At 58.8% G+C, this 41,624-nt stretch carries 31 protein-coding genes and 2 pseudogenes (1 of these 33 only partly in view); 5 read left to right on the top strand and 28 right to left on the bottom strand.

Annotated features, from left to right (window positions below):
• Window positions 1–71: 71 nt before the first annotated feature.
• The 13 genes and pseudogenes from tnpB to LB547_RS26050 all read right to left on the bottom strand — a co-directional run.
• Window positions 72–188 (bottom strand): annotated as a pseudogene (tnpB, locus tag LB547_RS32565) (IS66 family insertion sequence element accessory protein TnpB); the annotation flags it as partial.
• Window positions 189–809: 621 nt separating this feature from the next.
• Window positions 810–1,652, bottom strand: a complete 843-nt coding sequence (locus tag LB547_RS26105) for an N-formylglutamate amidohydrolase (protein ID WP_084015730.1) — start codon at window positions 1,650–1,652, stop codon at window positions 810–812.
• A gap of 343 nt (window positions 1,653–1,995) precedes the next feature.
• Window positions 1,996–2,946 carry a class I SAM-dependent methyltransferase gene (locus LB547_RS26100; RefSeq protein ID WP_224702977.1) on the bottom strand — a complete coding sequence of 317 codons (951 nt, stop codon included), beginning with the start codon at window positions 2,944–2,946 and terminating at the stop codon, window positions 1,996–1,998.
• Window positions 2,947–4,181: 1,235 nt separating this feature from the next.
• Entirely contained in the window at window positions 4,182–5,021 is an 840-nt protein-coding gene (locus LB547_RS26095) for a hypothetical protein (RefSeq protein ID WP_064993511.1), read from the bottom strand.
• On the bottom strand, window positions 5,014–6,270 hold the full coding sequence (ectB, locus tag LB547_RS26090) for a diaminobutyrate--2-oxoglutarate transaminase (protein ID WP_064993567.1): 1,257 nt from the start codon (window positions 6,268–6,270) through the stop codon (window positions 5,014–5,016). The genes LB547_RS26095 and ectB overlap by 8 nt, the downstream gene beginning before the upstream one ends.
• 338 nt (window positions 6,271–6,608) lie before the next feature.
• On the bottom strand, window positions 6,609–6,806 hold the full coding sequence (locus tag LB547_RS26085) for a hypothetical protein (RefSeq protein WP_064993512.1): 198 nt from the start codon (window positions 6,804–6,806) through the stop codon (window positions 6,609–6,611).
• A gap of 119 nt (window positions 6,807–6,925) precedes the next feature.
• Complete coding sequence (locus LB547_RS26080; RefSeq protein WP_064993513.1) at window positions 6,926–7,672, bottom strand: LuxR family transcriptional regulator; 747 nt, start codon at window positions 7,670–7,672, stop codon at window positions 6,926–6,928.
• A gap of 430 nt (window positions 7,673–8,102) precedes the next feature.
• Window positions 8,103–9,116 carry a 1-aminocyclopropane-1-carboxylate deaminase gene (locus tag LB547_RS26075; protein ID WP_064993514.1) on the bottom strand — a complete coding sequence of 338 codons (1,014 nt, stop codon included), beginning with the start codon at window positions 9,114–9,116 and terminating at the stop codon, window positions 8,103–8,105.
• Window positions 9,117–9,520: 404 nt separating this feature from the next.
• Entirely contained in the window at window positions 9,521–9,595 is a 75-nt protein-coding gene (locus LB547_RS26070; protein WP_246676749.1) for a hypothetical protein, read from the bottom strand.
• Between the two features lie 150 nt (window positions 9,596–9,745).
• Window positions 9,746–10,057, bottom strand: a complete 312-nt coding sequence (fdxB, locus tag LB547_RS26065) for a ferredoxin III, nif-specific (RefSeq protein ID WP_064993515.1) — start codon at window positions 10,055–10,057, stop codon at window positions 9,746–9,748.
• Window positions 10,054–10,257 (bottom strand): CCE_0567 family metalloprotein, encoded by a 204-nt coding sequence (locus LB547_RS26060; RefSeq protein ID WP_064993516.1) that lies wholly within the window; start codon window positions 10,255–10,257, stop codon window positions 10,054–10,056. The genes fdxB and LB547_RS26060 overlap by 4 nt, the downstream gene beginning before the upstream one ends.
• A gap of 759 nt (window positions 10,258–11,016) precedes the next feature.
• Window positions 11,017–12,192, bottom strand: a complete 1,176-nt coding sequence (locus LB547_RS26055; protein WP_064993568.1) for a redoxin family protein — start codon at window positions 12,190–12,192, stop codon at window positions 11,017–11,019.
• Window positions 12,193–12,796: 604 nt separating this feature from the next.
• Window positions 12,797–14,101, bottom strand: a complete 1,305-nt coding sequence (locus LB547_RS26050) for a lysine N(6)-hydroxylase/L-ornithine N(5)-oxygenase family protein (protein ID WP_064993517.1) — start codon at window positions 14,099–14,101, stop codon at window positions 12,797–12,799.
• Window positions 14,102–16,546: 2,445 nt separating this feature from the next.
• Between LB547_RS26050 and LB547_RS26045 the strand changes: the two genes are divergently transcribed.
• On the top strand, window positions 16,547–18,514 hold the full coding sequence (locus LB547_RS26045) for an acyltransferase family protein (protein ID WP_064993569.1): 1,968 nt from the start codon (window positions 16,547–16,549) through the stop codon (window positions 18,512–18,514).
• 516 nt (window positions 18,515–19,030) lie between these two features.
• Here the strand turns inward: LB547_RS26045 and LB547_RS26040 are convergent.
• The 9 genes from LB547_RS26040 to nifH form a co-directional block, all read right to left on the bottom strand.
• Window positions 19,031–19,723 (bottom strand): universal stress protein, encoded by a 693-nt coding sequence (locus LB547_RS26040; RefSeq protein ID WP_224655972.1) that lies wholly within the window; start codon window positions 19,721–19,723, stop codon window positions 19,031–19,033.
• A gap of 291 nt (window positions 19,724–20,014) precedes the next feature.
• Window positions 20,015–20,833 carry a response regulator transcription factor gene (locus LB547_RS26035; protein WP_064993520.1) on the bottom strand — a complete coding sequence of 273 codons (819 nt, stop codon included), beginning with the start codon at window positions 20,831–20,833 and terminating at the stop codon, window positions 20,015–20,017.
• Window positions 20,826–21,305 (bottom strand): NifX-associated nitrogen fixation protein, encoded by a 480-nt coding sequence (locus tag LB547_RS26030; RefSeq protein ID WP_064993521.1) that lies wholly within the window; start codon window positions 21,303–21,305, stop codon window positions 20,826–20,828. The genes LB547_RS26035 and LB547_RS26030 overlap by 8 nt, the downstream gene beginning before the upstream one ends.
• A 14-nt stretch (window positions 21,306–21,319) precedes the next feature.
• Complete coding sequence (nifX, locus tag LB547_RS26025; protein ID WP_084015734.1) at window positions 21,320–21,808, bottom strand: nitrogen fixation protein NifX; 489 nt, start codon at window positions 21,806–21,808, stop codon at window positions 21,320–21,322.
• Window positions 21,783–23,165 (bottom strand): nitrogenase iron-molybdenum cofactor biosynthesis protein NifN, encoded by a 1,383-nt coding sequence (gene nifN, locus LB547_RS26020; protein ID WP_064993523.1) that lies wholly within the window; start codon window positions 23,163–23,165, stop codon window positions 21,783–21,785. Before nifN ends, nifX begins: the two co-directional genes overlap by 26 nt.
• Complete coding sequence (gene nifE / locus LB547_RS26015) at window positions 23,162–24,664, bottom strand: nitrogenase iron-molybdenum cofactor biosynthesis protein NifE (protein WP_064993524.1); 1,503 nt, start codon at window positions 24,662–24,664, stop codon at window positions 23,162–23,164. The genes nifN and nifE overlap by 4 nt, the downstream gene beginning before the upstream one ends.
• 63 nt (window positions 24,665–24,727) lie before the next feature.
• Entirely contained in the window at window positions 24,728–26,269 is a 1,542-nt protein-coding gene (nifK, locus tag LB547_RS26010) for a nitrogenase molybdenum-iron protein subunit beta (protein WP_064993525.1), read from the bottom strand.
• A gap of 132 nt (window positions 26,270–26,401) precedes the next feature.
• Window positions 26,402–27,904, bottom strand: coding sequence for a nitrogenase molybdenum-iron protein alpha chain (nifD, locus tag LB547_RS26005; protein WP_064993526.1), 1,503 nt, complete (start codon window positions 27,902–27,904; stop codon window positions 26,402–26,404).
• 91 nt (window positions 27,905–27,995) lie between these two features.
• Window positions 27,996–28,889, bottom strand: coding sequence for a nitrogenase iron protein (nifH, locus tag LB547_RS26000; RefSeq protein ID WP_064993527.1), 894 nt, complete (start codon window positions 28,887–28,889; stop codon window positions 27,996–27,998).
• Window positions 28,890–29,467: 578 nt separating this feature from the next.
• On the opposite strand from nifH, the gene LB547_RS25995 reads away from it, so the two are divergent.
• The 3 genes from LB547_RS25995 to rpoN all read left to right on the top strand — a co-directional run bounded on the left by LB547_RS25995 (window position 29,468) and on the right by rpoN (window position 34,620).
• Window positions 29,468–30,688, top strand: coding sequence for an MFS transporter (locus LB547_RS25995; RefSeq protein ID WP_064993570.1), 1,221 nt, complete (start codon window positions 29,468–29,470; stop codon window positions 30,686–30,688).
• A 1,878-nt stretch (window positions 30,689–32,566) separates the two neighbouring features.
• A complete protein-coding gene (locus LB547_RS25990) occupies window positions 32,567–33,100 on the top strand; it encodes a peroxiredoxin (protein WP_064993528.1) in 534 nt (177 codons plus the stop codon).
• 170 nt (window positions 33,101–33,270) lie between these two features.
• Window positions 33,271–34,620, top strand: coding sequence for an RNA polymerase factor sigma-54 (gene rpoN, locus LB547_RS25985; RefSeq protein WP_084015736.1), 1,350 nt, complete (start codon window positions 33,271–33,273; stop codon window positions 34,618–34,620).
• 13 nt (window positions 34,621–34,633) lie between these two features.
• Here rpoN and LB547_RS25980 read toward each other — a convergent pair whose 3' ends face one another.
• The 6 genes and pseudogenes from LB547_RS25980 to LB547_RS25955 all read right to left on the bottom strand — a co-directional run bounded on the left by LB547_RS25980 (window position 34,634) and on the right by LB547_RS25955 (window position 41,087).
• Window positions 34,634–35,236 carry a nitrogen fixation protein NifQ gene (locus LB547_RS25980; RefSeq protein ID WP_064993572.1) on the bottom strand — a complete coding sequence of 201 codons (603 nt, stop codon included), beginning with the start codon at window positions 35,234–35,236 and terminating at the stop codon, window positions 34,634–34,636.
• 436 nt (window positions 35,237–35,672) lie between these two features.
• Entirely contained in the window at window positions 35,673–36,725 is a 1,053-nt protein-coding gene (locus LB547_RS25975) for an LLM class flavin-dependent oxidoreductase (protein WP_064993530.1), read from the bottom strand.
• Window positions 36,726–36,990: 265 nt separating this feature from the next.
• Complete coding sequence (locus LB547_RS25970; RefSeq protein ID WP_064993531.1) at window positions 36,991–38,592, bottom strand: SDR family oxidoreductase; 1,602 nt, start codon at window positions 38,590–38,592, stop codon at window positions 36,991–36,993.
• 375 nt (window positions 38,593–38,967) lie between these two features.
• The gene (locus tag LB547_RS25965; RefSeq protein WP_064993573.1) at window positions 38,968–39,552 is read right to left on the bottom strand and encodes a nuclear transport factor 2 family protein; all 585 of its coding nucleotides are present in this window, start codon (window positions 39,550–39,552) and stop codon (window positions 38,968–38,970) included.
• Window positions 39,553–39,705: 153 nt separating this feature from the next.
• Window positions 39,706–39,828, bottom strand: a pseudogene (locus LB547_RS25960) (ferredoxin); the annotation flags it as partial.
• 41 nt (window positions 39,829–39,869) lie between these two features.
• Window positions 39,870–41,087 (bottom strand): cytochrome P450, encoded by a 1,218-nt coding sequence (locus LB547_RS25955; protein WP_064993533.1) that lies wholly within the window; start codon window positions 41,085–41,087, stop codon window positions 39,870–39,872.
• A gap of 374 nt (window positions 41,088–41,461) precedes the next feature.
• On the opposite strand from LB547_RS25955, the gene LB547_RS25950 reads away from it, so the two are divergent.
• A protein-coding gene (locus LB547_RS25950; RefSeq protein ID WP_086081371.1) for a hypothetical protein crosses the window boundary here: on the top strand, window positions 41,462–41,624 show its 5' portion. 29 nt of this gene lie beyond the right edge of the window; 163 of the gene's 192 nt are visible here — the first part of the coding sequence; its start codon is at window positions 41,462–41,464; its stop codon lies beyond the right edge, outside the window.

The raw sequence follows: 41,624 nt of genomic DNA, 5'->3' as shown, positions 1-41,624 counted from the left end.
AGGATTCCAGATTTGGCAGACCTCGGCTGGCGCCAGGACGGCTCCGCCACAAAATCTCACCCGATGCATAAGAACGGATCGGCGCCCATCGTCTCGCGCACCAGCGCGGCCAAACCCTCGGCGCCCTTGCGGAAGTCCACTGGCTTCGTCGCGACCATCACCTTGACCGCCCCCGTCGGCCCGATCACGAGGTCCGCCTTCAGCGCGCGGATTACTGCGGCCACCGTCTTGATATCGGCGCCCCGGCCGACGCGCATGACGATGCCGTCGATCTCAAGCTCGATCATACCGGCATCTCGGGTGGCTTGCCGTTTCCGCTGCTTCGGTGAACGGCTGACTACAGGTTCCGCCGCCGCCAACACCGTCGGCACAAAGGCAGGAGAATCTTGCTGCACCGAAGTGGCCTTTTTGCGCGCTTCGCGGCGCCAGGCGAAGACCTGCTGCGGCCTAAGGCGATACCGACGGGCGGCCTAGGAAATGATTGCGTTCGGCTCCAGCGTCTCCGCGATGATCCGCGCCTTGTCATCCACCGACCAGTGACGCCGACCGCCGGCACCGTTGATCACCACCCCTTACTGTGTTCAAGCTCGATGCGCCTTATCGTCAGCGAAGCGGGAGTCGGCCCGAATTCCGCACAGTGGTTAAGGTAACGGGCCCGCTCAGGTTGCAAATCTGCCGAATAGGCCGCTACGCGTTCCACCGGAAACGAGCGTCCGCGCATTTTATTACAACCGACAAGCCCTGATTGCCAATCATCACCACGCGGGGATTTTCATTCCGAGAGTGCTGGCTCGGGCCGTGCGTTCCTTTCAGACAAATTCAGGAGCGATGCGTCTAAGCGCAGCTCTCAGTGCTTCCGCTAACCGATCACCCCATTTGATCTGATCGGCCGGTTCCGTGATCATATCCTGCCTAATTTCCAACTCGATTCCGAGCAGACCTCGATGTTCCGCGTAGACGGGGACTGCATAATCCGACTCATTTTCCAGCGCGTAAGGCTGATTGAAGCCAATGTCGAGATCGCCCGCCATCTTGAATTCTTCGGCCAGCGCGTCTGCCAGGCGGCGATCTTCGTTGAAAAGAAGGCCTAGGTGCCAAGGGCGCGGCGTCGGGTAGTCGGTGTGCCAAGGGGTGAAACTGTGGACGGTCAAGATCACCGTTGGACGTTTCGCGGCAAGACGGGTCCGAACCACATGCTCGATCCTCGCTTGGTAGGGATGAAAGATCTCAGACAGGCGCATGGCAGCAGCCGGTACAGTTAGATCCAGATTCCCCGCGATAGTCGTTCCGTCGGTCATCGTGACAAATGCTGTCGGGTTGTGGGGTGGACGATTGCAGTCAACGATAAGCCGGGAGTAGCGCTGGTAGATCAACTCGGCGTCGAGTCGTTCGGACACCCGTCTACTGACGCCGAGAGCACCGATGTCGTAAGCAATATGACGTATGAGATCGGCTGGAGAGACGCCAAGAGACCCGAGCGACTTAGGGATCAGCCGACCAGCATGATCGCAGAGCAGAAGAAACGGCGATGATCCTGTCGGGCAAACATGCCCAACCGGGTTAGGCTCATCCGGCCCAAGAAGCCCATCCTTCCAACGGTATCCGGGTACATCCTCTAGTTCGATAGGTGCTTGGAGTAGGTGCCGTGGCATTGGCTTCTCAGTTGCGAGGGCAGATCGGTTGCGAGGGCACCAATCGACTCTAAGATCGGCAGGCGATCAAGATGCGCGGCTATGATCAAGGCGATTGACGAGCCCTCTCTTAGATACCATGGCACGACATGCAAGTTCCGGCGCCTCGCCAGAAACCTCGTCTATCGATCGGACTGAGTGAAAGCCAATCGCCTGTTCAGATATCTCGCTGTGTCCGATGTTGATACGTTTCATACTGTTGGGCTAGACAACTCTAATTGAGCGGTAGCAATTCGAGAATTCAAAGCAGATGACACACGGCAGGGTGAAGCAGAAATCGACCTTGGTCGACCCAGTGATAATTTCACACCCGTCGCCCACTGCCGACCAAAGCGTTGCGCGCTATGCGCGCTTCGAAGCCACCGCGAGAGGTTCCCGTCACGGCGAGCCCGAAATACTCATCAAGAAGCGCGAGCACACGCTGCGTATCGTTGCGGAGCTTCTCTAGCCCGTACATCTTCACGACGTATTTGGCCAGCGATTGGAGAACGCTCTCCTCGTCTTCTGCCTGGAAGACGAATGGGTCTGTAATTCGCTGCACAGTCACCTCATCGAACTGCGCAGCAGCGAACAGATCAAGAACCTCGCCCGCGGTGAAATGAGGATAGTCGTGTGGCGTCACCGAATGAGTTGACACTACGTCAGCGAACCAGCGGGCGGTGGCTGAACCCTCTTCGAAGTCATGAAGAACGAAGACGCCACCGGGCCGAAGAATTCGCGCAGCCGCTTGGACAGCGGTGGTGCGTTGAGCGTGCGGGATGTGGTGCGTGCCGTAAGCCATCAGCACACCGTCCACCGACCCGTCTTTAATCCAGAACGGATCGGTCGCGCTTTGCCAGATTGCGAAAAGGCCGTCGCGGATGCAACGGTCCACCATGAACTGAGAGATGTCAGAGTTGATGAACGTCGGGCAGCGCGCCGCACCCAAGATCTGATGGGCTACCTTGCTCACGTAGCCGTCACCGGCGAGAAGATCGCAGATGATCATTGATGAACAAAGTCCGTCGCAACCATTGGGGTGCATCTTGCCCAGAAGATCCATCACACCCTCCGATCGTGCCAGCAGCGACAGTTGGATGCTATCGAGGTAATCCGCCCCACGCCCTTCCGAGGTGAACTCATTGCGCGAGAGATTCGCCAGATTTGTAAGGCAGGCGGATGACTCTCTAGCTATTCCGGGCTCGATCGCCTTGAAGGCCAGCGGGTCGATCTTTTGCAACTGGACGAGGTCCGAATTCAAATTATTGCGAAACATTGTAGTTCTCCCTGGTGATTGTTTGCCAGCGAACAGATCGACAGTTCCCTGCCGGATCTCAGCGATGAAGGGTGGAATGATTTACTTTGCAGACCGCCTCCGTGATATAGCAGCACTGCTCCACGAGCGGAGGCGAACGAGCGTGGCCGAACCCTTTCCGGCCAAAGTCCCCGCATCGAACCAGAAAAAGTTGTCTAAATCAAATGACATAGAATTTTCCTGAACTCGAACTCTCGACAGTCTCTTACACAATTATACGTCACATATTCTGAGTAAACATTATAGCTTACAGCAATCATGCATACCTTTTGCAACGCGATTTTGATGAATGTGAAATAGGGATATGCGCCTGTTCGGTAGTTACCCACCCCTTCTTGCTGCACGGTAGCGCGTCCTCGTTGTCTTTGCCCGGATACGTTTGCCGCAGTATACATATCAAGCGAGAGAGGAATGTTTTCACCGACGAGATATTCAATTGCTGGCGCAAGGATAGTTGGGTCCCTAGTTGAGTGCGCCGGACCCTACAAGGAAATCGAGAAATGGCTTACCGGCCTCGTCCCAGATTGTCGCTCCGAGGGCCTTCGTAAAGACGGTTGGAAACGACCGGCAATAGCGACGAACGTTAGACTCATGAGCTTCGAAAATGTCGATATCAATTAAAGGGCCTCTCTGGTGCGTCTTGCGATCAAAGCTGCAGGTTCTATGTTCACGCATTCCAAACCATTGAGTTGACGATTAGCTACGGCCAATCTCGGACTTAAAGCGAACTTACCATGGTCAGCGACTTGCATTCGCAAAGAGTCTGTAAACTTGTTTGACGAATCTGTTGCAACGCTTGGGATAGCGATACCTTGACAGTCAGTACCCGCCTTTGCGGCAGCGCTATCGGCGGCGTTGTTGGCATGGGCGACTGACATAACCGCACCGGTTTTCCAGCATGACTGCAACCCCGATGTTTGGGTATTTCTCTAGCAAGCTGTTGAAAAGGCACTCGCCACCGGATCGCAGCGGTAATTCACTGGTTCCGAAGGGATTCGGAAGTGACGTGCGCGGCGGCGACGATCGAGCTGGCGAACTGTTTAGCTATGTTGACCTTGAGGCGCGGGTGCGGCGCAATCATCCGTTGCGGGCGATCCGGTGGCGGGCGGGCGTAAGTCGAAGGTCAGCAGCAGTCGACTGCGCATCGACGCTGATAGATGCGCAATCCATCCGCATTAAAGGTCGGTCCTCCAAAGTCAGGTCCACCAGAGAACAAGATCCGGCCGCGCAAACCCGAAAAAGCTGTTCAGCAACAAGCGACGCTTTCCGTTGCCTGGTTGACCGGTAACCCCGTGAACGAAGCCGCCATCGATCAAAGCGATATCCCCGGCCTTGAGCTGGATCTCGCGGCAAGGAACGGCCTCGAGATAGGCTGCCGAGTAGGGATAGCCGGTGGTTTCCACGCCCTGCGACTTTCGGTCGGCAACTGTCGGCTTATGGCTCCAGAGCCTCAGATTGCCGCCTTCCTCGGGCATGCTCGGATAGAAGTTAAATGCTGCGACAGTGTTGTGCGCCACGGAAGAAAGCTCATAACCATTGCCAGCACATAAGACTTGAGCGACGTCGTCGTGGGGGTCCAATGAAAATGCGCCGCTGCCAGACCAGTTGATGGCACGACAAACATTGGCCTGACCGTGTTCTGAACGGGCCAGTCGCAGTTCGATGCCCTGGTTGTGAAGCTCGCGCTTCAATGCGCTGAATATTGCTCGGACCGGGTCAACCAAATTCTTAAACAGGGCCTCGACGTGCGGCCGCGCATTTTCGGCCTCTGCGAAATAGGTGGCTGCATCCTTCCTGTAGTGGGATGCGCCAACATACTGTCCTGGCACTCCATCCTTTCGCTGCTTGAGACCGGTACTGGCACTGAAGTTCGCGCTGATCTCCTCGGCTACTTCAGTGCTGAAAGCCTGCTTGATGTGCAGAGCGGTCGTCTCGCCTTTCAGGACCGAGATGATGTCAGCAGTGCTGATCGAGCCGGTCCGGTGTCTGATCGAAACAGGAGAGATGGCGGGCGGTTGAGGAATCTGATTACGCATTGTCTTGCTCCTGTAGTGCGTGGTCAAGAATGGCGACGCCGTTATCAAGTTCGACATCGGTGATGGTTATCGGCGGGAGGACTTTGATCACGTCGCGATTTGGCCCTGAGGATTCGATAAGCAGGCCATTCTCGAACGCGACATCGTGCACGCTGCCGACCAGGGCCGGTGAACGGAACTTGAGGCCAGCCATCAGACCGCGGCCCCGTTTTTGTTCAATGTATCTGGGAAATTTCGCGACGAGGCGGTCAAGGTGCCCCTGCAGTTTGGCCGCTGTCTGTTCCACGCCTGCAGTAAACCGGCTGTCCGACCACATTTTGGACATGGCCCCTGCCGTCACGAAGGCGAAATTATTGCCTCTGAAGGTCCCGCTATGTTCTCCGGGTTTCCATATGTCCATGTCGGGGCGAATAAGGACAATGGAGAACGGACTCCCTGAACCGCTCAGTGACTTGGAAAGGCACACGATGTCGGGTTCGATTTTGGCGAACTCGAAGGAGAAGAAATCGCCTGTTCGGCCCGCACCCGCCTGGATATCGTCGACGATAAAAACAATGCCATGCTTGCGGCAAATGCGCTGAATTTCTATGAGCCAAGCCGCGGATGCGGCGTTCATGCCCCCTTCTGCCTGGATGGTCTCCAGAATGATTGCGGCTGGCTTTTCTATGCCGCTCCCTGGGTCGCTCAAAACGCAATCAATGTAATTGGCGGAATCGAACGCTTGGCTCGGATAGCCGTCAAATGGGATACGGATCACATCGTGGCGCGCAACGCCTCCCAGCTCTCTGGTGGACGCCGACCCCGAGATCGCTAGCGAGCCGAGCGACATACCGTGGAACGCATTTGTGAATGCCATGACGCTCGAGCGGCCGGTATACTTTCGCGCAAGGGCCAGCGCCGCTTCGTTGGCGTTTGTGCCCGTCGGCCCAGGAAACTGTATCTTGTAGGAAAGCCCCCTGGGTTTCAGGATCGAATCCACAAAGGCTTCAATGAAGTCACGCTTAGCCACCGTATGCATATCAAGCGACAGCACAATGTTCTCACCGATAAGATATTCGATTGCTGGTGCCATAATATTCGGGTTGTTGTGTCCGTAGTTGAGCGCGCCGGAACCCACAAGGAAATCGATGTGAGGCTTGCCGGTCTCGTCCCAGATCGTCGCCCCCAGTGCCTTCGTAAAGACTGTGGGAAAGGCCCGGCAATATCGGCGAACATTGGATTCATGAGCCGTGAACGCGTTGATGTTCATCTTTAGGTCCTCTGCACGGAGATCATTCACGGGGAGAGTGATAAAACTTTCTGCTCGTGGTGAATGTTCTTCATGTCACATTGACACCAGAATCGTCGGATTGACTTTTTTGGGCCGGTACTTCGCGGGAATTCTAATTGGTGTGGCTATCTCTCTTAAAAATACCCCATTATTGCGTTGCTCCAGAGCTGATACCTAGGGTGAATGCGGTGGACAACATATAGATTTTCCGGACAAGCACCGATACTACGGCATCGGGTAGTTGACGGATCAGCCCCATCGCCCCTGCGAGAATTCGGCCGACCAAATCATAGGAGTCGTCCGACCGCTGGAGCACGTCACCACAGGCTGTGGAGCGCGGCGATCGCGAAGCCGCTCGCGAGCGCCCTCAACAGTGCCGCAGCGAGCGGCATTGCGGCGGTCATCCGGTCATCGATGTTCCCCGGCAAAGCTCGGTTGCGGGTCTTAAAGGAATCATCGACGACCGATGGCATGAGGAACCTGCGTGCGCTCTTGGCCGGTCTCTTGCGCGACATGATAGGCCTTCTCGGCGAGCGAGTGATGGATTTGGAGGTTGCGGCAGCCATCGGCGCCGCGTATGACGAGGCTCGAGCTCCACGACAGGCCGCGCACCGAGCTCGCCGAATCTTCCTTTCTATGGTTCGATAATCCCAAGTTCCACAGCTTTCGCAGCAAGTGCCGTTCTGCGGGTCGTGTCCAACTTCCGCATCACGTTTTTCACATGGAAATCAACCGTGTTTTGGGACCGTCCTAATATCGTCCCTATTTCCCCTGACGTTTTTCCTTTCGATATCCAATGAATGCACTCTCTTTCCCTATCAGAGATCTTATAGGCGTGCTCCGATGACCTCTGCGTTCCGAGCTTCGCAACCCTCAGATGAAACTGTACTGCGGCAATTTGCAGATAGGTGATCGCTCTATTTTCCAATTCGCCGTCCGAGGATTTAGCAAAACACATAAGCTTAAAGCTGCCAGCGGGACCATGTAATGGAACGGTAACGCCTGACTTCAAGCCGAACGTCCCCGCCTCGTCCAGGACGCGGCGTTCATTTTCAGTCGTGCTTTCGTGGGTATAAACCTCACTCCACCGGAAGGGCCCTACCCCCTTTCGACCTTTCTTGATGAGCGGGTCTATTTTGGCATAACCCATCTTTAAGTAGCGCTCCTGCCATTCATCAGGGTAATTCCACATCATCGCAGAGTCCGGTCGGGTCGGCTTCAAAACCTTTTGTTCTGGTGCAAGGGGGCCATAGGCTATCCACGGGCAATCGAAATTCAGCGCAAACGCGGACAACAATTCGAACAACTGTTCGGATTCAGCGACATCATTAGTCGTGTCGAGGAATAGGCTTAACTCGGCCGCAATCCGCGAGAATTCCATGATCTCTCCTTCAGTTGCGTTCTCATTGGTGCGAGCTGCTCCAGCCCAGCATCCCAATTGCGTGGTGGAATCTGAGTCCTGGCTCCTCCCCTGTCGACAGAGCTTCAAGAGTCGTGCCAACTTGGGCGCAAAGCTTTTCTTCAGATTGCAATGGGCTGGGTAAGGTACCCAGGAGATGAACCGAACGCACTTTGTCGCGGAGTGAACAGTCGTTGGGTCGCAGAATGGCAGCGGAGCACGAACTCAACGGCCTCGTGTCTCTCGACGGCCAACCGCCCAGGGAGGAATTTGGTCGCGAGCCTCTGCGCGTAACGCTCTGAATTATTTACCAGATCATCGACCGTCCGCGGAATTGGCTCCGGCCTTTCCGGTTCGGCACTGTCGTGGACACGTCCGGCACGGCAGGGCGGCATACGCGAGCTGTCGCCCGTCAGCCGTTACGGAAGGTGTAGCCGTAACCATTGATTGCGGGCGCGCCACCCAGATGGGCGTAAAGGACCCTCGACCCCTCTGGAAAGAAACCTTTCTGGACGAGGTCGATCATCCCTTGCATCGATTTGCCCTCATAGACCGGATCGGTGATCATACCCTCGAGCCGCGCGCACAGACGGATCGCCTCCTTCGTTTCCTCGGACGGAACGCCATAGCGCGGGTACGCGTAGTCCTGGAGCAACACCACGTCAGCCTCGACAAGTTCCGTTTCGAGCTCGACGAGCATCGCTGTACGTTTGGCAATGCTAAGCACCTGCGCCTTGCTCTTTGCTGGAGTGGCGGATGCATCGATACCGATCACGTTGCGCTGTCGACCGTCCTTCGCGAACCCGACGATCATGCCGGCATGCGTTGAACCTGTGACAGTGCTGACCACAATGTAGTCGAAGGCAAAACCAAGCTGTTTCTCCTGGTCGCGCACCTCGTAAGCGAACCCCACATAGCCAAGGCCACCGTATTTGTGGACAGAGGCCCCGGCCGGTATCGCATAAGGTCTGCCGCCCCTTGCCTTGACATCATGGAGCGCTTCTTCCCAACTGTAGCGGATACCTATGTCAAAGCCCTCGTCGACCAGGCGCACCTCTGCGCCCAAGATGCGGCTCAAAAGAATGTTGCCGACCCGGTCGTAGACGACATCGTCATGTGGAACCCAGCTCTCCTGAACCAGAAGACATTTCATGCCGATCTTGGCCGCGACCGCTGCGACCATCCGGGTGTGGTTGGACTGCACGCCCCCGACGGTGACCAGCGTATCAGCATCTGACGCGATCGCATCGGGAACGATGTATTCGAGCTTGCGCAGCTTGCTTCCACCGAACGCGAGACCTGAGTTGCAGTCCTCGCGTTTGGCGTAGATCTCTACCTTGCCGCCCAGATGTTTGCCGAGGCGGTCGAGCTTCTCGATCGGCGTTGGGCCAAAGGTGAGCGGATAGCGTGGGAACTTTTTCAGCATGTTTTCTCCAGCAGAGGTATTCAAGCTGAACTATCTCCAGCCTAGGTCATGGGCGTTCGTGCTGAGCCAGCTATGTTCTGGAACGTTGTAGAAGTGACTCACATCATCGCCGGCGTCTCCGTTCGATCGACCGGTGCCGGCGTGCTGCGAGCCTCCTATGTGCGTGGCGAACGCAAACAGCTTCACCGAGCATGTTGCCACCCCTGGCCAGTTCCGGCCCACCTGTATTCTTGTCCTATCAATTCGATGTCTCTTGTTGGGCGTGAACGTGAGTTCCGCTCTGTCACTACGCCTCAACACAGCGTCAACACACAGCGCAGTCAGAACGAGCTGAGATACATCTGAACATTCATTCCTCAACTCGTCATCTTGTGGCGGCTGGTTCGAACTGCGTTGGCCTACCCTTACCTCTGCTCGACAAGCACACTGGACCGCCAGAGCAGAAAGAGCACGCTGCCGAAATAATCCCTCTGGAGCAGTAGCGAACAGGCCAGCGTAGCGACGACGGCTAGACGGATCGCGTGCTAAGCGAAGAGAACGGACACAGCGTTGCCGCTCCAACCACCGCCGCGAGTCGACTAAAGATGATGAGGTCCAAAGTCGTTCTCCTATCCCGTCATTGATGCTGCTCATGCTGCAATCTGGTCGGCCGCGACATGCGTCTGGCAGTTCTTTGGGCAGACACGGCCACAGGCTCCGCAGCCAATGCAGCGGCCGGCATGGTCCACTACCATGACCATACGATTGAGCTCACCGTCGAAGTCGTCGTCTTCCCCGTCGCAGATGCCGAGGATTTCACCCGCGTCATCCACGCCGTGAAGATGCATGACCTCGCGCGAGCAGACCTTGAAACAGCGACCGCAGCCGATACAGATTTTCTCGTCTATAGCGGCCAGATATTCCGGCACCCATTTGGAGCCGTCGCGGGTGATGCTCGTCATCGTAAGGTCCTCATTTTGGCGAGCTCTCTCCGGGCACTATTCAACTCGGCATAAACAGCGTGCGCTGTCTCGGCGACTTCCGCTATCTCAGTCCATTTGTTCGGGAGGCCCTCGGCAAGGTCGCGCAAGTTCGTCTTGGCAATCGCCGCGCGCAGTTGCAGCTTTCGGACTTTCTTCAACATCTCATCCAGATTTGACATGAGCCTTCCTCGAAAATTCGGTTTCATCCTCGCAACGTCGGACAGGCAATGACCGCAGTCGCATCGTCGCCCAGTTTCGTACCGGTGCGGGCAAGTTTCCGGAAAGTCTCGAAGACGACGCGGTGGACGTCTCAAACGATTAACTGCCCGCCCGTGAAAACCCCGAAACCCCGATCGATTTCATCATTGTTGGCGATGTGGTCACGCAAGAGCGCTCCTCGATCACAATCCCCGCTGCTGTGTGAAATATGTCGAGCCTACACAGCAGAATCGCCAATGATCGGGATCTGAAGGACGCAGTTTTTCGTGATGATGAAGCCGACCAGCAGCTCGGTCATTTGCCCTGGCATCGCCTGTCCTGAGCTCGGATCAGCGCCAGGAGCCGTTCGATGGTCGACGGGCAGGATCAAGCGCGGTGTGAGACATATCGTTTCCTCAATTCAGTGTCGTCTCAGAGGGCGAGCTCTGCGTTCGGCTGCGCCAACTTCGGGCCCGCTTACGCGGCCGCCCCCCGGCTTGGCCGGGCCGGGTTCCAGGTAATGCTGTGCTTGGGCCGACCTTGAACATGTCCTGGACTGTGACGTCCTCCGCGATAGCTTAAATTCTCGTCGAACATCGCGTCCGCGGCGAACCGTCTCTGGAGGTCGTTGACGCCCCAGCCTTGACCTACAGCAACGATCCCCTCGGTGCTGCATGGGCATACTTGCTGCGAGCGGGCTGCATGCATTGGGCGAATTGACCAGGGTTCGATTCCACTTGTCATGCCTTTTGCAATCTCTGCTCATGAGGCCACTCCGCTTTAGTGTTCAGGAGCCTTGATTGCGGTGCCACACAGAAGTCCCCGCAACAGACGTTCTCACCCGTGTAGTCGGCCAGGGCTTGAAGCAAGGGGCTATGGTGTGTCTGTTTGATGTGATCAGGCATTGGCTCCGGAATATCCAGCGATTTCAGTGCCGCTTCGATCAACTCGATCGCGCGAGCGTTGTTGCCGCTCTCGTGGTAATACTGAGCTACCGGGAGGTAGCAACGGAATTTAAGGCGCCCGTCGCCATCCGGGGGATTCAGTGTCAGGATTTGTTCCGAGAGCGTGTTGCCTATCGCAAAGCGCTCAGCACGGGGAAGATGGGAGTTGTCTATCGCGGGATCGAAGAGCTGATTCAGGGCCATGACCATCCAAGACACGGCCTCGTTTTTTTTGTTGATCGCGTCCTCGACTAACTGGCGCATGACTGGCAAGCCGCTCTGCATGTCCCGCAGCTTGTGAAGCAGAAGATTCGCTTGAGTTTGCCGAAACCCGATATAGTCCGGCATCAATGCCAGGCCTTCTTCAACTGCCGAGAGTGCGGCCGGCCAATCCTCGGCCTGTGTGGCGGGCTTAAGTTTGGCGTATATCGGTTTGGTCCGGGCCCGTTCGCGCGCTGTGCGTTGGCTAGTAGCGAACCGCCTTATGTCGGCGGCCCTCGCTTCATTGCTGCTGCGCCAGCTGCCGTTCAGAACTTTGGGTAAAACCTCATCGAGTTCCGCCGGGTGTCCGATGAAAGCGATGCGGCCGTTGCCATCAACCAGGAACGACTCAGGGATTCCGGGAGAAGAACTCGCCTGCATCCATAGTCTGTTCATTTCACCGGTAAAATCGAACGCAATCCGGTAATTCAGATTCAGGAACCTCTCGGTCAGCCACGCATCCAACTTGGTCCGCGCCTCGTCTGCGGTTGGAGCCTGTTCGCTAGTTGCGATTCCGACGACCTCGAATCCACTGTCTTGATATTCCTCTTGCAGCTGCATCAGATTGGGTATAGCCGCCACACAAGGTCCGCACCAAGTCGCCCAAAATTCGACCAGACAGACCTTGCCGGGCTGAAAGTTCGTGATGGGTTCGCCACGCAGCCAAGTGTCCACTTTGATTGGCGGAGCGGGGGACTCAATACGCAACACCGTTTCGTTCTCCAAATTCCCACACCTTTCCTGGCGCTTATGGGTTAGCTGGTCGTTCTCTCTCTCAAGAGCGGAACACACGAGTTGGCAGGCAACCAATCCGGCTTGCGTGTTCTCATGCGGTCAGCCCTCACGAGTATTGCCGCAAAGGCCGTGCCAGCACGCTTAGTGCCCGTTAACTCCATGGTTACCCCTTTGAAACCTCATAGGCCCAGTTGGCCAGCTGTCTTCGACCCGACAAGTTTCTGCCGGCTGTAAGTTTTTGGACACCGCAACCACTCCTGCGTAAGAAACCGAACAGCTTGGCTCTCTTCTGCGGTCAAATGGCTCGGCTCCTCCAGCAGCAGCATTTCGGCGCCGTTCGAAAGGGCGGGGCTAGCTCCGCGACTGGCTCCCGCGTGCAACGACTGAGTGCCGCCCGGTTACGGTTGAGCTTTTCTGCTAAAGCCGTTGTCGATGAGGCCCAGCGTCGAGTGCGAGCTGCCGACGGACAGCGCGAATGCTGCTTCGCGGGGACACGGATGCCGCATCCACCCCGCTCTTCGCTGCAGCGAAGGCGGACAGCATTCCTCGGCCCCTCCCGCTGGTGATCAGTAGCCGTAGGTCATATCCCGCTGCCCATTTCTTCCGCCACGGGGTGCGGCCAGTTGTCGACGGGGGCAGGTCTGATGAAGCCGGCATGCTCGCGGTTCGCCTGCGGCACGCGTCCCAGAAGGCTGTCGAGGATGCGACGCGCTCGCCAGGCCAGCAGGCCTAGATTTGGATCAGCCAGCCCGCGCTGCCCGAGGGTCGCGCTCTGTACGAAGATGCGCCTTTCAGGCGGTCCGTCCCAGCACACGGAAAAATCTTCGCGGATAGCCAATTCGTTGTCGCTCTTTTCCAGCCGGCAGGCCATCGGCTCCAAGAAGTCTGGCAACGCGTTCTCGTAACCGGTGGCCAGGATGACGATGTCGGCCGTGACTTCTTCGAGCTCACTCCTGCCGCGGCGCAGGGTCAGCCTGTGACCCGCGCCGGCGTTGACGCAGTGCGAGACGGTGCAGCCCGGCCGCAGTGTGATTTCGCAGTGGCTTGGCTCCAAAAACGCGTGCCGGTATAGCGCTTGATAAATCGCGCTCAACGTCTCTTCCGAAATGCCGTCGGAAGCAAGCACGAAACGCCTCAGGTACAGTTTGCGCTGCGACTCGCTCATTGCCGCCAAGCGATCCGAAGAGCACGCTATGAACAACTCGTTTGTAAACGGGCTGTTGTCGATGGGCTGATAGTTTTCGCCCTCCGAGACCCAAGTGATCGATCGAGGCCGCCGCTCTTTTGGCAGGCCGACGAGGTGTAATAGCACCTCCGCTCCCAACTGGCCTCCACCAACCACGCAAACGTCCTTTTTCCAATCCTCAGGATGGATGCGCGGTAAATCCGATAAGTGGAACAGGTTGCGCCCGGTCCAGCCCTGAAACTGAGACGGAATCCGCGGCTGCTTGCCGATGCCGATCACGAGGTCTCTGGCGCCACGAACTGCGTCGTCCGTCCACACCCGAAATTCGCCCTCGAAGCGGATTTCGCGCACAGTCTCGCCGCCGCAGACAAGCGGGTTCCGGTGGAAGGCCCAGTTCAGGTATTGCTCAAACTCAGCTCTGAGCACGGCCTCGAACTGTGCGTTCAGGAAGTGGAATAGACGCCCGTTCTCGTATAGATAGTTTGCGAAAGTGTAGGCTGATCGCGGGTTCACCAGCGTGACCAGATCCTTGAGGTGGTTGACCTGGGGTTCCGGCGAATCCAATGCGCTGCCGGGGTGCCACCGGAAGTCGACCTGCCGATCCAAGAACAGTGCCCCTCGACCGATCTGCTCGTGTATCTGACACGCAAGGCTGAGATTAGGCGGTCCAGCACCCACCCCAATGCAAGAGATGTCCACTTGTCCTGCTCCTATAGATGTTTCCCAAACACGCGATGCTCGCGGCGAACATCGGCCATGGTCATTCGGCTTCCGCACTACGCGGCCATTCTCGACGCCGGTGCGGCTGGATTCGCTAGCGTTTGTCCCCGCGTTCGTGTGGTCGGCTGTGTGAGGCCCAGGGATCCAGCCAAGTGATGAGATCGACACTCATGTCGGGACGTGGGGGCCGTGCGCGGGATCGACGTTTCCACCCGCTTCGATGATAGCGTCTCGCTCAGCGGATGCTTACCGACCTTATTCGGCGTGTGAAGCGGGCGCAGTCGCTCGCCTCCAAGGTGATGCGCCCACTTCTGACCGGTTGTGGATCAGCCGAAGCGCGGTCCCAGTGCGGCAACAGCATTCTTCAGTGACCCTGACCATAGGAGGACATCCTTCTGATGTGTTCAGAAGATTCCCTGCATCGAACGTGCCAGAAGGAAAATTGATCAAAACAACTGGCAGCAGGTTTGTGATCGTGTCGGCTATCCGACGTTGAGGTGGGAAACCTTGCACCGGCGGCAGATTTGTCCCGGTGCTCTTACCGGTAAGCTAACAGGGTAGCTCCGATCCCGAATAAATGTTCGCTTAGCCTGATCATGGCAGGACGTGCGCTGATGTGTTCGGAATGTTCCCTCAATCGACGTGCCAGGAGGAAACTTTGATGGAACCAACTGACAGCGGGTTTGTGATCGTGTCGAGTATCCGACGTTGAACGGCAGGCCTTGAAGGTTTGCACTTTGTCGCCCTTCGGAACAGCACCAGCTTGACCAACTCTAGCGTTTTTTTCAGATGGGCGCCGTCCGGGGAATCCGGTAATGTCTCATGTGTCATGCGACGTGGATCTCTCCCATGATGATCTGATAGGCATAGCATTCTTACGTCGCATGACGCTCCCATTAGCACTCGACTAAGGTGCGCGCGGCAGCTTCTTCGCGCGCCAGCACAAGCTCCCTTCGTCGAGGTCAATGCCGATGACGTGGGCCATTCGTCCGACCGCTGCGCTCGAGCTTACATCTCCGCCGGCGCAGCCGCCGTCGATTACGGTGGAAGCCGACAGCGGCTCGAGGCGATCAGCAGCGATTGCGTTGAAGACGCCAGCACACGCCAAATCGCGGCAAGGAGCGCGCGGCCACCAGGTCGGAACGTTGTTCCTGGCCAGACAATCCTCGTCGCGCGATTGGTTCAGTAAGGTATCGTCATCGAGATAGCGGCTGCAGTTCGTTCATGCATCTCATACGCCAAGACCGCTTTGCACCCTCGGGTCCAACCCACGATCCGGCTTCGGCGACATCCATTGCGCCCTTAAGTCCGCAGCGAAGCGTGGCGGCATACCGTTTGAGATAGCTCACCTTCGCCGAAAATCCGTCCGGAGTGTTGAGAAGCTCGCGCACGGCATCGGATTTGGAGGAATGCAGATCGTCTGCCGGTCGCGCCGAACGGGTCCGCCGGTCGCGAGCACAAATGATCAGGCTCGTGACGCTGCGGGATGGATCCAGGAAGCGAGCGACGAAATTGAGTGATGAACCCTAGGCATCAGAAGGAGGACGCCGCTCCACCTTCCGCCTTGCGCATGACCTGGAGAGATTTCCGGTGGGCGTCGCCTCCCGAGCAACGCTTTTTCATGTCCGTTACTCTCCGTAAAATAGATTGTTTCGATGGAGCCCATCTACGATGTGAATGCGTGCGCCTCGCATGCGATCAACAACCGAACCCCAGAGCTCCATAACGAATGCCTGCGCAACTCGCCTGCAAACTCGACGCCCGATCTACTTATGAGAAACCGTACGATCGGCGATGCCGATCATCCCAATCGGAACTGCCCCACGTGGCACGGGCGAGCCAGTCGATTGAGAGATGACTGGCCTGCTTTGCAGCTGCGGTAGGTGGCCAATCCGGCAGCGTGCTGTTTCTGACTGGCCGTCCAGCCGCGCTTATAGGTTTCGTCTGTTCAACGGCCGCGCGGCAATCGCCGATCGACATCACGGGCGCGGTGAAGGTGGATACTGCGCACATGCGCTAGGTGGGCACAAGGACCGCGGAAGAGATGAACAAGAGCCACACCAATTCAAGTCGAGCTGACGCAAGGCAGCAGCTGATCGATCCGACTGACGATCTCAAGCTCATGTAGCGCGCTGGAGTGGCGGTCTTTGCCTCGGCGCCCGTACCATCGGCGCACCACTGCGCACGCTGACAAGCCGGAGTGGCCGGTGACCGGACGGGTTCGCCTTCTAGTGAAAAACCGTCTTTCACTTTGATCGAGCGGGATTCTGCGTTGCGCGATTTGTGTCCGGTCTGGTTCGGTTCTTAGTCGCACGCGATGGCCCGCATTCATACGGTAGATGCACTTCATCGAAACTATCGATTTTACGATGCGTAACGACCATGAAAAACGCTGCTCGGAACCTTCTGAGGACGATCAGCTGCATGAAGTACCGAGCGGATATCAGCGGTCTGCGGGCCGTCGCCGTTGTTCCGGTTGTCCTGTATCACGCTGGTTTTTCAGCGGTCAGCGGCGGGTTCGTTGGGGTCGACGTCTTCTTTGTGATCTCCGGCTTCCTGATAACGTCTGACATCATCGAGCGCACCGACAGGGGCGAATTCTCGCTGCTGGACTTCTATCACCGCCGGGTCCGACGGATTTTTCCTGCCCTGTTCGCGATGCTGGCCGCATGTTTTGCGATGGGGTGGTTTGTGCTGCCGCCGGGTGAGTTCATCGGCTTCGGCAACAGCGCCATTGCCGCTGCGATTTCCGCCAGCAACTTCTTTTTTTACGTCAACACCAACTATTTCACTGAAGCCGCGACCTCGCTCCCTCTCCTGCACACATGGTCGCTGGCCGTCGAGGAGCAGTTTTATTTCCTTTGGCCTCTGGTGGTCATACTCATGATGCGATGGCTGAGACCGTGGGCGGCAGTCATCGTCGCGGCGCTGGGCATCATCTCCATCACCGCCGCTCAGCACTGGCTTCAGAGCGATCCGCCCTTTGTATTCTACATGCTTCCGACACGCGCTTGGGAACTGCTCACGGGCGGGCTGATCGCGCTGCCTGCTGCTAAGGCAATGAGGCCAACCCGAACGATTGCGGAACTCCTCGCTGCCTCAGGTCTGGCGCTCATCACCGCTTCACTCTTCCTGCTCAATCAGGATACGCCATTTCCCGGCCTATACGCGCTTGCTCCTTGCATTGGAGCGGCGCTCATCATCGCGGCCGGCTTTCACCGCGACACGATGGTTTCGAAAGCGCTGTCGATCAAGCCTGCCGCCTTCATCGGGCTCACATCCTACTCGCTTTACCTCTGGCACTGGCCGTTGCTGGTCTTTGCAGGCATCTATCGGAATCGCGAATTGTTCGTCTCTGAACGTGTCGCGGTCGTACTCGCCGCACTGCTCGCGTCAGCACTCTCCTGGCGCTTTGTCGAGCGCCCGTTTCGCCGGAGGGCCACAGGCTGGAAGTGGATGGTACCGACCGCCGGCACAATGGCCGGCGTCTGCTGTCTATCCCTGGCTATCATCTACAGCTCCGGCTTCCCAAGCCGGGGTCCTGACGACGGTCCTTCTGTTCAAGCGCTCAGAGCGGAAAGAGCCAAGTTCGAATCCTCTTCCTGCCTCCAGCGTGGCGGGCTCATTCCCAAGACGGGCGAATGCATCCTCGGCTTCGGCAATATCGCTCCGAGGGTCGTTTTGTGGGGCGATTCTCAGGCTGCCCATCTTGCCTCTGCTTTAGACGAGGCGGCCCGGACGACAGGCGTGCGCGTCAGACAGATCACAAAGGCGGGGTGCGCTCCTTTTCCCGACATGACGATGCTTCCCGCCAGTCCCTTGAGAGCGGATTGCCCGGCCTTCAATGCGTCCGCGCTCCAATCGGTGCTTGCCGATCCCAACATCACACTCGTGATCCTGGCAGGCCGCTGGAACGCCTACTCGGGGCGTGGAGGCAGCTTCCTCTCGACAGACGGAAGCTGGCCTTCGCAGGAGACTTCCAATGCCAACTTCACGTCCGCGATAGAACAGACCGCTGCCTCACTGGCGGCCCATGGCATCAAGACCGCCGTGGTTGGACCCACGCCGGAACCATCCATCGATGTGCTGACTTGCCTCGTCCGTGCCGACTTCATGAAGGGCGACGCGCCGTGCTCTACCATGCCGGCCGAGATGTCCTGGCAGAACAATCGAATGCTCGCGGATCTGCTGCCGCGAACCGTACAGTTCATTCCCATAGTCCCAGCTCTGTGTGGGCAGCAAAACTGCCCGCTGAGATCAGGTGAAGACGTCTTCTACCTTGACGCGATCCACCTTTCGCCGGCGAGCCGGCATATCCTTGCCCCTATTTTCGCCAAGCTCATCTCTTCGTCAGCCATGAATTCGGCTAAGGCAGGCTTTCCGGGGCAGTGAGGATCGCACACTGCTTCCGTCCGGCGCCAGCTAAAGGTCATCACGAGCTGCGGCGAAAGCCCTACCTTAAGTTGCCTGAGGGCACTCGTCTTGAGTTATATGAAGCTGCAATTGCCCTCGACATGGGGCAGCCGGGAACAATGGCAGCCTATGCCTGGCGCTGCAAAGAGCATTGCCTTGAGCGAACGGCTGTGCTGGCCGCAGCAATAGGTCCTAACTCGTCTACCAAGCTAACGACTGTCTTTCTCAACTGAATTAAGCCAAGCTACCTTTCTCGTCTTGGGCCAATCTGCCGCGGCCGTGCTTCGATGAGCTCGAGCAGCGCCGCTGCACGGCCTTTGGGGCCGTCTCGGGCGAGAGTTCGACAAGCAACTCAAGACCGGAGCATTTTGTTCGGTCAGGCCTCGTGCACTGCCTCGAGGAGCTTCGCGCCGCCGCGATCTTTTTCCCGATATCTGAATAGTTCGCCCAAGTGAACTAAAGCTTCGAGCGGCATCGGTGCAACTCCCGAGCCGGTCAGCGCGCCAAAAACAGCGGCAATGTCGGCTTGTCAACAATCCATTTCGTTGCGCCGCCGAAGAGCCGCTCACGCAGGCGACGGCTGCCATAAGCGCCCATGACTATCATGTCGGCAGATGTATCGATTGCGTGCTGCGCAAGCACCTTGGCCGCCGATTTGCCAGCACTTGGCAACAGGTCAACCGACACCCGAGCACCGTGGCGCGTGAGATAGGCAGCAATATCGGCTCCAGGTTTCGCGCCGTACCCTTTGTGGTTCGCCTTCGGACCCACCAGGACAACACGAACTTCCTCAGCAGCGCATAGGAGACCCAGCGCTTCCCGAACGGCACGGGATGCCTCGAGTCGCGAATCCCAACCGACCAGGACGCGCCTTGGCCACAGGGTCGCCTCAGCGCGCTTGGGCACAATAAGCACCGGTTTTCCCGTATCAAATAAGCTGCCGTTGATGACGACAGGTCCGACAACACTGTCGTTGAGAAGTGCGGGGCCGACAATGGTCAGGTCGGCGCAGAGTGCCCGCTGTCGCACCACCTCCCCCACGCCAGTCAAATTGCAATAATCCGTATCGACATCATAGGAAAGGCACATTGCCCTCAGCAGTTCCTGGATCTTCTCGGAGCGTCTTTCCAGTCTGGGCACGTCCAGTGTAAATCTGTCTTGCCGAAACTGATTGTTCAATGTGGCCATTGCCTGTCCACGCCCCGTGGGCCACTCGGGGACACCATCTCTCATCGGCCGATATGACAAAACGAGCATCAGAGCCGGTATTATCCGTACGGAAAGATGCGCACCGACTTCAGCACACAAGCCGGCAGCAGTTTCGACGTCATGATCGGAATGGTCTGCGTCCGTCACACAGAGTACGCTTTTAAAACCCATTTGCCTGCTTCTTCCTGAGTATCTCGTTTAGTCTAGCGGCAGGCCGCAACACCGACTCACAGCGCGAGGGAAAGGGAGTGGCACTACACCTCAACTGATTCAGCCGTCCGGCATCTGGAGCGAGTAGCCGGCCGACCTGACAGTGAGAATGCCGCCGCCGGGCCAAGCCTTCTTGAGGGCTGTTCTGATCCGGCTGACATGGACATCGACGGTGCGTGGTTCGACATGGATGTTTTTCTCCCAAGCCGTGCCGATAAGCTCCTTCCGGCTGAAGACCTTGCCGGGAGCCTCCATCATAAGCAGCAGCACGTTGAACTCGATGACTCCGAGGTGAATGTCGTGGCCATTGCCGCGAATCCGGCGGGCATCCACCTTCATCTCGAGGTCACCAAAGGTGAGCCAGCCGCCGTTTTCAACGCCATGTGCGCCCCGCTTCGGCAGCGCCAGCCTCGCCCGTAGAAAGTCGAGCAGGTTGGCCGGGACGATCGGCCGCACAAATCTCTCGTCAATGCGAGCCTTGAGGAGATCGAGGTGCTGGTCCTCGGCACCCGGCGCGATCAGGGCAATAACGGTAAGGTCGGCGGTCCGGGGCTCCCCCTTGAGCCGGGCGCAGATTGGGGCCCCGGTTATGCTCGCCGGACCGCAGTCCAGCACGACGGCCTGGAATTCGCGTTCGTCGGCCAATGCAAGCACTTCCTTGGCGCTCCTTACCGGCTCAGTGGCGAAGCCGTCCACCTCCAGTATGTGGCTGAGCAACAGATAAAGCTCGGCATCTTGCGAACAGATCAGGATGAGTGGCTTCATCGGTGTTACTTCAGGAGCTTGATCCGCCTGGACGGCGTCGGCTGCGACGGTTGGCCATCGCGGCTGCTGAAGATTGTCATGGCCCCTGGGCTCGAAACCTGCTTCATCACGCACGCGCCACCTCGGGATAGGTTTCGATGGCTGCGATTGCGTCGCTGACCAGCTTCGTGCCGGCCCCGGCGAGCTTCCGCAACGTCTCGAAGCCGAACCGGTGGACGTCGCGCAGCGTCTTCGACAGAGCGACCAGCCGCCCAGTCGTGAAAAGCACGCGCCCAAAGCCTTCACGGCTCAGCTCCATGATCGGCGATGCCATCAGGCCGCAGCGCTCCTCGATCGCAAGCCCAATGGCGGTGTAGAACATATCTAGCCTCCACAGGACGTCCGGGTCGGGATCGCCTATGATCGGGATCGCACGGCGCTGTTGCTTGGTGATGATGAAGGCGGCCAGCAGTTCGCGGTCCGCTTTGCCTTCCCACGCGCCGTAGGAGTCCTGAGCACGTATTAGCCGCACGAGGCATTTGAGAAACGGGCTGGCAAGCGCCACCTCGTCCTCATCGACAGCAAGGCTAAGGGCAGGGTCGAACATTTCGCCTCCTCATTTCAGTCCTCGTCTTCAAAGGACGGCTTCTGTTTCGCGACGCCTGCCTCAGCCAGGACCTTGCGCAGCCAAGGTGGAGGGCAGGTCCTGAGCATCAGCTGCGTGCGAACCAGCACCTCTTGGATGCTCTGAGTATGCCGCACCTTGATCGGATGGATTTTTGCCGAAACAAGCTTGGCTGCCGAAGGTCCACCGATCGCCAGGCAAAACAGGAGGTGGCAGCCCTTCAGCGCTTTTATCTTCGGTGTGATGCGGTCATCCCTCTCGGAGTGATGTTTCCCACTTTCGTCGGAGACGTCGTCGAACTCGATGACTTCCACAAGCTCCCACTCCTCGCGCGTCATATCGTAGATGACAAAGCGCTTGGCCGACCCGAAATGGGCGTTGAGTTGCTTGACGTCCTGGGTAGCGATTGCCACCCGCAAAGCGCCTGCTTGTCGTTCACGCATCGGACGGTGAACCTCGTCAGTGACGAGTGAGAAGCGACGCATCGGGCTCACCTGGCGTTTGGCGTTTGCGGAATGGATCGAGCTCATCAGGCGTCGGCGCACGCCGGCCGGCCTGGAACAGGTTGGCAACCTCGAAGACCAGGTCACGGGTCCCTTGATAGAGGATCGAGAGCCTGTGCTGGCTGCCAAGCCGGTCGAAGACGGGGAAGCCGATGCGCATAAGCGGAATGCCAAGGCGTTTCGAGGCCTGGCGTCCATGTGAATGGGTGACCAGAAGATCAGCGCCGCTTGCAAGTGATTCCAGATCGCCGAGATCGCCGACCTGAATCGACTCCGCCGGTACCTTTTCCAGAATTTTCGACATACCGGTCGTCGTGACGGCCGCCGTGATTGCGCAGCCCATGTCGACGAAGAACGCTCCGAATTGATAGAGTTGGTCTGGTTCAGCAGCGATCGCAATTTTCTTGCCTCCGAAGTGGAAATGTCCGTCGAGCAACGCATCTTGCAGTTGCGCCCGCCGACGGCGGACGCTTGCCGGCACAGGCTGGCCAGAAATAGCCGACAGCAGCGAAACGAACTGATCGGCGCCCTTCAATCCGGTCAGCGACTGAAACAGCACGTAAGGCACGCCGGTCGCCTTGTAGAGAACCTCGGCCGGGCGGCGCATATGCTCGCCGATCGCGATGCAGTGCTCGGCCGTGCCGAGCTCGCGGATATCCTCGATGCTCGTTCCGCCATAGGTGGTGGGGACCCAGTGGTCTGGCACGGTACCGTCGAGCGAGCCTGAAAGGTCTGGCAAGATCACCGATTGCAGGCCAAAGCTTTCGACCATCTCGCGCAAATGCTCGAGGTCAGCCACGGTGAGGTTCCAGCCAGGAAGGATCGCGATCTTCTTTGACTGCCGCGCCCGCTCCCCAGGCTTTGTAATGCCTTCGATCATGGCGGTGACAGCCTTGGCCCAGCCCTCTTCAAGGGCGCCGGCGAAATCCGGCGTGTTGGCCAGCACGATCTCGGTACCCGCGAGTTCTTCCGCCCGTCTCAGCCTGATGTCCGAAATGTCGCCTGCGCAATCCTCGCCACGGGTTTCCACCAGGGCCGTGGTGCAGACCCCAATCAGCTTTGGCGTCGTGCGGGTCTTGAGGTTGAAGATCGCCTCTTCCAGATTGTCCGACCCGCCGAGGATGATTGTTATTTCATCCATCGCGGTCGTCTGTAGGGGAATCGTTTCCTTGAAATGCCGCACGAACAGCACGAGGGCAAAGCTGGTGCAGCCCTGGGCGCCGTGGAACAGCGGCACTGCGCCGTCAATGCCGAGAAACGCCAAGGCGGCACCAAGCGGCTGTGACGATTTCAGCGGGTTGATCGCGGCTGATTTTGTCTGGGGAAGGATACGCGTCATCGGATCTCCTCAGCACTCACGCAAATCGTCGGCGCCTTGCCGGCGGTTTCCTGGACAGCGTGCAGGTTCTCGGCGTCGTCGCTTGGGCCCGGCAGTGCGTCGTACCCATGGATCGGACCATCCCACGGGGGTCGCTCGCGCACCTGGCGCCAGATCGGGTTGTGAATGGCGAGGTCGATCTGGCGTACGAGTTCCACCATGCCGTCATAACCGGCGTAAGGGTGCTGGCGCTCCTGGTTGATGTCGAGCCAGGGCATCTTGGCCTTCAGCGCGACGAATTGCGTGCGCCCACCCGAGAGCATGATATCGGCCTTGCCTCCAGAGAGGATGGCGTAAAGGTCGCGCGCTGACATCTGCTCGAACGTATCGTTGTCGTCCTTGAGCATCTGTTTGATGCGCACCTTGTCTTCGAGCGTGGATTTCTTGACCGAGGTGCCCACGATCTCCATGCCGATCTCCACCAGCGCATGGACGAGCGACCAGGACTTCACACCACCGGTGTTGAGCAGCACGCGCTTGCCTTGGAGCCGCGGCCGGTAGGCTTCGAGCTTCTTCCATGCAATCGCCTCCTGCTGGGCGATCAGCCTCTCCGTGCGGTCCAGGATCTCCGGATCGGCCCCCTTCCTCACCAGGAGCTCAGCAATGTTGCGGAGTGCTTCCGACGTATCCGAGATGCCATAGAAAGAGCCCTCGAAGAACGGGATGTCCCAGCGCTCGTCCATCTTGCGGGCTAGAGTGATGAGGGCCGTCGAGCACACCACCATGGCCGCCCGGGCGCTGTGCGCGGAAGCTACGTCGCGATAGCGCGCGTCGCCCGGAATGCAGGCGCGAACCCGGATCCCGAGCCGATCCAGGAGCGGCTTGACCAGCCAGAATTCGCCGGAAAGGTTGAATTCACCAAGGACGTTGATGTCATACGGGCCGGCGTCGTCGGGTTCCACCGTGCCGATGACATGGTCGAGCAACGCCTCCGCGGCAAGCTTGTTGCCCAGGTTCTTGGAGCCAGCCAGGCCCGGCGCGTTGACGGGAACCACGGCCAGGCCGAACTTTTCGGCGGCGCGTTTGCAGACGGCCTCGATATCGTCGCCGATGAGCGCCGTCACGCAGGTCGAATAGACAAAGACTGCTGCGGGCGCATAGGCTTCCTTGATTTCGCGGATCGCCTTGAAGAGCTTCCGCTCGCCCCGCCCCATCACCACATCGAGTTCGGTAAGATCGGTCGTGAAGCTTGTGCGCCACAAGGTTGGCCCGGACGAAGCTGCACCGCGGTTGTCCCAGGAATTTCCCTCGCAGGCGAGCGGCGCATGCACCAGGTGGGCAACGTCAGTGATCGGCTGCAGGACGATCTTGGCCCCGTCAAACGCGCAGCCGCCCGCTGCCGCTCCCGGCGTCAGCGGCCGTGCGCAGCCTTCCTTGCGCGCCCTGACGTCCTTGCCACGGTTCTTGTCGCATGCAGGCTCGTCGAAAACGTCCTGGATCTTGGCACTGAGCGAGGTCATTGCGTCAGTCTCCAAAGTCCATTCGGGCAATGAACAGCCTGGGCGAAAAGCTGGCCGTGTGCTTTAGCGGGTGAGGTCATAGGAATAGTCCGTCACGCCCGTCTGGCTCGTCTCGCGATCGAGCTTGTCGAAGATCTTGTCGAGGATCGTGGTCAGCACGCGTAACCCGCCCTGGTAGCCCATGAGCGCAAAGCGATGGTGATGGTGCCGGTCGAAGATTGGAAACGTCAGGCGGATCAGCGGCGTGCCGGTGTCGCGCTCCAGATACTTGCCATAGGAATTGCCGATCAGCAGGTCCACCGGCTCGGTGAAGAGAAGCGATCGCAGCGCCCAAAGGTCCTTACCCGCCCAGACCTGAGCGTCCATGCCGAAGGGCGAGGCGTCAAGCAGTTCCTGCAACTCGGCTTGCCAGGCCGAGGAGCCGTTGGTTGCCAGGCAATGTGTCGGCTCGCCGCCGGTCTCCATGACGAAGCGGGCCATGGCGTACACGAAGTCCGGGTCGCCGTAGATCGCGTATTTCTTGCCGTGCAGCCAGGATTGGCTGTCGGCCATGGCATCAACCAGTCGGCCGCGCTCCAGTCGGATTGCCTCGGGGATTTCCTTGCCGGAAAGCGCCGACACCTTCATCAGCAATTCGTCGGTCGCCTGGACGCCCAGCGGATAATGGAAGGAAGCCGTGGCCTGCCCAACTTGCCCGCAATAATCCAGCGTTTTTCGCGTGTTGTAGTGCTGGAGCGAAAGCGTTGCCTCGGCGTCAAGTGCCCCCCTCACCTCTTCGATCTTGGTGCCGCCGTCATACATGCGGTATTCCCCGTCCGATGGCGTGTCGAACTGGTCAGAGGCGTCCTGGATGAAGGTGTAGGACACACCCATCATATCGAGCAGGCGTTTGAGTTCCCGGTTGTTGCCGACGCAGAAGCCGTCGAAGCCCGGAATGAGGTTGATGGTTCCCTTGGTTTCCGTGCGCTCCTGGCCTTTCCAGAAGTGCTCTAGAATGCCCTTCAGCATGCCGTCATAGCCGTCGACATGGCTACCGACGAAGGCCGGCGTGTGGGCGAAGGGCACGTCAAAGTCGCGCGGCACCGACTTTTCGTCTTTGGCGTTCTCGATGAAGCTGTGCAGGTCGTCGCCAATGACCTCCGCCATACAAGTCGTCGAGACTGCGATCATCTTCGGGTCGTAAAGCTGGTAGGTGTTGGCGAGCCCATCGACCAGGTTCTTCAGGCCCCCGAATACTGCCGCATCCTCGGTCATCGAGGAGGAAACCGCCGAAGCAGGCTCCTTGAAATGGCGCGATAGATGAGAGCGGTAGTAGGCCACGCAGCCCTGGCTACCGTGGACGAAGGACATGGTCCGCTCGAAGCCCGCGGCCGCGAACACAGCGCCGAGCGGCTGGCAGGCCTTGGCGGGATTGATCACAAGCGCTTGTCGGGCGAGGTTCTTTTCGCGGTATGCCCAGGTCTTGGTGAATTCACCCTGATCGGCAACGATCTGATCCGGGTGCGGACATTCGAAATTCAGCTTCTTCCCGGCGAGCATCTGCCTGTATTCCGGCTCGCGGAACAGCGGAGCGTGGTCGAGAATCTTTTCGGCCGACTGCGGCATTGGTATTACCTCTTTCCATCTGGCCGCGCCATACGGCAGCTCAGGTACGTGGAGACGTTTGCGGTTTCCCGAGGCTCACAAGCCGCGAGGGTTCATCGTCTCTCTGGGGAGACTAGGCCTGGGACAGGGCATCTATTCGGCAGCCATCGCCTGCCCACGGGACGGGCTTTGTTTCCAAGGTGCCTGGTAGAGGCCCCAGACCGGATTGTTGATCGCAAGATCCACGTCGCGCGCGAAAATGGCGAAGCCGTCATAGCCGTGATAAGGTCCCGAATAGTCCCAGGAGTGCATTTGACGGAACGGGATACCCATCTTCTGCACGGGGTATTTTTCCTTGATGCCAGAGCCAACCAGGTTGGGGCGAACTCCCTCGATGAACTTCTCCAACTCGTAGCCGGTAACGTCGTCATAGATCAGCGTGCCATTCTTTGCGTAATGGCCCGTGCGTTGATAGTCATCGTTGTGAGCGAACTCGTAGCCGGTGCCAACGATGATCATGCCGAGGTCTTCGTAAGCTGTGATGACGTGGCGGGGGCGCAGGCCGCCGACGTAGAGCATGACGGTATTGCCTTCGAGGCGTGGCCGGTACTTTGAGATGACCGCGTCGACAAGCGGTCTGTACTTGGCGATGACCTTCTCGACTTTCTCCTCGATTTCGGGGCCGAAATGCTTGGCTATTTTACGCAGGGAGGTCTCGATCTGGGACGGTCCGAAGAAATTGTACTCCATCCAGGCGACGCCATACTTTTCCTCCATATGCCGGCAGATGTAGTTCATAGACCGGTAGCAGTGGATGAGATTGAGCTTGGCCTTCGGGGCGCGCTCGATCTCGGCGAGTGTCGCGTCACCGGACCAGTTGCCGACCACGCGCAATCCTATCTCCTCAAGCAGGATGCGCGAGGCCCACGCGTCGCCGCCAATATTGTAGTCGCCGATCACGTTGACGTCGTAAGCACCGGCCTCGAAATCGACGTCCTTCTTGTCGAAGACCCAGTCGCGGATGGAGTCATTGGCGATATGGTGGCCGAGTGATTGCGAGACGCCGCGGAAGCCCTCGCAGCGCACCGGCACGATAGTCTTTTCGTACTCCTTGGCCTTCTTGCGAGAAACTGCCTCGGTGTCATCGCCAATGAGACCGATCGGGCATTCGGATTGCACCGTGATGCCGTTATTCAGCGGGAACAGTAGCTCGATCTCATCGATGATCTGTTCCAGTTTCTTGTCACCGCCGAAGACAATGTCTTTCTCCTGGAAATCGGATGTGAACTGCATTGTCCCGAACGTGTCGATGCCCGTTGTTCCGACGTAGTAGTTGCGGCGCTGTGACCAGGAATATTGGCCGCAACCGACGGGGCCGTGCGAGATATGGACCATATCCTTGACCGGACCCCAGACCACGCCCTTTGAGCCGGCATAGGCGCAGCCGCGTATGGTCATCACTCCCGGAATGGACTTGATGTTCGATTTGACGTCGCATTCGGAAAGGATCTCGTTTTCCCCGCCGGCCTGGTCCCCGCTCTTTGCGACGCTGAGATGCTTTTTGCGGCGCTTCGCCGCTTTGTCCGGATATTGCGATAGCACCTCCTCAATAAGCTTCGCATGGAGAGCACCATCATTCTCGTATTCCAGGCTCATGGGACCCCTTTCAAGGTGTCTGGTGACGCCTCACCGACGAGGCGCCGTTCTTTGCAAGGCGTGCCACCTCAAGGAGGGCGCCCAATATCGGTTACTGGGCTGCCGCCTTTGCCGCTTCCTTGGCCTGAAGCTCGGCAAGCATCTGCTCGTCGGTTTTCATGATGCCGAAATCGAGCAGCATGTCCTCGAGCTCCTCCATGGTAATCGGGGTCGGGATGGTACCCTGGCCAGAATTCGCATGGATCTTCTCAGCAAGCGCGCGGTATTCTCCGGCCTGCTTGGAGTCGGGCGCATATTGGATCACTGACATCTTTCTGAGCTCGGCGTGCTGGACGATGTTGTCGCGCGGCACGAAGTGGATGAGCTTGGAGTTGAGCCTGGAAGCCAGTGCTTCGGCCAGGTCAAGCTCACGGTCGGTCTGACGCTCGTTACAGATCAGTCCGCCGAGCCGAACACCGCCCGAATGTGCATATTTCAGGATGCCCTTGGCGATATTATTGGCGGCATAGAGCGCCATCATCTCCCCGGACATGACGATATAGATTTCCTGCGCCTTGCCCTCGCGGATCGGCATCGCGAAACCGCCGCAAACCACGTCCCCGAGCACGTCGTAGGAGACATAGTCGACATCGTCGTAGGCGCCGTTCTCCTCAAGGAAATTGATTGAGGTGATGACGCCGCGGCCGGCGCAGCCTACACCCGGCTCCGGGCCGCCGGACTCCACGCACTTGATGCCTCTGTAGCCTACCTTGAGCACGTCCTGAAGCTCGAGGTCTTCCACCGAACCTTCCTGTGCCGCGAGATGCAGGACAGTATCCTGAGCCTTCGAGTTCAGGATCAGGCGGGTGGAATCCGCTTTGGGGTCGCAGCCGACGATGAGGATTCGCTGCCCGAGGTCGACGAGAGCGGCGAGCGTATTTTGGGAGGTGGTGGACTTGCCGATGCCGCCCTTGCCGTAAAAGGCGATCTGACGCAGACGTGACATTAATAGGTTTCCTTCCTTGGTTTCATCCGTCGCGGCTGCCCGGGACACAAATGCCGATGGGCAGCTCTTGCCGCCTCACAACGAGGTCTCAAGTTTCGTGCCAACTTTTTCGAAGGACAGCCAAAGCGGGATTTTTCCTTTTGGCTCTAGCTAGTTAGCTTGTGCGCTAACAAGTGCTCGCTGGCAGATAGATTATTGTTGGAACAAGCCGTGTAGCGGACCCGACAATGCCCGACACAAAACGTCAGGTTCGAGCCACCGGAAATGGTCCTTTCAGTCAGAGCCGGTTTTTGGCTGCTTAAAGGCGGCGGTCATAGCGACCGGCTCGCGTCGTCCCGTCACGGAACATCAGACATCCGGGCTCGGAACTGCTGGCGCGCATGGCTGGTTCGAGACGGACGCCGAGGTCGGCATAGAACAGCCTGATGAGACGTCTGCCGACGATGACACCCCCGTCGGGCACGGAGAACCGGCACCGAAATTGCACGCCCTACTGTCACAAGATGTCGGGCAGCGATGGCGCGCTTCTGCCTTTAGTTCGGGTCATCGCAGCCAACCCATGTTGGGCGAGGATGTTCATGACCGAATCGGCGACGGGTCTTATCGAGACTGTTCTGCACGGCCCAGAAACGCCGGATCGACTATCTCCTCCCGCATGGGGTGCGGTCATTTCGCTTGCTTTGGGCACCTTCGGGCTGGTGGCGGCAGAGTGTCTGCCAGCCAGCGTGCTGACGCTGATAGCGCGCGATCTCGGCATCTCAGTGGATGCGGCTGGATATGCGATCACAGCGACGGGCATTGCTGCGGCGATCTCAGCGCCGACGATGGCCATTATTGCAAAGCGCCTGGACCGCAGGACCGTCCTGTGGGCAATGATGCTGCTTCAGATCCTGTCCAACCTTCTGGTGGCAGTCGGGTCGTCGCTGCCGGTTTTGCTGGCAGCACGCGTTATGCTCGGCATTGCGCTCGGAGGCTTCTGGTCGATTTCGGCATCGCTGGCGATACGGCTCGTTCCAAATCATCTTCTGCCGCGCGCCATGTCAATCATCCTCGCCGGCGTTTCGGTCGCTCTCGTATGCGTGCCTGCATTCGGCGCCGTCGTCGGCGGCAGCTTGGGATGGCGAGTGGCCTTCACGCTCACCGCAGTGCTTAATGCTGTTACGCTGCTGGTGCTGCTTTTAACGATGCCGACGCTGCCTCCGGTTGAAATGGCTGGATTCCGCAGTCTGCTGGATGCGGCCAAAGATCCGACCATAAAGGTCGCACTTTTGGTCGTACTGCTGGTCGCTTCTGGGCACTTCACCAGCTTCAGCTATATTCGGGTCTTCCTCGAGACGACTCCCAAGCTCGGTACCAACGGGATCTGGATATTGTTGCTCCTTTCTGGCATAAGCGGCTTCTTCGGCAGTTTTGCCGGAGCATTCCTGGCCAAACACAGTCTCAAGGCAGTCGCGGCCCTGCCATCCTTCCTTATGGCGATAGCCGCTGTCTCGTTGCTGAAGTTTGGAGCATCGACCTTTGCCTCGGCGATTGCGGTTTCCGTATGGGGCTTTGCCTTCGGCGCGGTGCCGGTGGGGTTGCAGACTTGGATACTGCTGCGTGCGGTTCCCGAGCAGGCCGAAAGCGCCGCCGTGCTGATGACCTCAACGTTCCAGGTAGCCATCGCAGCCGGCGCGATTTTCGGCGGACTGCTGCTGAAGGATCCCGACCACGTCACGGGTGTCTTTGCCTACACCGCAATTGCCACATTGCTCGCGGCACTCACAGTGTTCGTATTCGACCCGAAACACGCAACCTAACCGCCTGGTGGGAGAGAAGCTCGCCGTCGAGGTGGACTCGCACCAGCCGCGCGACGCGGTCTGCGCACGATACTTTTTCGATCCAGGCCTTCGTCTCGCCTAGGATGGCCGCCTGGATCGCGGTACTGCCTCTTCCACGTCGGCTCTTCAACGGGCATGGACCAGCGCCGGTGCCTTGCCGGCCTGCACCGAGACTACAGCGAGCGATCAGCGCTCGGCCGGGCGGACTTGGTCAGGTTGCGCAGCCCATCTTCGCCGACATCGATGTCCTGATATTGCAAGGGTGTCAGCGCAACGACGGTCTCACCTCTCGAATGACTATGTCCGACAACTTCATGGCAACGACCTCGTCCCGCTGGTGGACGCCGACGAGCTTGGGAGATAAGGGCGCAATCTGCTCTTCAACCGTTTGAACGTCGGGCACAAATGGGCAGCAAACTTTTTCGGCGCGAGCTAGCGAGACCCGTCAAATCATCGGTTTTGAAATGCCGATTTAGTGCCTGCCAGGCATAGCGATCGAATGGATCACAGAAATCCTTTCAGTTGAGTTGGAGCGGAAGATCAATGCGCTCCTGCATCAAGCCTCGCTAGGGGCAGCCGAGGCTCTCCTCGAAATTTGCAGACGTCCCACTGACAAGATTGTTGGCTATTTGCGTGCCCGGTTGGCGCTCCGTTGCGTTCTGCCGGTTCCCGCAAACAGCGGACGCTTCTTGGCGACCTTTGGGTCGGCTTTGCGACAATTCTAGTCCAGTTTCCGACACAATGGATTTCGATAGGGACGCTCGGCGAGAGGAACACCATGCGTGTAAAGATCGTAGCCGAGTCGAAAGCGATCCTTATCGAATCCGGATCGTGGCGCTGCCGGCCTGCGTTCACGTTAGTCGCACGTAAAAACACGCCAGGGCAAACACACTGTGCAATCGCTGTGCCGGCCGATGCGGGGTATTGCCTGGGCTTGCCCTGTCTGGCCCGTCCTTTGCCAGCCGGCGCCGGACGGGTGAATACCCTCTCTACACAGGACTTTTGTTCGGTGTGATGACGTGACGGCTCTGGCGCGCACCTCCGGTTGGCGAAGACGTCGTACCGAAGCGATAGCGCTGGTGCAGGAGCAGCTTCATTGGAAATGGCATGCCGCTTGCAGCCTTGTGCTTAGAGCCCATCAAACCAGGAAGAAGGTGACTACCATGGCTGACGCCCCAAGCTCCAAACGATGGACAAAGGCGACGGTGGCCGTCTTCGCTGAAGATCGGGACGTCGTCCGGTTCGGAGATCCGTCCTCCGAAGCGGCTTTGCAACTGGGGTCCGATGCCGAGACGCCAGATGATGCTCGCGCATTTGCCGGAAATCGGTTTGCATCAGCATGTCAGTGGCCAAGAGGCTTCTCAAAATTTCGGCCGAGCCCACGTCGGCCGGAAACAGGCAAGTCCAGCCAATACGCTGAACCAGTTCAGCCACGCCGCTCTGCGGCGCGGAGAATCACTTTTGCGACGCATATGCTCATCCCGCTCCTGGTCATGTCCGGTTGCCAGCATTTTGACCCCGGGTATGAGGAGTGGGTGATCCATGCCGGCTCCGGCGCCCTAGTCGCGGCCAGACCAATCGCGGCGCTAGAAGGTGCCCTCATCCCTCATATCGATGGCTTTCGGGTGAGAAAGGTCTGGAGCCGGGCCGTTGCCACGAATCCGGAGCCGCGTCCCCCAATCGCCCACGTCGATGCGGTTCGGGTGAAGAACACCTGGAGCCGGGCCGTTCCCATACACCCGAATGGAGAAAGCATCGGGAGCGCCGTCGGCATCATGCCATGCACGAGACCCGCAGCTCGGTATTGCGCCAGCCCCTGCAAGAATCCAGTGCCACCTCCCTTCAAGGAGAAAATTGATGACCGGTAAAAAGAAGGTTCCCTTCGTCACGTTTCTTACGCGTGTCCGCGATGATTCAGTCCAGGGGCCAAATCCCTACCGCTGGGAAAAAAGAACATCCGACGACTACTTTGCCGGCAAACGGGTCATCCTGTTTTCGCTGCCCGGTGCTTTCACACCGACCTGTTCGACTTACCAACTGCCGAATTTCGAAGATCTCTATGCGGAATTCAAGAAGGAAGGAGTTGACGCGATCTACTGCCTCTCCGTCAACGATGCCTTTGTCATGAATGCATGGGGGAAGTCCTTGGGGTTGCAGAAAGTCGAGCTGATCCCCGACGGTTCAGGCGAGTTCACCCGCAAAATGGGCATGCTGGTTGCCAAGGACAATCTCGGCTTCGGTATGCGCTCCTGGCGCTACGCGGCTCTGGTCAATAATGGCGTGGTGGAGCAGTGGTTTGAGGAGGAAGGTTTCTCCGACAACTGCGGGACCGACCCTTATGGCGTCTCATCCCCGCAGAACGTCCTTCAAACATTGAAGGACGCTGCATGACCTGGTGCCGAGGATGTGCAGCTGCGTTTGGACGCCACTTGCACAAGGGCAAAGCTCTAAAGCGGCGCGTCCGGGAAGGTCATTCAAAGGTGACGCGCATGAGAGGCGTCGACCCTGTGAGAGATCGAAACCAGCCGCAGTCAAGAGCTTCTAGACAGGAATAAGTGACCATGCAACCGTCATTGAGCCTACTTCAGAAACAGTCTCTGGGATTATCGCCTCAACTCATCCAGTCGATTCGCCTGCTTCAAATGAACATTCCCGAACTGAATCAGTTCGTGGCCCAGGAGCTCGAGAGAAATCCCCTTCTGGAGTATGCGAAGATGTCCCGGGATCTGCCCAGGCAAGGGAAATCGAGCACCGCGCCTGGCGATCATCGTGCCTTCGAGGAGTTTGTCGCCTTACCAGAAACGCTGCACGACCATGTCGCTTCTCAGATTTCCTTCACCGCCTTCACGCCGCACGAGCGGCTGATTGCTAATGTGCTTGCGGGACATCTGGATGACACTGGTTTGCTTGGGGCAAGTGCTTCGGAGCTGGCTGGGAAGCTAAACATCCCGCTGGCCGATGTGGAACGAGTTTTGGGTATCTTGCAGCACCTCGATCCGCCGGGGATTTTCGCACGATCTCTCGGCGAATGTCTTGAGATACAGTTGCGCCAGCGAGACCGGTTCGACCCGGCCATGGCGGCTTTGATTGCCAACCTTGACGTGCTTGCGCGGTGCGATTATCGGACTTTGAAGGTGCGTTGCGGCGTCGACGACGAAGATCTTTTCGACATGCTGCAGGAAATCCGTGCGCTCGACCCCAAGCCCGGAAACGCATTCCACTCGGGCGCGCCGGAATGCATCGTGCCGGATGTCTGGGCCACTCCCTCGCCCGGAGGTGGATGGCAGATCGAGCCTGATCCGAACACGCAGCCCAAGTTGATGATCAAACACACTTATCTCAAGGAAGTTTCACGCCGAGTCGCCAAAAAATCGAAAGAGATGACATTTCTCAACGAATGCCTACAGAATGCGCTCTGGTTAATCAGCAGTCTCGATCAGCGCGTCAAGACGATCGTCAAAGTTTCGAACGAAATCGTGCGCCAGCAGCATGCCTTTCTGGACTATGGCGTCGCCCACCTACGACCCCTCAATCTCAAGGCGGTCGCTGACGTGATCAACATGCACGAGTCGACTGTAAGCCGGGTAACGTCGAACAAGTACATGCACACCCCACGTGGAGTGTTCGAGCTCAAGTACTTTTTCACTGTCGCGATCGCTTCTTGCGAAGGCGGTGACGCGCACTCCGCCGAAGCTGTCCGCCATAGGATCAAAGCAATGGTCGCCGAAGAATCGTTTGAGAACGTGCTTTCGGACGATGAAATCGCTGACCGGCTCAAGGAAGACGGTATCGATCTCGCTCGCCGCACCGTCGCAAAATATCGCGAGGCGATGAATGTCCCCTCCTCCGTACAGCGGCGCCGGGAAAAACGCTTGTGGCACAACGGTAATCAAGGCCTCAGGGCCTCGTGACGAAAAGCGGCGTTTAAACCGGTGTGACGCGTTCTTCACATTCGCCTTTCTCGGGGCCGAAGCAATTTTCGAAATCACTGCATTCCCGACAATTGGGCGCAGTGCACAGCGAAAACCCTTCGGCCTCGCAGAGTTTGCGGTAAAAGTACTTCTTCCATTTCATATTTTGGGTGTTGCCGGCCGCCAGCGTCGGAAAGTGTGTGGCCAGAAGGCGGTTGAGCTCGGTCCGGTCGGGAAGCCCAAGGTCCTGCCACAGATGGCCATCATGCATGGCGCGCCGGGCGAGGATCTTAGCGAAGCGGGCGCTCGCCGGATGACTCGCCCGGGCATGTGCCAGTAGCAGGCCGCGCAGAAGTTCTTCCTCTACACCCGGCTCAGCATCGCTGACGTTTGCCGAGGCGAATGCTGCCATCGCGGTACCAGGGAAACCGCGGGGCAAGACCTCGCGCAGCTCGGCAAGCGAAAGGCCTGTTGACTCCGCCACTGTCGTGCCAGCCTCGACCTCCTTGAGCGCACAGGAGAAGACGCAGGCAAGCACATGTTCGTCGAACTCCTTCTCCGGCTGGATCGTCGGCCATTGGCCGGTGCCGATATGCGCATCGTTTTGACCGGACATGGTTCCGTTCTCCTGGTCTGTGCCTTCACGCAGCACTCTGCCGAGCGCAACGCGGGTCAGTCAGTCTTTCGGGCACACGTGTGCGCAGGCTCGTGCCCAATGAGCGGTCGGGGAAATCGACCGCCTTGATCATGCAATTGAGCCTCGCCTTGAAACGCGTCCTGCAGCCTGTCGGGCAGGCGAGAATTTCACCCAGGACACGACGCCGTGAATTTGGCTGACGGCGCGAGCAGGTCCTGAAGCGACGGTTAGCCGTGAAGGCTCGCCCGTCGGCAGGCGAGATAGTGGGGAACCCCATCTGGGGCCGTCCAGGTGACGGCAGCGCCACTCATCGAAACCCACGCCAAGTTCCGTTCATGAACGTGCCATTTGAATCCGTTTATGCCGAGTGGAACGAAAAAGAAGCTGCGGCCACGAAGTTGGCCCCCTTATGATTTCAAACGCGCGCATAACCCAGCGCCTTGTTGATTGCGGGAATGATCTTGTCTCCCCAGAGTTCGATCTGGCGCAGCATTAGCTTTTGGTCGAAATCCCCCAACTGGGTCTGGATTGCGATCTGATCCGGCTTCAGAATGTCGATCTCTTGCAGCAAGCGATCAATCACGCGATTCACACTGCCGATCGGCAGGTTGTTGCGCATTGCCCCGAAGGACAGATCCTGCTGGGTGGGCGTTTCCTGCAGCAGATAGCCGTCGTGGCTCTGCTGCCGGCGCTGATGCAGCGCCTCGGACAGGCGGCGCTGGAAACGGGCGTTGTCGAGATAGCTGTTGATCTCCTCCTCGTCATCGCTGGCGTAGCAGCAACGCAACAGCGATATCCTGGCGTCCGTCACATTCCTGTCCTCGGAAGCCGCCGCCTCCTTGATTGCTCCGCGCAACGTGCTCAAGCTCGCCAGGCCGTCGTGGAATGCGGTGACAAAGAAATTGTGACCCTCTCGGTAGGCCCGTTTCATGCGGGCCGGCCCGCCGGCCATCCAGATGGGCGGTGCCGGCCTTTGGACGGTGCATACTGAAATCGCCGTCGGGGGTATTTTCTCATAGTGGCCATCGTGCTCGAAGATGTTCTGGTTGAGACCCTTCAAAAGGATATCGAGATGTTCCGAAAAGATCGCCGGCGCCTCATCGATACTGACGCCGAAGCGCTCGAACTCGAACTGTTGGTATCCAGAGCCGACGCCGAGTTCCAGGCGACCGTTCGCAAGGATATCGGCGAAGCCGATCTCGGAGAGCAGGCGCTGCGGTTTGTAGAGCGGCAGCACGCAGACGGCAGTGCCGAGGCGAATGGTGCTCGTCACTCCGGCGCAGTGGGCCACCATCATCAATGGCGAAGGGATCAGGCTGTAGTTGTTGAAGTGGTGTTCTGCGAACCAGGCTGTGCCGAAGCCGGCCTGTTCCGAAGCGATGGCCTGTTCGATCGAGTTTCGGATAACGATCTCGGGGGATTGATGATACCCACGTTGGGCGGCCAGGATGAAGGTGGCGAATTCCACTATGTTTCCTTGTTTGCTGATGGTTGGCGGATTTGGAACTGCGCTCATCCGAGACACGCGATTGCCTCGGATCGGGCGCCTGGCAGGGGCATAGTGGTACGATAAGCAGTCCGGATCCATGGTTGCCGGCACGCGCGAGAGCTTGTCCCCATGCCGAGGGACGTTGCCCCGCCGACATCTTGGATCGGGGCCGCGCCGCGGGCGCGTTCCAAGCCAGGTCTCCGCTTTCATGGACGGCGCCCGGTAGCGTAGCGATGGTCGACGTTCAAACACCCGCCTCCGCAAAGCATTCGTCGTAGAGTTCGCTGGCGTTTCCTGCGTCACCGAACGCGGTCCAGCCGCCGTCCACATAGAGGATCGAGCCGTTGATGTATGAGGCGTCGGAGGAAGCCAGGAAAAACGCTGCATCTGCAACGTCTTCCGGCCTTCCCATCCTGCCCAAAGGGATCCGTCGGCCGATCGTTGCCAAGTCGATGTGGCCGGTTTTCGCCAACTCGCTAATGGCGGGAGTGCGGATATAGCCAGGAGCGACGGTGGCTGTGCGAATGCCGGCGGGCCCCAGTTCGGCCGCCATGCATCGGGTCAGCATGTCCATCGCCGCCTTCGAGGCACCGTAGGCGTGACGCGGCGCGAAGGGCAGAAAACTGTTGATCGATCCGAGGTTGAGGATCACGCCGCCCGGGCGCATTGCTTTGATCGCTTCACGCGCGCAAACGAAGGCGCCAGTGAGATTGACATGCAGGACACGTTCGATGTCTGCAGGCATTTGTTCGATCCCAGCCACAAAAGTGTCGACGACAGAAGCACCGTTGACGAGGATATCGACGCCCCCGAAGCGCTCCCTCAGTTCCTCAAACACCGCCACCACCTCGGCCTCGACGGCCACATCTACCGATTTCGCGATGTTCTTTCCGCCGAGCAATGCAGCCAGGAGAGTTGCCGCGGTGCGGTCTTTATCGGCGATCACTACGGTATCACCATTCGCGGCAAAACGGCGAGCAACGGCGGCGCCTATACCGTTCGCACCACCCGTGACGAGCACCACTCGCGCGTCGGCGCGTTGGGCCGGACAGGAGAGTTCGCTTAGGGGAACGCCTTCCACCTCAGGGCAGGCATCCCCAGGTTGGTTGAATGACATCCAGCCGCCGTCGACCGCCAGCACGGATCCCGTGACGTAGTGCGCCTGTGCGCTTGCCAGAAAACGCACAGCCCGGGCGATCTCGTCGGGCCGAGCCATGCGCCCCATTGGCACGCGACGGCGCATCGCCGAGAGGTCCATTTTGCCTGCTCGTTCCAGCTCTGCAGTCATAGGCGTGCGCACGCAGCCCGGCGCTACCGCCGTCACGCGGATGCCGCGATAAGCCCATTCGCATGCAAGCGACTTTGTCAACGAGATCAGGCCTGCTTTCGAGGCTGCGTAGGCATGGCGTCTGGGATTGCTGGCCACGCCCGACATCGAAGCGACGTTGACGATGGCACCTCCCGGCCTCATGCGCCTCGCCGCCTCGCGCGCCATGACGAACGGCCCAATCAGGTTTACTGCCAGGCGGCGTCGGAAGGCGTCGACATCGGTGTCGACAGTGGCAGCCACATTGGGTCCCACCGCGGCGTTGTTGATGAGGACGTCGATCTGCCCGAACTGTGCTTCGACCCGGCCATAGAGCGCGAGGATATCTCCCTCTCGCGAGACATCGCACTCGAGGCCAAGGTGCTGCTCGCCGAGATCGCGGGCCAGTTCAAACACGCCGGTCCCAGGAAGGTCCACCGCAACAATAGTGTCTTGATCTGCCGCAAGAACATCGACCAGGGCACGGCCGATTCCGCCCACGGCGCCTGTTATGATTACGACCCGTCCTGCATGCTTCATGGGAACTTTCTCCAGGAGTCTCTGAAATCTCTGCCCTCGACGTGGTGCGGCGGAATGGTGCGCCCCCGTAGAGCACCCTGTGCTGGCGCCGGTCGCGTGCGTTCCCAGACAGGCGTCGTCCGCATTGGCTGCGATCCAACTCTCGGTCGGATAGTCGAATGTGTGTCCGACGCCTCAAGCACAGGGGCTTGCCTCGATGAGCGGCTCTGCCAAGTCCAGCAAATCGATGTAGACCGGCCTCGGCGCGCTCGTGGCCTCAGACCAGAGCGCTGTCGCGGTCACGCTGTCGCGGGGCAGAAAGGCTACCCTGGCGGCCGCATCTTTAGCGTGCAGGGTATCGCTAAGCTTGCTGTGGCGTAGCAGAGTTGTCATAAATTATCGTCCCACCGATGTGGTTTTCCCGTTCGGAGCTGGGGACGCATTATCGCGAGAAGCAACGCGATGCTTTCCGATCGCGTAGACCGGATCGTTCGGATACGGTGCTCCAATCGGCTGTCGCAGGCCGAACCGTTCTGTCTCAAGCACCGCAGCTGGGACCTGCTCCTCGAGCCAATCGTAGACGACGGTCCGATCGGCAATCCGCCACTCGCCTGCCCTCTTTTGAAACAGATCGCAGTAGCGCCCGCTTAGCAGCATCTGGCGCATTTCTCCGTCTTTGTCCGGTCCGCGTTGCAGCGCGGTGAAATAGCTCTCGACTGCGGCCTGAGCCGGTTTGATGAATTCGACAAGGACGTTCGTGATCTGATGGATGTTGCGCGGTCCGGTCTTGAAGACACCGAGCGCAAACCGGATGAAGCCCTCGGCCGAGCCGCGATAGGCCCCATGATTGTCATGTGCATCAGGCCAGTAGGCGCTACGCAGCGCTGCCTCATCGGCGCGGTCTATCCCGCGGCAGTACCGATAGAGGCAGTCGCGGATCGCCTCACGGTCGAGTAGTTCGGTAGTTTTTGCGGGGTCCATAGTCGAAAATTCCGTCGTTCTGAGGTGTTCCGGGAGCGCATTGTTCCGTTTGCGCGTGGCCTGGGCTACTATGCGCGCAGCAGGCGGATCGTCTATTTCCAGCGCTAGTTCGGGGCAGGATCGCACCCCATCTGCCGCAAGCAGTTGCTCCCCATCCGCAACATCAATGTCACCAGGTAGGATGTAGCCCGCCTCATCCAGCTTGAAGACTGCCGGCGCTCGCGCCGAGCATTGCGCATGACCCTGGCACCTGGCTTTGTGAACGATAATGCGCACGGCTACTTCCCACGTCTGTGCCCAGTTCCGGGCGGCCTTGGTCAAGCCCAATCCAGAATCAGATTTTCGATCCCGAACACATGGCCGCCATGGGTGATGGGTGCTGTTGCCTCCTTGATCCGAAAGGGCGGTATGCGCGCCATCCACTCCTCCAGCCCAATGACAATTTCCCGCCGGGCGAGATGAGAGCCAAGGCAACGGTGGGGACCATAGCCAAAGGCGGCGTGGCGGTTGCCCTCTCGCGTCAGATCGACCGTGTTGGGGGCCTCGAATTCCGCAGGGTCACGATTTGCAATCATCGTGGCGCAGGAAACAAAGTCTCCCTTGCGGATCGGCGCGCCTTTGAAATCGATATCTTTCCGTGCCACGCGGATCATCTGAACGCTCGGATAGGCGCGCAGCAACTCTTCGGCTGCGAGCACAATCCGGTCCGGTTCGTTCCGCAGCAATTCCTGATCTTCGAGGTTGCGCGCGAGATAGGCCAAGTCGAAGCCAATGGCTGCAGCGACGGTGTCGAGTCCCGCAACGAAGGTAAGCACGCCAATGCCACGGACCTCCTGGTCCGTCAACCCGCGACCCTCGACCTGTGCATGCACGATGAAGCTCATGAAATCGTCGACGGGCTCTTTGCGGCGCATCGCCGCTAGTTCGTCGATGAACGCCACAATAGTCCGAGCAGCCGCCGGCCGTCTCACATCGTCGCCGTGGAGCAGATCTTTCGCCCAGCCGACAAATGTATCGAGACGGTGATCCGGCAGTCCGAGAAAGCGAAGGAAGATGTTGACGGCGAAGGGAAAGGCGAAATCCTTCATCACGTCGCAGCTCGTGCCCCGCGAGGCGATGCTGTCGATGAGCGTTATCGCTCGCTCGCGGATAGTTGGTTCAAATTCCGCTACGCGCTGTGGCGAAAGCAGCGGATTGAGCAGTGAGCGAAAGACTCCATGGTACGGTGGATCGAGTTCGAGCGGGATCATCGGCCAGTCTTCGCCCAATGCAGATGCGAAGATGCTGCGATGACTGGAAAAGACTTCGGTCTCCTGCAGCACCCGGCGCTGATCTGCCGCCCGAGTGATGACCCAAGTACCCTGTCCGGCCCGCGTGTTCCAAGGCGAATAAAAGATCGGCGGCCCGGCATGCACGCAAGCGACTGCTGCGTGCGGATCGCCGTTGGGCGTCGGGGACATGCCTGGCGAGGTAAAAAGACTGAAGTCGCCCACCATTTCCGGGGGGACATGATCTGGAACCGGGTTGGCTACCATTTGGTCCTCCTGCGTTCAGGCGTTTACGCCGCTGAACTGCGTGACGCACTGCCGACATCGCCTCAGATGACATTGAGCAAATCGCGTGCCGAATAGGGGCACCGTTGGCACCCGCTCATATATCGTCGTGGCGACCCGGTATGGGGCTACGCCTGGTAGGGCTTTCGACATTCTTGTCCGTTCCAGACATCACAACGGTGCGCATAGAAGCTAACGAGGAGCCTGGTGGAAGCTGCCTAAGGATCGAACGAGGTCCCTCCCAGACCGGGTGTCGCTCGGCGGTAGCGAAGCCGCTCGCGAGCGCGCTCTCCACAAGCGCTGTAGGGAGCGAGCGGCTTTGCGGTGGTAATCGACGGTTCGCAGGCAAGGTGGATTTGCTGACAGCGATTGGTTCGCAGGAACGATCACTGACCATGATGAGCCTGCGCGCTCGTGAAGAAGGCTCCGGCCCCGATCCCTTGCTGGTTTGCCGCCGAGCGGCGGAGCTGGAGCTTGGGGCCGCCGACGCCGCCAACGGCGAAAAGAAGGCCTACGTCC

The sequence above is a fragment of the Mesorhizobium sp. B264B1B genome, from assembly GCF_020165765.1.
Taxonomy (GTDB): Bacteria; Pseudomonadota; Alphaproteobacteria; order Rhizobiales; family Rhizobiaceae; genus Mesorhizobium.
The sequence above is the reverse complement of the archived record's forward strand: the minus strand, read 5'-3'. Positions and strand labels throughout refer to the sequence as shown.

Coding starts and splice junctions, on each gene's coding strand:
- LB547_RS26060 (WP_064993516.1), bottom strand. CDS start 10,257: ATGTCAAATCTGGATGAGATGTTGAAGAAAGTCCGAAAGCTGCAACTG.
- LB547_RS26075 (WP_064993514.1), bottom strand. CDS start 9,116: ATGCTGAAAAAGTTCCCACGCTATCCGCTCACCTTTGGCCCAACGCCG.
- rpoN (WP_084015736.1), top strand. CDS start 33,271: ATGCAACCGTCATTGAGCCTACTTCAGAAACAGTCTCTGGGATTATCG.
- LB547_RS26105 (WP_084015730.1), bottom strand. CDS start 1,652: ATGCCACGGCACCTACTCCAAGCACCTATCGAACTAGAGGATGTACCC.
- LB547_RS25995 (WP_064993570.1), top strand. CDS start 29,468: ATGACCGAATCGGCGACGGGTCTTATCGAGACTGTTCTGCACGGCCCA.
- LB547_RS25965 (WP_064993573.1), bottom strand. CDS start 39,552: ATGGACCCCGCAAAAACTACCGAACTACTCGACCGTGAGGCGATCCGC.
- nifD (WP_064993526.1), bottom strand. CDS start 27,904: ATGAGCCTGGAATACGAGAATGATGGTGCTCTCCATGCGAAGCTTATT.
- LB547_RS26030 (WP_064993521.1), bottom strand. CDS start 21,305: ATGTTCGACCCTGCCCTTAGCCTTGCTGTCGATGAGGACGAGGTGGCG.
- fdxB (WP_064993515.1), bottom strand. CDS start 10,057: ATGACGAGCATCACCCGCGACGGCTCCAAATGGGTGCCGGAATATCTG.
- LB547_RS26045 (WP_064993569.1), top strand. CDS start 16,547: ATGAAGTACCGAGCGGATATCAGCGGTCTGCGGGCCGTCGCCGTTGTT.
- nifX (WP_084015734.1), bottom strand. CDS start 21,808: ATGCGTCGCTTCTCACTCGTCACTGACGAGGTTCACCGTCCGATGCGT.
- LB547_RS25970 (WP_064993531.1), bottom strand. CDS start 38,592: ATGAAGCATGCAGGACGGGTCGTAATCATAACAGGCGCCGTGGGCGGA.
- LB547_RS25990 (WP_064993528.1), top strand. CDS start 32,567: ATGACCGGTAAAAAGAAGGTTCCCTTCGTCACGTTTCTTACGCGTGTC.
- LB547_RS25980 (WP_064993572.1), bottom strand. CDS start 35,236: ATGTCCGGTCAAAACGATGCGCATATCGGCACCGGCCAATGGCCGACG.
- LB547_RS26080 (WP_064993513.1), bottom strand. CDS start 7,672: ATGGAATTCTCGCGGATTGCGGCCGAGTTAAGCCTATTCCTCGACACG.
- ectB (WP_064993567.1), bottom strand. CDS start 6,270: ATGAACATCAACGCGTTCACGGCTCATGAATCCAATGTTCGCCGATAT.
- nifN (WP_064993523.1), bottom strand. CDS start 23,165: ATGACGCGTATCCTTCCCCAGACAAAATCAGCCGCGATCAACCCGCTG.
- LB547_RS26100 (WP_224702977.1), bottom strand. CDS start 2,946: ATGTTTCGCAATAATTTGAATTCGGACCTCGTCCAGTTGCAAAAGATC.
- nifK (WP_064993525.1), bottom strand. CDS start 26,269: ATGCCGCAGTCGGCCGAAAAGATTCTCGACCACGCTCCGCTGTTCCGC.
- LB547_RS26085 (WP_064993512.1), bottom strand. CDS start 6,806: ATGTCGCGCAAGAGACCGGCCAAGAGCGCACGCAGGTTCCTCATGCCA.
- LB547_RS26040 (WP_224655972.1), bottom strand. CDS start 19,723: ATGGCCACATTGAACAATCAGTTTCGGCAAGACAGATTTACACTGGAC.
- nifH (WP_064993527.1), bottom strand. CDS start 28,889: ATGTCACGTCTGCGTCAGATCGCCTTTTACGGCAAGGGCGGCATCGGC.
- nifE (WP_064993524.1), bottom strand. CDS start 24,664: ATGACCTCGCTCAGTGCCAAGATCCAGGACGTTTTCGACGAGCCTGCA.
- LB547_RS25955 (WP_064993533.1), bottom strand. CDS start 41,087: ATGGTAGCCAACCCGGTTCCAGATCATGTCCCCCCGGAAATGGTGGGC.
- LB547_RS26095 (WP_064993511.1), bottom strand. CDS start 5,021: ATGCGTAATCAGATTCCTCAACCGCCCGCCATCTCTCCTGTTTCGATC.